Origin of the sequence: Vibrio pomeroyi (assembly GCA_041879425.1) — a bacterium.
GTDB classification, from domain to species: domain Bacteria; phylum Pseudomonadota; class Gammaproteobacteria; order Enterobacterales; family Vibrionaceae; genus Vibrio; species Vibrio pomeroyi_A.
The window spans coordinates 57,672-115,342 of sequence record CP090854.1 but is presented as its reverse complement, the minus strand read 5'-3'; the positions used below and the strand labels follow the sequence as shown (position 1 = coordinate 115,342).

The window sequence follows — 57,671 nt, the reverse complement described above, 5'->3', positions numbered from 1 at the left end:
GACCCGTTACCAAGATAATGCCATGCGGGCGCTGAATCAGTTTACGGAAGTTTTCGTGGTTCTCTGCCGTCATACCCAAACTGTGCAAGTCTAGACGAGTCGCGTTCTTATCCAACAGACGCATTACCACGCGTTCACCGTGTGATGAAGGCATGGTAGACACACGAACATCGACCGCTCGACCACCGATACGCAGAGAAATACGACCATCTTGTGGTACGCGTTTTTCCGCAATATCCAGTTTAGCCATAACCTTCACACGTGACACCAACAGCGGGGCCAGTTTACGGCTCGGCGCTAAAACATCACGCAACACACCATCAATACGGAAACGGATAGACAGTGACTTCTCGAAGGTTTCGATGTGAATATCCGAAGCACCTTCTTTGATCGCCTCACCCAACATCGCATTGATTAACTTGATGATTGGCGCATCGTCTTCTGACTCAAGCAGATCTTCATCTTGTGGCAGCTCTTCTGCTAGCGAGAAGAAGTCGTCGTTGTCGGCACCAATGTCTTCCATTAGCTGACGAGCTTCCGACGAGTCACGCTGGTAAGCATCGGTCAGTTTTTTATCAAATTCGTCTGCGCTGATCGCTTGTGGCGTGAAGCCGTTTTTCACAACACGGCTTACTTCAATGATCGCCGCCGATTTCAGAGGCTCTACATAATAAAGTACAGGCGCGCGCTCTGGATGTTGATATTCCAACACCATCTTGTAGCGATTCGCAAAGCTAAACGGCAAGCGCTGATAAGTACTTGCCGCCCCTACCAATTCAGCCATTATTCTGTTTCCATTTGATCGATGAAGGCTTGGATCTCAGCCGGATGATTCATATCGGCACCAAATTTAGGCAATACCGGGATGTTATCGTCATCAAGCAATTTCAAACCTTGCTCTGCCTTATACAGCTGCTCAGCTCGGATAAAGTTGTATTTACGCTGAGTGATACCATCCGCCGTCATGCCATCACGAATGATGGTTGGCTTGATGAATACCATTAGGTTCTTTTTCTCAACCTGAGTACTGGTTGATTTGAACAGGTGCCCAAGCACTGGAATATCACCTAAGAATGGCACCTTAGATTCACTCTCTAATGCGCGCTCGTCAATCAAGCCACCAAGCACCAGCATTTGACCATCTTGAACGATTACTGATGTATTCAATTGACGTTTAGCAAAACGCACATCAACCGCGCCATTCGCGCCCAGTACGTTTGATACTTCTTGTTCAATATTCAGCTGAACAGAATCGCCTTCGTTGATTTGTGGAACAACCTTCAGCTTGATGCCCACTTCTTTACGCTCAACGGTTTGGAATGGATTGTCGTTACTTGAGCCGGCAGTTGAACCTGTTAGAACAGGCACCTCTTCACCCACAATGAATGACGCTTCGCCGTTATCCATTACCGTGATACTTGGAGAAGATAGGATGTTTGAGTTTGAATCGGTTGCTACCGCACTGATCAGTGCAGTCCAGTCACCCATCACCACACTCATAGCCGCACCATTAACACCAGAAAGTGCTGATGCTAGCGTTGAATAGTCACCCTTTTCAGTAGTCGTCTCATTACGTTGGAAGTTACCATCAGAGTCGTAGACTGCAGTAGTCGTTTCAGTGTCTTTGGCTTCTTCCAGGCCCACCATTACACCACCGATCGATGCGCCTGTGTTGCCGTACTGAATCACAGCACCTGTATCAAGGTTACCCCATTGCACACCAAGGTTGATGCCGTCACCTTCAGCCATTTCGACAATCAAGGCTTCAATCAATACTTGAGCACGACGAATATCCAGTTGTGCGATCACGTCTTGCAAGGCATTCATGATGTCTGGCTGTGCAGTAATAACCAAAGAGTTGGTATCACTATGAGCTGAGATCATTACTTGGTTACGTTGCGATGAGCTGCCTTTAGTTGAAGATTGTTTCTCCGACTGTAAGTTGTCCGACACGCCTTTCAGCACATCAACCAGATCTTCTGCTTTTGCGTATTTAAGGTAAATTACCTGGTTGTTACCTTTGGTCGCCATTTCGACATCAAGCTGCTCGATAAGCTTTCTTAATCGGCTACGAACCTTAGGGTCACCTGAAATCAGAATCGCATTGGTACGCTCATCGGCAACCAGTTTAGGTTGAAGGAATGCAGGCGTATTCTTTGCATCTGTGGTTTTGCTTAGAGCGTCAACAATACGCACCATCTCCGCCGCTGATGCATTCTTTAGCTCAACGACTTCAATCTCTTTATCACCCGCTTGGTCAACACGCTTGATGATTTCCGCTAAGCGATTTACTACCGCCGCTCGGCCTGTAATAAGAATGATATTGGCAGGGTCGTAGTGCACAACGTTACCCGCGCCTGCATTGTCATTCAATTGACGAAGTAGAGGTGAAAGCTCACGAACCGACACATTACGCACCGTCACAACTCGTGTCACGACGCTATCGCCGTTGATTGAGTCACGGTCACCAACCACTGGAATTGCCGATGTTTTAGAGTCTTTGGCTTTGATGATCTTCAGAACACCCGAGTCCATTTCAACGACCGCATAGCCGTACACCTCTAAAACGTTCAAGAAGAAGCTGTAATATTGCTCTTCATTAAGGACGTCGTAGCTACGTACATCGATTTTCCCGCGCACCGATGGGTCAACGATGATCGTCTTCTCAAGGTTACGACCAACGATATTAATAAACTCTTGAATATCAGTGCCTTTAAAGCTGGCACTAAAATCACTAGCGATGGCTGCGGGTGTGCAGATTAAGCTTCCTGCCAGTAACCATGCACTTTTCTTAAACCAATGCTTCACGTACTTCTCCTACACTTTCGTCCTTCGTTAGACGCAAAGTTTTAAAATTCAATAAACACTTCATGTTGTTGCCCATCTCGCTCAACGACGAGATTTAGCTCTGTCAGCTCTGAGATGGAACGGAATATGTTGCCCATAACGGCGGGGTCTGTCAGGTCTTGCCCATTTAACTGAGTGGCAATATCTCCGTTTTGGAGCCCAACAGAGTTAAAAAGTTCTGAATCTTTGCCAGGGCTCACACGATAACCAATAACACTATCATCGCGCTTCACCTGTGACAGGCGAACATATTGGAAGATTTGTTGCGGATCTTTCATTATCTTCGCTTTAATTTCATCCAACTTCTCTTCTGCAGAAGCTGGGTTATTACCACGAACAGATGAAGAAGCGCGAGGTGGCGCAGGGGCTGATACCGCTAAGCGCTTGTACTCAATACCTTCAAGCATCAAGGTCTCATCACGACCTGAGTTATCAATGATCACTCGATCCACTAACACAGCTTTGAGCTTGGCTCGAGTGCCTTCTATCTCTTCGTTAATTCCGTAGGTTGCTTGCGTGCCGCGATTAGCAATCACAGCTAAGCTTAATTTGGGATTCGAACTGGCAACCGCACCCACCAATACCAGATTCAATCGTGTTTTGGGTGCATCTTGGATCACTTGTTGCTCAACCACTGGAGCCGTAGTTGGGTTGTAGGCACCAAAAAGGTTGCTCTTCTGCAAAGATGAAATATCTAAGGTCGATTGAGGTGCAGAAGACGATGAAGCGGTTGCTTTCCAAGGCACGACTGTTTGCTCGGCAGGTTCGATAAACCATGCAAGCTGCCCTAAAATCCATGCAGAAGCTGCAATCAACACACAACACGTAGCTAGGCTCAGTTTCTGCTGAAGTACAAATCCATTCTCTAATAAGCGGCTCAACACAGGAGAATTCCCTACGCTATTTTTGAGCTCTAAAAAGTTCACTTTCCTTGCCCCTTTTCATGACGACAAACGCTGCAAATCATTAAACTTTCAGCTTTTTTATTCATTCGTTCGATACCGAGCTTATTTAAGCATAAGATCCTGAACTATATCATAGCAAATCTATAAATCGGCATAACATGGCTATTTTGTAATATGACTTGAAAAAAATGCCAACCGCCTCCACTTAAAGCTTCTACTTAATGTGATAAGCATCATCAAAAACATGTTGCGCACTGTTCATTACAGTTAAACCGCATTCATTTCTCACTTAATAAGGCACAGCCCTATATGAAAACTGCTAATGAAGCTGTCAGACTCGATAAATGGTTGTGGGCAGCACGCTTTTACAAAACCCGGTCGATTGCTCGCAACATGGTCGATGGTGGCAAAGTCCACTATAATGGTCAGCGCAGCAAGCCAAGTAAAATTGTCGAACTTGGGGCGGTAATTACACTGCGTCAAGGTAACGAAGAAAAGACGGTGACTATCGAGAAAATCTCAGCCCATCGCGGTGGAGCTCCGATCGCTCAAACCCTCTATGAAGAAACTACCGAGAGCTTGGCAAAAAGAGAAGAGTTTGCAAAACAGCGCAAACTGAATGCTCATAACCCAGCTCCAGAGCGTCGCCCTGATAAGAAGCAACGTCGTGACATCATCAAGTTCAAGCATCAATAAGCTAGAAGGAATAGCCAAATGGCAGACCCAATGTCTACAAGTAATGTTTTAAATCGCTACCTATTTGAAGATCTATCAGTACGTGGTGAATTGGTACAAATGGATGAAGCGTACCAACAGATTATTTCTAGCAAGGAATACCCAGCACCCGTGCAAAAACTACTGGGTGAGCTATTGGTTTCAACAACGCTACTGACTGCGACCCTAAAGTTTGAAGGTTCGATCACTATGCAATTGCAAGGTGACGGCCCAGTATCTCTAGCAGTTATTAATGGCGATCACGATCAGAAGATTCGTGGAGTTGCTCGCTTTGAAGGCGATATCGCTGACGACGCTGGTCTGCACGACCTTATGGGTAAAGGCCACCTAGTGATCACTATCGATCCTAAGAAAGGTGAGCGTTACCAAGGTATCGTTGGTCTTGAAGGTGACACGCTGGCACAAGTACTTGAAGGCTACTTCGCTAACTCTGAACAGCTTAAGACTCGTCTATGGCTACGTACTGGCGAGCACGAAGGTAAAGCACACGCTGCTGGTATGTTGCTACAAGTTATGCCTGACGGCACTGGCACACCAGACGACTTCGAGCACCTAGAGCAGTTAACAGACACAGTGAAAAACGAAGAGCTATTCACTCTAGAAGCGAACGAACTGCTTTACCGTTTGTACAACCAAGAAAAAGTACAGCTATTCACACCACAACCGGTTGAGTTCTTCTGTGGTTGTTCTCGTGATCGCAGCGCGGCGGCTATCATTACCGTTGCTCAAGAAGAGATCTACGACATCCTAAGCACCGAAGGTAGCGTTGCTCTGCACTGTGATTACTGTGGCACAAACTACTCGTTCGACAAGAACGATGTTGATGCTTTGTACGCAGAAGCAGCAGATAAAGGCAGCAATACGGTTCATTAATTTACGGCGTACCAAAAACACGTAATTTACCCCAAAAAGGTCAGCACTCAGCTGGCCTTTTTTGTGATCAAAATAGCGCAAACTCCTTAACATTTCGTAATAAAATCACCGCTTAATTTTAATCAATTAATAATGTTCTCGCCCCTAGCGCAAAGGTTTGCGTACAGGATAGACTAGTTGGGCCAATATGTGACGAGACGCTTAAAACCCCAAGGTTAATATGGATATTTTTTGAGCTGTATCCCTGTTTCCCCCGAGTCTCGTTGCTAGCATGGTGAGCAGATAACAATAAAAAATTAATACAAAATCCCTACAAAATATCCTACAAGGAGCACCTATGACCGTTATGGAACATACTAAGGCTGCACAAATTGATCTAACTAAGCACGGACTGACTGGCGTTACTGAAGTTCTTCGTAATCCTAGCTACGAGCAGTTATTCGTTGAAGAAACACTGCCAGGTTTGGAAGGCTACGAAAAAGGCGTAGTAACGGAACTAGGCTCTGTTGCGGTTGACACTGGTATCTTTACTGGCCGCTCACCAAAAGATAAGTACATTGTTAAAGATGACACGACCCGCGATACCATGTGGTGGTCAGATCAAGGCAAAAATGACAACAAACCGATTACAACTGAAGTATGGAATGAGCTGAAAGAGCTTGTGACAACTCAGCTATCTGGCAAGCGCCTGTTTGTCATTGACGGTTATTGTGGTGCTAACCCAGATACGCGCTTAAGTGTGCGTATTATCACTGAAGTAGCGTGGCAAGCGCACTTCGTTAAGAACATGTTCATTCGTCCAACAGACGAAGAGCTAGCAACGTTCGAACCAGATTTCGTGGTAATGAACGGTGCTAAAACAACCAACCCTAATTGGGAAAAACAGGGTCTGAACTCTGAAAACTTCGTTGCTTTCAACCTAACAGAGCGCGTTCAAATCATCGGTGGTACTTGGTACGGCGGTGAGATGAAGAAAGGCATGTTCGCAATGATGAACTACCTACTTCCTCTGCAAGGCATCGCTTCAATGCACTGTAGTGCAAACGTAGGCGAGAAAGGGGATGTAGCAATCTTCTTCGGCCTATCCGGTACAGGTAAAACAACCCTATCTACCGATCCTAAGCGTGAGCTAATCGGTGATGATGAGCACGGTTGGGACGACGACGGTATCTTCAACTTTGAAGGTGGCTGTTACGCGAAGACCATTCGTCTATCTAAAGAAGCAGAACCAGAAATCTACAATGCTATCCGCCGTGATGCACTGCTAGAAAACGTAACGGTTCGTGGCGATGGCTCTATTGATTTTGATGACGGTTCTAAAACAGAAAACACTCGTGTTTCTTACCCGATTCACCACATCGACAACATCGTTAAACCAGTATCAAAAGCAGGTCACGCTCAAAAGGTTATCTTCCTGACTGCTGATGCATTTGGTGTGCTACCACCAGTTTCTAAATTGACTCCAGAGCAAACGAAGTACCACTTCCTATCTGGCTTCACAGCGAAGCTAGCCGGTACAGAGCGTGGTATTACTGAACCAACGCCAACGTTCTCTGCGGCATTTGGTGCGGCGTTCCTTACTCTTCACCCAACTCAGTACGCTGAAGTGCTTGTGAAGCGTATGGAAGCAGCTGGCGCTGAAGCTTACCTAGTGAACACAGGTTGGAACGGTACTGGCAAACGTATCTCTATCCAAGATACGCGTGGTATCATCGACGCAATCCTAGATGGCTCTATCGACAAGGCTGATACTAAGGTTATCCCTATGTTCAACCTAGAAGTGCCACTAGCGCTACACGACGTTGACCCAGCGATCCTTGACCCACGCGACACGTACACTGACCCACTACAATGGGAAAGCAAAGCGAAAGATCTAGCAGAACGCTTCATCAACAACTTTGACAAGTACACAGACAACGCTGAAGGTAAGTCACTGGTTGCAGCTGGTCCTCAACTGGACTAATCCAACCATCTGCTCGGGCTTAGCCAAAAGCGAACGCCCAATTTAAAATGATATTTTTGTAGCAAGCCCCTCTTTTGAGGGGCTTTTTTGTTGATGCTTGACCCTTTTTGTTCCACTCTGTTTTAAGACTATTGAGATTTGAGGCTTTCAGGGAATGAAAAAGGTATTCATGGTGTTCGGCATTGTGTTGGCTATCGCCGTTGCGGTTATCGCAGCGTTGCTATTAAGCCTACAAACTCAATACCGCGCCGATGTTGCTAACTTTTTTATTAAGCATACGATTGAACAACCAGTGCTCATTGAAGATGTTGAGTATCAGGCGCCTTATCACATCACCTTAATGGGCATCGCCCAAAGCCAATCTGAAAAACAACCCCCTCTGTATATCGACAAGGTCGACATCTGGTTCAGCCCAGACTCTGTTCTTGAAACCAAGCTGGTTTTGGACTCTGTATTGATCAGCGGCCTGCAGTTAGAAGCCGAAGATTTGGACACAATCACATCAGTGTTTACCCAACCAAACCTCAAGCTCCGTCAGCTAGCGATCAATAGCCTAGATTTCTCGACTCCAGACTTTAATGCACGAGGCATCGACCTGCAGATCGCCGATCCCATGTGGGATAACCAAAGCTCACTACTACCCTATGGTAAAACCCAACTTTCTGCCTCGCAGTTATATTGGCAAGGCGAAGCCTTCGATAATCTGTTGATTGACCTAGATCTCAAGCCGAGTGATAGCACCCTTTATGGCGCTTCATTTGACTGGCGTGGTGCCAAGATTTCTGGGCAAGCTGAACAATATCAACATGACTGGTCATTGGTGAATGTGACGATTGATGGTTTGCGATTAAATGAAGAACAAACTCAAAGTCTATTGAACAAAGAATGGGATGTGGCAGGTATTCAGATCAACCACATCAACAGCTTAGATATTCTGCGTAGCGACATAGAGTGGCAAGATGGTCACCTTGCAGCCTTTGATGCCTCACTAGAAAATATCCAATTGCCTTTTGAACTGTGGAAGCAGCAGAAAGCCATTTTCTCTCTACAAGCTGAAGGCGTCACCTTAGACAATGATCAATTCATCGACCCAAGCCTTAAGCTGAACCTAAACCCCAACCAAATTTTGGTTGAAGACTTCTATACACAATTTCTGCAAGGCAGTATTCAGCTAAATGGCAAAGTTACCCCCACTGCTATTGATTTGGCACAGCTTGATATTCAAGGCATCAAGTGGATTACCGAAAGCCAAGACAATCATCTACCCGCCGCACGACTAATACCTTGGCTTACAGAGCTTCAACAAGCCTCTATAGACCAACTTAATGTAGAACGCAGCCAACTCATCCAACTCGCAGAAAAACCTTACTGGCAGGTATCAGGGCTGCATGTCGAAGGACATCAAGTTCAACTTCTGCAAGATAGAAAGCTAGGTTTATGGCAAGGCAAATTGATGGCCAGCGCCAACGATGCCAGCTACCAAAGTATCCTCAGCGCTCAACCTGTGGTTGAAATGAATAGTGAACAAGGAAAGTGGACGCTGACACGCCTGTTTATGCCATTAAAGAATGGTTATGTTGAAGCCAATGCAGCACTCGACTTTAACAAAATCAGCAAGCCGTGGAGTATAGATATATCTGCCGATGGCTTGCCTATCTCGCCAATGCTGCAACAACTGGAATTACCGCTTGATGCAACCGGTTATGGCGAATTCGAACTTCAAGCCGCGGGTTTGTATGGTGACTCACTGATGCTTGGCTATTCAACCACAGGTCAACTCACTGGTAGCGTTCGCCAAGGCGTGATGACCTTTAACGACACGCTTTCTGAAACCTCTACCGACAACGTATTCGAGATCCCAGAGCTCAATGCCAATTTTGACCGTGGTCGTTTTACACTCGAACCAATGCACATTATTGGTGCATCCGCAGCCGAAGAAGGTTCGCAAAGGGTTCAAACGTTAAATGGTGAAGTAACGGGAGAGCTCGACTTGCTTAAAACCGAGCTACACACGCTTTCTATTACTCTGTCCGATCAATGCCATCAAATCTCAGGAAAGCTCGACCAAGCTGAATATGCAGAGATTAATGACTGCCAACAAAAAAGCGCCACTCCACAGGAGTAGCGCTTTCAATCGATAACTCAATCTACAATCAAGTAAGCGTTCATCAAGCAATAGTGACGTTATTCACTCACCTTGCTATCAGTCGATAGGATTTTCTTGTAGTCAGGGATCAGCATATAGGTTCCGGTAAACTCTACCGCTTCCACATCGCCACTATGAATGGTCACGTGAATAATAATGCGAGCCTTTCTTCCTGATGCGAGGCGGTCCAAATCACCACTGATACCGTCTAAAGAAGTAGAAGCGACAGGGTTTTGCTCGACCGGGTGACGGTAACGAATGTTACTGTCCGCTAGAACGATATCACCGGTTAGGCCACGTTCTTTCATCAGTAACCATGTCATCCCCCAACCCGTTAAGGTCGCCAGCGTAAAGGCAGAACCAGCAAACATGGTGTTGTGCGGGTTCAGGTTTGGATTCAGTTGGGCACTACACTCAAATTGGTAACCCGTATATTGGTTAATCTTGATACCCATCTTGTCGCTGATAGGGATCTGATGCTCCCAGCGTTGCTGCAGTTCATTACACCATTCAGGTTTGCGCAGTACGTCTGCCATTGGGTCAAGATGCTTAACCATCTGTTGGTGACGCACAGGGCCGCGTTGGTCGTTAATCTCACCGCGACGTTCAAAATCATTCTTCTCGTAGAATGAGATCGCATCTTCGCGTGCATTACACACCAAACGCTTAGCACCTTCTTGACGCGCCAGTGACTCTAGCGCGACTAAAATCAGTGAGCCCATGCCTTTGCTACGACGAGAGTTCTTCACCGCCATGTAGCGGATCTGACCTTCGAGATCGGGAGTGATATAAAGACGGCCGATCGCCATTGGACGACCTCGACCATCGACAATCATGCGATGGTGACTCATGCCATCATATTCATCACGCTCTGAACCTACAGGCATTCGCCATGGTTCGCGCAACATTTGCCAACGAAAATGGTAATACTTGTTTAGTTGATTTTCGGTGGTTGGAGTTATGAGTTTAAACATGCTTATTCCTTTAAGCCTAAACCTGCAGCCAGAATGTTACCGGGCCATCATTGACCAAAGACACTTTCATGTCGGCTGCGAATCGGCCACGTTCCGTTGGCAACACTGATTCACATTGGTCAGAGAAATAGTTGTAAAGACGTTCTGCATCTTCTGGGTGAGCACCGCGAGAAAAGCCTGCTCGTGTGCCTTTCTTGGTATCGGCTGGCAGAGTGAATTGAGATACCACTAATACCTTACCTTCTACCTGCTTCACGTTGAGGTTCATCTTATCGTCTTCATCTCCAAAGACACGATAAGTGGTCACTCGTTCCATCAAACGTTTGGCTTTGGCTTCGTCATCACCTTTTTCTACGCCTAACAGAACTAATAAGCCTTGCTCAATCTCACCAACTACTTCGCCATCAACACGGACGGCAGCTTCACTTACTCTCTGGATCAGTGCTATCACTGTTGTTTCCTTGCTCTGTGATTTTGTCGTTATCCGAAGAGTGTACCATTTCTTGCGTGTCACTCCACTGTTCGTGCTCACCGAGCGCCGCCGTCACCTCAGCACCAACCAACACGATCAGCCAACACAAATACACCCAGACAAAAAGAATCGGAATCGCCGCCAAAGCGCCATAGATCAGCTGATAAGAAGGGAATTGAGTAATGTAGGCCGCAAAGCCTTTCTTACTGAGTTCGAACAACAGAGCCGCAACCAGAGAACCTGCCGCTGCGTGAGAAAAATGTATCTTTTTGTTGGGAACCAACAAGTACAAACCGAAGAACGCAAAGAAAGAGAGAATCAAAGGTAGTTTGCGAATTACGGTATTAAAGGCGCCAGATACGACTTCATTTTGTAGCAGGCTTAACGATGTCACATACGAAGTGGCCGCAATGCTCGCCCCAACCAAGATCGGCCCAAGTGTTAGCACCATCCAGTACATAGAGAACGACAACACCGCGCGTCGCTTCTCAGTAACACGCCAGATGTAGTTTAGGTTCTTATCGATATTCGAGATCAGCATCAGTGCTGCGATAAATAAGAACACACTACCGACCGCCGTCATCTTACCCGTGTTGGCAACAAACTCGAGCAAGGCACCATGCACCGCATCCCCTGACGCTGGAACAAAGTTGGTAATAACGAAGTTTTGAATCACGATGCCGACATCAGCAAAGATGGAGAATGACGATAAAATAGACAGCAGAACCGTCAACATCGGTACGATTGAGAGCAAAGTAATGTACGCCAAGTACCCCGCATTCACGTTGACTCTATCGTGCGTCATTCGCGCCAAAAGATAGCGAGAAAAATGAATGCTGAGTGTGCCGACCTTTTTTATCTTCAACTTGTAACTCCCTTGTAACTCGTTCATAGTCCTAATTATTATTCCGACATATCAATCACAGTGAATAAATGTTCAAAAATAGCGTAGGAAAAAGGCTAGAGAACAAGGCAGCTTTTTTGATAAGTAGTTATTCTACAATCAAAAATTCTAACGCCGTTATCGAGTATTTTAACAAGCTAGCTTGAGCGGATATTTACTACGATTGATATTATTTAACTATAGGAAACAAGGATGCCTTATTTAATAGTTATAGTCCTCTCTATTTTTACTCTTACTGGATGCCAATCCGCTTATTACTCTGCAATGGAGCAAGTGGGCTATCACAAACGTGACATTATGGTCGACAGAGTAAAAGATGCGAAAGAGTCACAGCAGGATGCTCAGGAAGAGTTTACCAGCGCACTTGAAGCACTTAGTAGCCTAACTAACTTCAGTGGTGGCGACCTAGAAGACATGTACAATCAAATCAACGACAAATACCAAGACAGTGAAAAAGCCGCTCAAAATGTCAGTGATCGTATTGCCGCAATTGAAGATGTGTCGGATGCGTTGTTTGAAGAGTGGCAGGGTGAGTTAGACCTCTACACCAGTGACTCACTGCGTCGCTCAAGCGAGCAAAAGCTGCGCGAGACTCAATCCTCTTACAAGACCATGTTGTCAGCTATGAAGCGTGCAGAGAAGAAGATGGATCCGGTACTCAATACTCTTCGCGACAACACGCTTTATTTGAAACACAACCTCAATGCGAGCGCAGTTGGTTCACTGCAAGGTGAGTTCATGAGCTTAGAAAAAGACATCGCCTACGCAATTAAGCAGATGAATGCTGCTATCGCAGAATCAGATAAATTCCTAGCTCAACTGAACCAGAAATAACATCAGTAGAAACGAATCAAGATAAGCCCGTATGAACCCAATCATTATTACTGGCGGCCCTGGCGCTGGAAAGACAACACTAATTAACGCCTTGGGAGATGCGGGGTTTCCAACCTTTGCAGAATCCTCTCGCCAATTAATAGAGCAGCAGAGCAAGCTTGAAAACGGTATCTTACCTTGGCTAGATCTTCTGGGCTTTGCTCAGTTATGTTTAGGTGTGATGAGCGAGCAGAAAGAGCAAGCGAGGCTGCACCCTATTGCCTTTCTCGATCGTGCGATTCCAGATATCTGTGGCTATTTAGCTCAGGCTAACCTAGATATAGATGCGACTTACCGAGAAGCAAGCCAAGGCTATCACTCACAAGTCTTGTTCTGCCGCCCAGAAGCTTCTATCTATGTGCAAGATGAAGTGCGTCCTTATCCCTTTGAAGAAGCCTTAGAAATTCACCACGCGCTGGTCAGAGTCTATCAAGCGCTAGGTTATGAGGTGGTTGAAGTGCCATTTATGTCGGTAGCAGAGCGAGTGCAATTCGTTGAAAGTCACCAGGGAATCAAAACCTAGATTCCTGATATCTCGTTCCTCAATTCTGGAATGACGATTCGATGAGTAAATATGAAGTACGCTCTTCGAATCTCGCATCTCATTTACCCGTATCTATGCTAATGCCACATAAAACAAAAGCCCCGAGCAGCTAGGCTACTCGGGGCTTTCTTATTTACTTAGCTAGAAGCTAGTCAGCTGGCAATTAAGCCTTAGCTGGACGTGCTGCGCGCTTACGTTCGTTTTCAGTAAGAAGCTTCTTACGGATACGAATGCTTTCTGGCGTTACTTCTACTAGTTCGTCTTCGTCGATGAACTCAAGAGCTTGCTCTAGAGTGTGACGGATAGGTGGCGAAAGAACCTGTGCTTCATCAGTACCAGATGCACGAACGTTCGTTAGCTGCTTACCTTTCAGACAGTTTACTGTTAGGTCGTTTGAACGGTTGTGAATACCGATGATTTGACCTTCGTATACTTCATCCGCGTGCTCAGCAAATAGACGACCACGTTCTTGTAGGTTGAATAGTGCGTAAGTCAGAGCTTTACCAGTTGCGTTCGAGATAAGAACACCGTTGTTACGTTGACCGATTACGCCGCCTTTGTGAGGACCGTAGTGATCAAATGAGTGGTAAAGAAGACCAGAACCAGACGTTAGTGTTAGGAACTCAGTTTGGAAACCGATAAGACCACGAGAAGGCATCATGAAGTCCATGCGAACACGGCCTTTACCATCTGGAGACATATCAGTTAGCTCACCTTTACGTAGACCGATGTTTTCCATGATGCCACCTTGGTGCTCTTCAAGCACGTCGATAGTCACAGTTTCAAACGGTTCAGTTAGGTTGCCATCTTCGTCTTTCTTGATGATAACTTCTGGACGAGATACAGCTAGCTCGAAGCCTTCACGACGCATGTTTTCAATCAGGATAGATAGGTGAAGCTCACCACGACCTGAAACACGGAAGCGATCTGGGTTATCAGTTTCTTCAACACGTAGTGCAACGTTGTGTACTAGTTCTTTTTCTAGACGCTCAAGGATGTTACGTGAAGTAACGAACTTACCTTCTTTACCCGCGAACGGAGAAGTGTTTACTTGGAACGTCATTGTTACTGTTGGTTCGTCAACAGAAAGCGGAGTCATTGCTTCAACATTGTTTTGGTCACAGATAGTGTCTGAAATCTTCAGCTCACCAAGACCCGTGATTGCAATGATGTCGCCAGCGTTAGCTTGCTCAACTTCGTGACGGTCAAGACCTAGGTAACCAAGAACTGTACCTACTTTACCGTTACGCTTCTTACCGTCAGAACCAACGATAGTTACTTGTTGGTTTGGCTTAACAGAACCACGTGTAACACGAGCAACACCGATAACACCTACGTAAGAGCTGTAATCAAGTTGCGAAATTTGCATTTGTAGAGGACCGTCAAGGTCAACTGCAGGCGCGTCTACTGTATCAACAACAGCTTGGAACAATGGTTCCATGTCTGTACCAGTTTCGCCTTCTTCCATTGTTGCCCAACCGTTTAGAGCTGAAGCGTAAACAACGGTGAAGTCTAGTTGCTCATCAGTAGCACCTAGGTTGTCGAAAAGGTCGAATACTTGATCCATAACCCAATCAGGACGAGCGCCTGGGCGGTCAATCTTGTTGATTACAACGATTGGCTTAAGACCGTGTGCGAATGCTTTTTGCGTTACGAAACGAGTTTGAGGCATTGGGCCGTCAACTGCGTCAACGATAAGCAGAACAGAGTCAACCATAGACATGATACGCTCAACTTCACCACCGAAGTCCGCGTGTCCCGGAGTATCTACGATGTTGATGCGGTAATCATTCCAGTTGATTGCTGTGTTCTTAGCAAGAATGGTAATGCCACGCTCTTTTTCGATGTCATTCGAATCCATGACACGCTCTTCAGCTTCACCACGAGACTCAAGAGTGCCTGACTGTTGTAGCAGTTTATCAACCAAAGTCGTTTTACCGTGGTCAACGTGCGCGATGATCGCGATATTTCTTAACTTATCAATCTGTGGAGTAGACATGGATTCTCGATTCACTCATAAAAGTAGCCGTCACTTATCTCAAAAGTTTGGATAATAACCGCTAGCTTGATTTAAAAAACGGTCAATAATATACCAGATTCTAGACAAAAACCCAGAAATATGTGATCTGAACCAAGGCTTTTTTCTTAGTTAGCGATTCATATCCTCTTAACTTTGATTCAGTACAGTGTTGGGTAGCCCGATTCGTAGGATTCTAAAAAAGCATCACGCGCGAGTCACAAGCCAAATCTCCGGCAAAATGACAAAAGTGGATTGACAACTTAGGCAATTCATTGCTGAATGGTGTTCGCTTATTGTCTCATATTGGTGCATAGACAAACGATTGCACCAATAAAGTGCAATCAGAGATCATTTTGGTGCAAAAAGTCGATTAAGCAAAACTTAAAAACAGTTAAATCATTGAAATTAATGGAATAATTTTTTTGGCACGTTTTTGGCTATAGATAAATCAGCATCGATTAATGCACTTATAGACATTAATCAATGCTAGTTTCAACCGAATCGAGCTAATACCGAATTAATAACACTGGAGGTTATCCAAGATGTCAGTAGAAAATGTACTATCCCTGATCCAAGAGAACGAAGTTAAATTTATCGACTTACGTTTTACTGATACAAAAGGTAAAGAGCAGCATATCTCTATTCCTTCTCACCAAGTTGATGCAGACTTCTTCGAAGAAGGCAAAATGTTTGACGGCTCTTCAGTAGCTGGTTGGAAAGGCATTAACGAATCTGACATGGTAATGATGCCAGACGCAGCATCAGCTGTACTGGACCCATTCACAGAAGACGCAACGCTAAACATCCGTTGTGACATTCTTGAGCCTGCAACAATGCAAGGCTACGACCGTGACCCACGCTCTATCGCTAAACGTTCTGAAGAGTACCTACGTTCTACAGGTATCGCAGACACAGTTCTAGTTGGTCCAGAGCCAGAGTTCTTCCTATTTGATGACGTTAAGTTCTCAAACGACATGTCTGGTTCTTTCTTCAAGATCGATGACGTAGAAGCAGCTTGGAACACAGGTACTGACTTCGAAGGCGGTAACAAAGGTCACCGTCCTGGCGTTAAAGGCGGTTACTTCCCAGTAGCTCCTGTAGATTCATCTCAAGACATCCGTTCAGCAATGTGTCTAGTAATGGAAGAGATGGGCCTAGTAGTTGAAGCTCACCACCACGAAGTAGCAACTGCGGGTCAAAACGAAATCGCTACTCGCTTCAACACGCTAACAGCGAAAGCTGATGAAACTCAAATCTACAAGTACGTTGTACACAACGTTGCTCACGCATTTGGTAAAACAGCGACATTCATGCCTAAGCCACTAGTTGGTGATAACGGTTCTGGTATGCACGTTCACCAATCTCTAGCAAAAGACGGCGTTAACCTGTTTGCTGGTGATAAGTACGGCGGCCTATCTGAAATGGCTCTTTACTACATCGGTGGTGTAATCAAGCACGCTCGTGCAATCAACGCGTTTGCTAACCCATCAACTAACTCGTACAAGCGTCTTGTACCTGGTTTCGAAGCACCTGTAATGCTTGCTTACTCAGCACGTAACCGTTCTGCTTCTATCCGTATCCCAGTAGTTCCAAGCCCTAAAGCACGTCGTATCGAGCTACGTTTTGGTGACCCAGCAGCTAACCCATACCTATGCTACTCAGCAATGCTTATGGCTGGCCTTGACGGCATCAAGAACAAGATTCACCCAGGCGAAGCTATGGATAAAGATCTATACGACCTTCCTGCAGAAGAAGCAGCTGAAATCCCAACAGTTGCAGAATCTCTACAAGAAGCTCTAGCAGCGCTTAGCGAAGACCGTGAGTTCCTAACAGCTGGCGGCGTATTCTCTGACGACTTCATCGATTCTTACATCGCTCTGAAATCTGACGACGTACAACGCGTGAACATGGCTACACACCCACTTGAGTTTGAACTGTACTACTCAGTTTAATCTCTGGTAGAGATATGCCATTTCTTACTGCAACCTTGTAAGAATCGCTAACTAAATATTAGGCTCGCCTCGCAGGCGGGCCTTTTTTATATTCTCTCGATGCTCCCCTCCTCGTACCATACTAGATACCAATCGTAGTAAATAACTACTCAGCCCAGCTTGTTAAAACACTCGATAACATCGTTAGGTTTTGTGATTGTAGAATAACTACTTATCGAAAAAACCTGTCTCGTTCTCAAGCCTTTTTCCTGCGCTATTTCTGAGCATTAACTTACTGTGATTGGTATTTAACAAAAGCCCTCAGAGGCTGTCGCGCTAAATACAACAAAATCAAAACCAATAAAACCAATGCCAAACGTGAAACCACCCAAGGGTGGAAAGAGGCTAAAGATATGAAAAACATACTGTTCCTAATCGGGTTAACAGTCGCGTTCTCGTGCTCAGCTCAAACGGTGTATACCTGGGTTGATGAGGATGGCGTACTCCACTTTAGTGACACACCGACCGATCAAAGCGCTAAGTCTCTTCGCCTGCCTGATGTACAAGCATCTGCACCCGCCCCGAAATTTGAGGCCTCGACTCCCGTTGATGCTGCAGCTTCAACAGCATCGTCCGCTCAACCACAAACCGAAACCACAGAACGCGAGGCTCCGGCGCAGCTAACACTCACCATGCTGACACCTGTTCATGATCAAACTATCCGTAGCAACCGCGGTTTAATTCCAATTCAAATCGAGCTTAACCGCAAACTCGGTATTGGAGAGCAGCTGCAATTGATGCTCGATGGCCGCCGTTACGGGGCTCCTCAAACCCAAGCTAACTGGGAATTAAAAGGTATCGATCGAGGTACTCACACCATTGCAATTCAAGCACATAGAAGCGGCAAGCTTATTGCATCTACTAGTCCAGTCACCGTGTATTTACATCGAGCGACGCTCAAGTAGGCCAATGTGTTAAAAGAGACTGAATTACCTCTACTTTTCACCTAATCGAAGCAGCTTTCAGCAACTCTAATGAATTATCTTTAGCTTCTGGTTGATATGCGCCATACTTGAACTTAGCTACGCACCAATTTGGTGCAGTGAGAAAAACACCAGTTCAAGGACGAAATAGTGAATCGATCAGCCAAAAGCGACAGCATAGATACACATCATCTTTCCAGCGCCATTCTCGACAATATGGTGACTTCGACATTGATGCTCGATGAGCAACTCTATGTGCGATACGCCAATCCGGCGGCTGAACAACTCTTTTCACAAAGCGCGCGACGCATTGTTGATCATCCACTGAGTCAGCTTATCCAACATGCTTCTCTTGATTTGGCATTGCTGACCCAACCACTACAAAGTGGCCAAAGCATTACCGACAGCGACGTGACCTTTGTTGTTGATAACCGTCCTCTGATGCTTGAGGTGACGGTTAGTCCAATCTCGTGGCAACGTGAGACGCTGCTATTAGTTGAAATGCGCAAGATAGACCAACAAAGACGCCTCAGCCAAGAGCTTAACCAACATGCACAACAGCAAGCGGCTAAGTTGTTGGTACGTGGATTAGCCCATGAAATTAAAAACCCATTGGGTGGTTTAAGAGGTGCTGCGCAGCTGCTTGGAAAGATGCTCCCTGATCAGTCTCTGAATGAGTACACCCAGATCATTATTGAGCAAGCCGACCGCTTGCGCGCTTTAGTCGATCGCCTGCTTGGCCCGCAAAAGCCGGGAACCAAATCAGAAGAGAACCTTCACCAGATTCTAGAAAAAGTAAGGCAGCTTGTTGAGCTCGAATCGGGTTCGACGCTCGCTATCGAACGAGATTACGATCCAAGTCTACCTGCGATTTTGATGGATTCTGCACAAGTTGAACAAGCCATGCTTAATATCGTGAGTAATGCGGCGCAGATTCTAAAGACTCAGGAGTCTGGGAAAATCACCATTCGCACCAGAACGGTGCATCAAGCAAACATTCATGGGCAGCGACACAAGCTCGCTGCTCGAATTGAGATCAGCGATAACGGCCCGGGTATCCCCGACGAATTAAAAGACACGCTTTTTTACCCAATGGTTAGCGGACGAGAGGGTGGCACAGGCTTAGGGTTATCGATATCTCAAAACCTGATCGATCAGCACAACGGAAAGATTGATGTTGAGAGCTGGCCAGGTAACACCACATTCACGATTTATTTGCCGATATAAACAAAGCGACACTTCTCGATGAGAAAGTGAGCTTCATGGCAACGAAGAATACGAACAATAAAAACAACAATGATTATCACAATAGATTTGGCTGCAAAGGAATTGAATTATGAGTAAGGGATACGTTTGGGTCGTCGATGACGACAGCTCTATCCGCTGGGTAGTAGAGAAGACACTTTCATCTGCGGATATAAAGTGCGAAACATTTGCTGATGCAGAGAGCGTGCTGCTTGCTCTTGAGCGCGAGACGCCAGACGTATTAGTGTCTGACATTCGCATGCCTGGTATCGACGGGATTGAGCTGCTGCATCAAGTGCATCAACGCTCTCCCGATCTGCCGGTGATCATCATGACCGCGCACTCCGACCTTGATGCTGCAGTAAATGCGTACCAAAAAGGTGCCTTCGAATACCTGCCAAAGCCGTTTGATATCGATGAGACACTCACGCTAGTAGAGCGGGCGATCGCACACAGCCAAGAACAGAAGCGCGAACAAGCCAGCGAAGTCACTGAAGAGACCAACGCGCCCGAGATCATCGGTGAAGCACCGGCGATGCAGGAAGTTTTCCGAGCCATTGGTCGCTTATCGCGCTCATCCATTTCCGTACTCATTAATGGTGAATCCGGTACAGGTAAAGAGTTAGTGGCTCATGCCTTACATCGCCATAGCCCAAGAGCAAAGAAGCCCTTTATCGCCCTCAACATGGCGGCTATTCCTAAAGACCTGATTGAATCAGAGCTATTTGGCCACGAGAAAGGAGCCTTTACCGGAGCCAATAGCGTTCGCCAAGGGCGCTTCGAGCAAGCCAACGGCGGAACACTGTTTCTTGATGAGATCGGTGACATGCCACTCGACATTCAGACCCGCCTGTTGCGTGTGCTTTCTGATGGACAGTTTTATCGTGTCGGCGGTCATTCTGCGGTTAAAGTTGACGTGCGTATTGTGGCGGCAACTCACCAAGATCTTGAACGCTTGGTGCATGAAGGCGATTTCCGAGAGGACTTGTTCCACCGACTCAATGTAATCAGAATTCACATCCCTGCACTGCGCGAACGTAAACAAGACATCGAAAAGCTGACTCATCACTTCTTGGCATCAGCCGCTGAAGAGCTCGGTGTTGAAGTGAAAACACTGCACCCAGAAACCATAATGAAGCTAAACCAGCTCAATTGGCCGGGTAACGTGCGTCAGCTTGAGAACATTTGTCGTTGGTTGACCGTAATGGCGAGTGGTAGTGAGATATTACCTTCGGACTTACCACCTGAGCTGTTGGAAGAGAAAGTGGTGACCACTTCAGGTACTGGAGATAACTGGCAGCAACTGCTTGCGAATTGGGCAAAATGTGCGCTTGATTCAGGAGAAAAAGAGCTGCTGACTTATGCTCTGCCAGAGTTTGAACGTATACTGCTAGAGGCTGCGCTCAACCATACTAATGGTCATAAACAAGATGCAGCGAAGGTTTTGGGATGGGGACGAAACACCCTAACTCGCAAGCTTAAAGAACTGTACTAGGCATTATATGACTCTCGATGCAGCTACTTTTTAACCAAAAAAGTGTCGCTTGGTTTGAATAGTGTCGGTACAATTACAGTACACTATTCACCAAAGTTGTAGCTAAAGATGTCTTTGAAAACACAAATTACATTGAGAACCGCAGTGGTTCTGCCATTCGTGATGATATTTCTGTTCACTATGGGCGTAATGGTTTTCACTCAAAAGCAAAGCTACAAAGAGATGGTGAGTGATATTAGCGCACGTCAGCTAGCATCACTCACTGACAACGTTCATCAAAGCCTTTCCGATTTTTTAGAAAAACCCTTTCACGCGAACCTCTCCCTCAGCCACAACATTGGTTACCACAAGCTCTATCAGCCCGGTAATCTCAGTAAGGTTCAAGATTACATCCTTTATAAGTTTTCCGACCATTTCACTGCTGTTCCTCAACTGGATGTGATCGGCTTTGGCTCTGAAGATGGTAACTATGTCGGTTTGCGTAAAGAGGCTAACAACGGCTACACCTTAATGGTGCAAGATGAACGAACCCAAGATCAACTCGTCATCTACCGCGGAAGCAAAATTAGCGAAGACATTCGCTCGGTCATTTCCGGATACGATCCGAGAGTCCGCCCTTGGTACACACCGGTTGTTAATGAGAAAAAAGCAGTATGGTCGCCAATTTACGCCAATGCGGATGAACGCCAAGAGATTACTCTTTCTGCCCTCGCCCCTATCTATTCCGACAATGAATTTAAAGCGGTCATCGTCAGCGACATCAAGATCAATACCTTTAACGCATTCCTGAAGAACCTAAAAGACAAGACCGATGCTTCTGTCTATATCATCGATCAGCAACAACGTTTAGTCGCACACTCCGGTGGTGGCAGTGTTGTCTCTTGGGGCACAGGTAAGACGCATAAAGGCCAACGCTTATTAGCCACTGAAAGCGCCAACCCAGTAATACGAGAGAGCGCTAATTATGTTAATCAACTGCATTTGATTGACGACATGGGCGTACAACGCTTCAAGTTCACTTTGGATGGCGAGCAATACTTTAACCAAATCACACCTTATGAAGATAAACATGGCCTCACTTGGTTTATTGGTATGTCGATTCCAGAAAGTAACCTACTTGGTGAATTGCCGGAAAACCAAAGAGACAGTTGGCTACTTGGGCTCGCGCTTAGCTGCATCGGGATTATCGCGGGATTAATCGCTTTCAATCGTGTGACCCAACCCATCACCTCCACCGCGGATGCCGCAAAACGCCTTGCCAAAGGTGACTGGGACAGCAGCATGCCGAAGTCGGGCAATATCTACGAAACCAGTATGTTGGTAGAAGCCTTCAACGAAATGGCCAACAACCTGAAAGCGTCATTCCAACAGTTACAGTCACAACTGACCTATGACTCGTTGACCAAACTCTACAGCCGAGAAGGCTTTATCGATGCAGCAAAGAAAAACGCAGTAACCGAAAAAGGCACGCTGTACTTGGTTGGTATCGATCGCTTCCGAGACATCAATAACAGCCTAGGTCACTACAATGGTGACCAACTGCTTATCATCTCTGCCGCTCGCTTGAGAGGCACGCTACCATCGGATTACCTGTTGGCACGCACTGGCGGGGATGAGTTCGCCATATACGCACCCAACGTCACCCAAGAGGAAGACGTTCAACTGCTTGCTAACCGTTTGGTTCAGACCTTTGCTTCACCGTTTGCGATGGAATCTGAAAGTGTCGTGGTCAAGGTTTCGATTGGTGTTGTGCATGTATCAAACGATCAAGATATTACGTCGTGGCTTCGTAACAGCAGCATTGCGCTCAGCAATGCCAAACAAGATAAAACACGCGTCAGCATCTATAGCCCTGAGATGGGCAACGCCTCTCGACACCGCACTAAGATGTTGGCTCGACTGAACAAAGCGATTGAGCTGCAGCAATTTGAACCCTTTTATCAGCCAATCATCGACCTAGAATCAGGTACTACCATAGGTGCTGAGGCTTTAGCTCGCTGGGTCACCGACGAAGGGATTATCTCACCACTGGAATTCATTCCACTGGCAGAAGAAACCGGACTTATCTACGACATTGGTAAGCAGATCCTGCACAAGTCTTGTCGAGATACGGCAATTGCGATTGAGTCAGGGAAATGGAGCGAAGACTTTTCGATTCACGTTAACCTATCTGTCGATCAGCTCAGTGAGAGTGGGTTTATTAGTTTAGTGAAAAATACGCTGAGTGATACGAAGTTACCAGCCAAAAACCTTACGCTAGAAATCACTGAGTCACGCATCATCGATAATGACCCAACCATCATCGACAATATGCTGACTCTCAAAGCATTGGGAATCTCAATTGCCATTGATGATTTCGGTACTGGTTATTCGTCACTGGCCTACCTGCACAAGCTGCCATTTGATTGCCTGAAGATTGATCGCAGCTTTGTCAGTAAGCTTGATAAAGAGAATCTAGACAGCTCTATCGTTGCAGCCATTGTCAACATTACCAAAGGCTTCAAGGTTAGCTTAGTCGCCGAAGGCGTTGAAACTCAGCAGCAAGCAGACCTACTTAAACAGCTGCAATGCCCGCAAGCACAAGGGTTCTTATACAGTCGCCCAGTACCTTTTGACCAATGGCCAACCGATCTAAGCAATGCTCAACAGAGTGCCAAAATCAAACCGAATACCGAAGCCAAAGAGAGCATCAGCTAAATCTGCAGGCAGCCTCTAGAGAACAAACCACAGATACAAAAATGCCAGCATGATGCTGGCATTTTTTATGTCTCTATTTTTTATGTGCCTACTCTCAATTGAGCGATTAGATCACGCGAGAGAATTGCTGCTGGCGAGCCTTAGCGCGTAGGTATTTATCGAAACACATACAGATGTTACGAATCAACAAACGGCCACGCAGAGTCACGCGAATCTCTTTGTCGTCGACTTCAACCAACTCATCATTAATGAAGGTTTGTAGAAGCTCTAAGTCTTCCTTGAAGTAACGATTAAAGTTAACCGAGAACTCAGATTCGATCATGGTCTTATCAAGCTTAAAGTTACAGATAAGCTGCTTGATCACTTCACGACGTAGAAGGTCATCGCTATCGAGTGCCACACCTTTCCAAAGTGCGTGGCGCAGGTCATTGACCTGAGCGTAGTATTTCTTCAGCTCTTTTTGGTTCTGTGCGTAAGCATCACCCACCATCGAGATAGCAGAAACACCAAAACCAATTAGGTCAGCTTCACCTTGGGTCGTGTAGCCTTGGAAGTTACGATGCAGAATACCTTCACGCTGTGCAACCGCTAGCTCGTCTTCAGGTAGAGCAAAGTGGTCCATACCGATGAACTGGTAACCCGCACCCGTTAGAGTCTCGATAGTATCTTGCAGGATAGCCATTTTCTCTTTTGCTTCAGGCAGGTCTTCATCTTTAATCTTACGCTGCGCCGCAAACAGTTGTGGCATGTGCGCGTAGTTAAATACCGATAAACGACCCGGCTTCATCTCAAGCACTTGCTTCAGTGTTTCAGCGAATAGCTCTTGGGTTTGCTTTGGCAGACCGTAGATCAAATCTAAGTTAGTCGAACGGAAACCTAGTTCTTTAGCACGTTGAACCATCGCAATAATGAACTCTTCATCTTGCTCACGATTAACTAGCTTCTGTACTTCTTTATTGAAGTCTTGAACACCAATACTCAGACGGTTAAAGCCTTCGTTACGTAGGTGATCGAGCACATCTAACTCAATCTCACGTGGGTCTACCTCGATACTGATTTCAGCATCCGCGGTGAAGTTAAACTCATCACGTAGAATCATCATCAAACGAGTGATTTGAGTCTTGCTCAAGAAGGTTGGTGTGCCGCCACCGAAGTGCAATTGCGTCACTTCGCGACCATTAAGCAGAGACGCACGTTGGCGGATTTCATGCTCAATTACATCTAGATACTCATCCGCTTTGTGCGAGTGACGAGTAATAACCTTATTACAACCACAGTAGTAACAAAGCTTGTGGCAGAACGGGATATGCACGTAAAGAGAGAGTGGACGCTCTGGGTATTGCGTACACGCCATGTCGTAATCAGCGACGGTAAACGCTTCATGAAACTCCAACGCAGTTGGGTATGAGGTGTAACGAGGTCCCGAATAGTTGTACTTGTTTAAGATCTCTTGATCCCAAACGATTTGCTGATTCGTTGTTACTGGCTTGCTCGACATAGCGGTACTTCCAATTTAGATCCGCGAGAACCTAAGGTCTCTCAAATCATTTTACATACATTAAAATATAGACGGGTTATTTTGCCACACGACTTGTAAGGTCGTTTCAAGACAAAATCTTTTTTTCAGATAAAAACTCAGAACTGCTAGCTTGATCACTAACAATGCACCGAAATACAGGGGTGCAAGAGGTAAGAAGGCTCATTCAGCACTCGGGATTAAAGATAATGAATCTTAAATACACCGTGTATTAAACGAGCCTCTATATTAATAGTCTTAGCGACTAGATCATCTGAATATTGATTTGGTTGTTGAGAGGCTTAACCTTCTCCTGCAACCTTATCAAATCTTCGATAACCGCATCGTTCAAGCGAGTCTCTGCCTTGTGGCGTGTGAGATTCTGCTGCATGCGTTCTTTCTTCGTCAATTCCTGTCTTTCCTCTCCGCGCGCCATATCTTTAACGATGTGGTACAGCTCAGAAAGAGCAGGATATTCAGAATCTAAATCGACACGCTCATCACCCTGAACGTTATCCATAATGATACACACTCGGATACTGATCTCAGGTAAATCACACTGCCCTTGAATGCCCGCTAGACACAAGGTATTTACGTTGTCGTAAATCGTCGCGTTACGTTTCTCAATGGCTAGTGCTTGATGCTGCTTTTGCAACTCCGTCTGCTTCTTCACTTGAAGTAGAAGGTAACCTGCGTAAGAGCCCAAGCCGAGAATGATAATTCCACCAGCAATTGCTAATAAGGTTACGTTCATTGGCTATTAACCTTTAAAGCTGTCTAAGTCGAAGTCTTCGAATTGAGATAGCAAGTCTTCGTCAGAGCTTGCTTTCTTCTTAGAGGCAACTGGTGCTTCTTCGAAGATCTCTTCTTCATCTTCTTCTGGTTCTAATAGACCTAAGCGGCCCATTAGGTGTTCGATACGATCAAGTTTCTCGTCAACGAACTTCTGTAGACCGGCACCTAGGTTTTCACCATTTTCAAGACGGTCTAGTAGAGTGTTCAGTTGAGCATCGTTCTCAAGCATCTCTAACTCTTGTTCGTTAGATAGCTTACGCTCTTGTTTCGTTGGCTTCTTCGCTGGTTCAATAATCAGCGGGATTTTTTTCTTGCTGCCTAAACGAGGGTCGCGAGCTTGTGCAGCTTTACGCTGTTTTGCTTCGCTACCATCTGAGTGACGGCTGCCAGATTTTAGGCCTTTACGCTTTTTAACACGCTTACGTTCACGACCTTCAACATCAGATTCGCTACGGTTACGAGTAACCATAGGTTCCGGAGCGCCAAGAGCTCCCGGCTTTCTTGATTTTTTACTACGAGCCATTACTGCACTTTCCTCAGTAAAATTACATCATTTCCAAAAAATTCTAGTTCGAGCTTATCCCGCTCTGCCAAAAACTGGAATGTTTGACGACTAAAGAAGACAACATGAGTCGGGTCATTCTTGTAGTGCCAACCAGCAAACGCATCTACGTCTATTACTAGCTTAGTCATAAGACCAATCCAGCCTTTGGGTTTAACTAAATTCAACCATTGCTGCCACACTTTGTCTGGGTGATAAAGATGTTCAATCACCTCCGTGGCAGTCATAAAGTCGTACGTTTTTTCCAACACAGAAGTCTCTGGGTGGTAATAGATATCGTACAACTCCATGGTGTGTCCGGCTTCTTCTAACATGATAGATAGCGTAGGGCCTGGGCCACAACCAAAATCCAACCCTTGTGAGTTAGATGAAATTTTGTCTGTTAGTGGATCCGCGATGCGAGATAAAAAACGGCGATAGCCTGCATCACTAGGATCGTTCTCATGGAGATCATAGTGTGCTTTTTCTTCTTTTGCTTCTAACCTTTGTTCAGGTTTAACAAATACCAGTTCACATTGCTGACACTGCAGATAGGCTCTGCGTTTGTCTTCAAAATAGTGATTCACGCCTTGGTGATGGCATAAGGGACAAGTATACATAGCACATCCTTAAACAGGGATGCGAAACATACCAGAAACTGCGTTTATAGTGGAGAGGTATTGGGTGTTTTTTCATCAAATCAATAAAAAAAGCGATAGGAAAACCTATCGCTCTCTAAATCTGCCTATATCGGCCAAAATTTGCATACTCAACTTGGTACACAAATCTCCATTTGTTATTGGTGCTTTCCATGCCAAATTTGTTTGTTGTTCATCGTCCTGATGAGTTTTGGCTATCCTTTTCTAACACCTTGTTGCTGGGCTGTCCTAGCCTGATCCGTTTCTGTCTATACCATTAGACTAGATGATCATCCATATCTAAGTCAGCTCCTAGCTGATGGCGGTTACTTTACCGTGTTACAAAAAGACTACAATAGTGCGAGTTCACACTTTCGAACACAAATTGATCACACATAGATAAATCAGACATAAGCGATTGATTCATAACTAGTGGCAATCAAAAGAAACTAGCCAAAAAGAAAACGCCCCGACCATAATTGATCGGGGCGTCTCTTCAATCTCGCTCGAACGTACATTTCTTCACTCTGGCTAAGAGCAAGAAACCGACAAATTAGTGTAGACCACCAACGTACTTCGATAAGGTATCAATTTCTGCGTCTGTTAACTTTTTAGCTACATCACGCATCATCGCATTCATGTCGTTATTACGGTTACCATCGCGGAATTTTTCAAGTTGAGCCTTGATGTAATCTGCGTGTTGACCAGAAATCTTAGGGAAACCTGAAAGTTCGGTACCGTTACCACGTGGGCCGTGACAAGCAATACACGCCGTTAGGCCGCGTTCTGCGTTACCCGCCGTGTAAAGAACCTTACCTTCATCTACTACATTTTCAGGAGTAGAGTTACTAGAGATAGGTAGAGATGCGTAGTATGCCGCTAGGTCAGCCATATCTTCTTCAGATAAAGGCATCGCCATTGCACCCATTACAGGTTCGTAACGACCTTGCTTACCACCACTTGTCATACCTAGCTTAAGCTCTTTTAACTGCTTCTCTAGGTACTTCTCATGTTGACCAGCCAGCTTAGGGTACTGAGTGATCAGACTGTTGCCGTCAGCACCGTGGCAGGCAACACATGTTTGTGATTTGGCTTTACCAGCTTCAATACTACCTTGAGCCCATACTGAGCAGCTGGCTAAAAGACTCAAAATTAGCGCTAATTTCTTCATGACATTCCATTATAATTATCAAGCTTCCAGTACCACTCTATGTTGCCACTCATGGTACAATAGGCGACCTTATGCCGAGCACGGTTATTTTACACAAATTCACAAAAAAGTAATCAATCGACTACACAAAGTCGAGATGGAGTTAACAGTGAGCGTAAAAATTCATTATCAAAACACGCATTTCATTACCAGTGCACCTGATATTCGTCATTTACCAGAAGACGAAGGGATCGAAATTGCGTTTGCAGGACGCTCCAATGCTGGTAAATCTAGCGCACTAAACCGCGTTACAAACCAAAAAAGCTTGGCGAAAACCAGTAAGACACCAGGTCGAACTCAGCTAATTAACCTATTTAAGGTGACTGACGGTTGTCATATCGTCGATTTACCTGGATATGGCTTCGCTCAAGTACCACTTGAGATGAAGAAAAAGTGGCAGAAGTCGTTAGGTGAATACCTACAGCGACGTGAAAGCCTAAAAGGTCTAGTGGTATTGATGGATATCCGTCACCCAATGAAAGACCTTGACCAACAAATGATCTACTGGGCTATCGATAGCCGTATCCCAGTACAGGTTTTGTTAACAAAAGCAGACAAACTGAAAAGCGGTGCGCGTAAAGCACAGCTACTGAAAATCCGTAACGATGCAAAATCTTTCGGTGGTGATGTAGCAGTTGATGTCTTCTCTTCTATGAAAGGCATCGGCGTTGACCAACTGCGTGCCAAGATGGATGAGTGGTTCGCGCCAGCGCTTGCAGACCAGCTTATCGATGAGTTAGCAGACGAAGAACACAACGATTCAGAGTAGTCTCTATATAGAGGGACTAGATCGCTACCATAAAGTGGTCGCACCTTATCAATACCCTGCCTTATATAGGTGGGGTATTTTTTTACCTATAAATTAGCGAGTTAAATTCAAAAACTAAGGATAAAAAACAAGATAAACCCGTTATAAGCAACAGAAGTGGACCATACTAAAACAGACTTTGATAAACAGAATATAGAGAAAGGAATACTCATGTGGAAAACACTCTTGGCCGTAATGGCAATGATCCTGATACCTGTTATAGGCCACGCCTCTGACGCAGAACCCACGGAAGCACCACTGATCAACGTCGATATGACCTTAGACCTCGACGGTATGGAAAAGTACGCTCAGGAAGCAAGCGAGTCACTCGAAGTGATATCACAATCTTTGCAAGCCATCGTCAATAACCCTAACCTCAGCGACGAACAACAACTGGCTCTCAATCAAACGGTTGAAAGCATCAACAAGCTTGCAGACACAACCAAGACCTCGCTCAATCAACTGCCACAAGCCTTAGCTCAATCACGCGTCGCCTTTAAACAGACAAGCCAAACGTTGCTCGATGATATCCAAACCAAAGTCATCATCGCGCTGGTTGCCGTTGTCGGTGTGATTATTATCGCCCTGACCGCTATTTACCTGCTAATCCTCAAACCTATGCAACAAACCTTGGTTAAAGCGACCAACAATATCTCCTCTATGGCTCAATCTATCCAAGTCACTGCCGAAGCACTGAAATACAGCACCGAGAAGCAGCAAGAAATCATGGACTACATTGAGCATTCACCGACTCAATGCTCTGATAAATAAGGCATGAGCCATCAATCCTTTATCGGCAACTTGTAAAATAAAAGTTATTTCAAATGATAAAACAATCAATTTAAGTGTGGATTTAAATTACCAATTGCTGATCAAATTCCAGATTTAGGACGAATTGAGGGTTAGCTAGAGTAGTAGAAAAAGAGTAATAAAAGGCACTAAAAAGAAGCGGATTTACAGGGGAATAGTAGGTTGGAAATATTTTTCTTTCGCACAAGAAAAAACGCCCCAGTCAAATGCTGACTGGGGCGGCTGAATCAGCCTAATCCAATAACGTGAAACAAAAGGTCTGAAAGATAGAACATCTTACCTCTGTACCCTACGAGATTTAATGTACAACAATTGCTCAGAAATGAAAACAATTTTTGTAGTTTTTTTTCATGAATGTTTTATTAAAACACCTAACCCCTTTTCACGATTCAACTTTATTCGAGATAAAAAAAAGCCAGTGTTTGTGCACTGGCTCATACTAATTTGCTTAATAAGGTCAAAAACTGATTAGTGGGCTTGATCCCAGTTGTCACCGTGGCCAGCTTCCGCAACCAACGGCACTTCTAGCTCTGCAGCTGATTCCATCAATTCTTGTACTTTACTTTCAATTTCGGCTAAAGATGACTCTTCCACTTCAAATACCAATTCATCGTGTACTTGCATCAATAACTTAACTCGACCATCGCCTTCCGCTTGGATCCATTCATCAACCAATAGCATCGCTTTCTTAATGATGTCTGCCGCTGTACCTTGCATTGGCGCGTTGATCGCCGCACGCTCAGCTGCTTTACGACGCATGCCATTACGAGATTGAATTTCAGGAAGGTGCAAACGACGACCGTAAATGGTTTCAACGAAGCCCTGTTCAGAAGCAGCACTGCGTGTGTCTTCCATGTACTGCATTACACCAGGGTAGCGCTCGAAGTAAGTATCCATGTAGTGCTGTGCTTCGCCACGAGGAATGCCTAGCTGCTTAGCCAAACCAAAGGCACTCATACCGTAGATAAGACCGAAGTTAACGGCTTTAGCACGACGACGTTGTTCTGTCGTTACATCCTCAATATTAACGCCGATGATCTCAGCCGCCGTTGCTGCGTGGATATCTTTGCCTTGTTGGAATGCCTCCAGAAGCGCTTTGTCACCCGATAGGTGCGCCATGATACGTAATTCAATTTGAGAGTAATCGACCGCTAGAATCTTCCAACCATGCTGTGCAACGAATGCTTGGCGGATGCGACGACCTTCATCATTACGAATTGGAATGTTCTGTAAGTTTGGATCAGTAGAAGACAGACGACCCGTCGCCGTCACCGCTTGGTGGTAAGACGTATGAACACGACCAGTTTCAGCGTTGATCATCTTCGGCAGCTTATCGGTGTAAGTTGATTTCAACTTCGCAAGGCCACGATACTCAATGATCAGCTTAGGTAGCGGGTAATCAAGCGCCAGTTCTTGTAGCACTTCTTCATTGGTTGAAGGGGCACCTGATGGCGTTTTCTTAATAACAGGCAAGCCCATCTTTTCAAAAAGAATCGCTTGCAGTTGTTTTGGCGAGTTCATGTTGAACTCTTGCTCTGCAATCTCGTAAGCTTTCTGCTCTAGCTCATCAAGACGAACTGCAATCTCTTGCGATTGAGCGCCTAGCAACATGTCGTCGATGAATACACCAGTGCGTTCAATACGAGACATCACTGGAATCAGTGGTACTTCAATCTCTTCATAAATCGCTTTTAGCTTTTCGTCTTGCTCGATGTTTTCCATTAAACGGTTATGAAGACGTAGTGTTACGTCCGCATCTTCTGCAGCGTATGGAGACGCCTCACCCAGCTCAATCTGGTTGAAAGTAAGCTGCTTCTTACCTTTACCTGCGATTTGCTCGAATGAGATGCAGCTGTGCTGTAGGAAGCGCAGCGCTAGGCTATCCATATCATGCTTACCGCCAACACTATTGAAGACGTAAGACGCTAGCATGGTGTCGTGCTTGATGCCTTTCATCTCGATACCGTAGCGCGCTAAAACGCTCATGTCGTATTTCAGGTTTTGACCGACTTTAGCTTGTGCGTCATCTTCAAGAATCGGCTTAAGCTGTTCAAGTACCCAATCACGATCGAGTTGTTGAGGTGCATCTAGGTAGTCATGGGCAACCGGTACGTAAGCGGCAACGCCTTCTTCGGTTGCGAATGATAGACCAACAAGGTTAGCCACCATGTAGTCCAAGCTGTCTGTTTCAGTATCAAAGGCAAACACCTCTGATGCTTTCAGTTTTTCTAGCCACGTATTAAAAGAAGCTTCATCTAAGATGGTTTCGTAGTTGCTGCGATCAATCGTCACTGCAGAGGTGTTCATTTCTACGGTAGAAGTGGTTGATGCCGTGCTGCTGCGCACAGCACCCGACTTTTCATCCGCCTCAACCACGCCGCTGCCACCTTCAAGTAGCTCATTCAGCCAAGATTTGAAGACCAGTTGACCGTATAGCTTAATCAGCTCATCCGTATTTGGTTGTGCTTTTACAAGCGACTCAGGAGTCTCTTCTAGCTCGACGTCGAGTTTGATCGTTGCAAGCTCGTAAGACATCTCAGCGTTGTCTTTATTATCAATCAGCTTCTTAGCCATGGTCTTTGAACCACGGAAACCAAGCGCCGCGATGTCATCAAGATTTTGGTACAGCTTTTCGATGCTACCAATACCTTGCAGTAAAGCAGTCGCTGTCTTGTCACCGACGCCCGGAACGCCTGGGATGTTATCGACTTTATCGCCCATCAGCGCAAGGTAGTCGATGATAAGCTCTGGTGGGATACCAAATTTCTCAATAACGCCTTCGCGATCCATCACCACGTTAGTCATGGTGTTGATCAGGGTAACGTTGTCATCAACCAGCTGTGCCATATCTTTATCGCCAGTACTGATAAGCACAGGCATGCCCATCGCAGAAGCTTGAGAAGCAAGCGTACCGATCACGTCATCCGCTTCAACGCCGGGAATAGAGATAAGTGGCAAGCCCATCGCACGAATCACATTGTGCAAAGGTTCGATCTGGCAACGAAGATCGTCAGGCATTGGGGGACGGTTTGCTTTGTACTCTGGGTACATGTCATCACGGAACGTCTTTCCTTTCGCATCAAAAATAACCGCAATACGATCAGAAGCAAATTGACGCATCATGCTACGTAGCATGTTAACTACACCGTAAACGGCGTTAGTTGGGATATCACCATTGCTCATTGTGCCAGGGTAAGCATGGAACGCGCGATATAGGTAAGAAGAGCCATCGATCAGAATCAATGGATTATCAGGAATACGAGCCATAATGTTTGTGTATCCAGTAAGTACAGAAATTATCTGTTAAGAATGCCACGTCTGTTGGTTGGATTCCACGTTGTCGATCCGTATCCGTTCACTCGGTTGTGTTCGTTATAATCAATTTGTTGTTATTTTTTGTTCTTAGACACAAGCGTTCTGTGGATAACTCTGTTTATATTATTTATCCACCCTGTTGAGAACTAAGGTAAACCAAGCAAAAAACACAAATAAACAACTGAAAATAAAGGATAAAATTACAGATCGAACATATGATCAACGATCTTTTTTCGATCTTGCATTGTGGAAAAGAATGCTGATGGCGTTTTATTCATAAAAATACGTGCCACTAAATATGCATCTTGTTGAAATAGAGATATAAAAAAAGCGACACCCGAAGATGTCGCCTAGCAAAAACCGGTAAAGCCATTCAAATTGAATACCACAGCTTTACCTAAAAGCTATAAATTACACTGGAAGCAATGTGAGCAATGTCGTGTCAAAAAGAACTTAGTACAAGTTCGCGAGAATTCTGTTGGGTAACCAAGTTGATACTTGAGTACTTAACATCCTTGTGAACATTTCCTCATTCCCTAAGACAGGTTTAATAATAATGATTCTCATTTAATAGTCAACCAGTAAATGATAATAAATCTCATTTAATTTCATTTTCATGTTTTATCTCGCTGCTGAAAACGATTCACAGAGGTGATAATTGCTTCACGAAATGGATTCTATTTTCATTAATATCTTCTTTTTCTTCCAGTTTTTCGATTTGATAACCGTTTCTCAATAGCAGGCGTAACATCGCAGGGAACTGGTTACGAGATTTCACTTTCAGCTGCTTATAACCTTGTTGTTGCGCCCACTGCTCCTGAACATCTAACTGAGACTGTGCGACCCCTTTGTTTCTTGCGAGCGGTGACACACCACCAAACCAACTGTAAAAAGTTTGCTGATCCAATTCATAGCCAATCTTAAAACCAAGCAGCACTCCGGCCTCTTCTGCCACTAAGATCAGGTTCTTCTTACCTGATAATCGCTCTGAAAGAGAGGCCACACTCTCTTTTTTAGCAAACTCAGAGATCTGCTCCACAACTGAAACCACTTCTTCCAGTGAACCTTCACGTACGATGACTGACATCTTATTTCATCCTCATAAACGAAAGGGCTGGCACAATGGCCAACCCTTTTGGTGATCAGTTAAGCAACGCTAGATCGTTACTTTTCTTTTAGGTGCTCTGCTGCTTGTGCGTTGTCTTCTGCAAGCCACTCAGCCACATCTTTAGCGAAGTAAGTCAGAATGCCATCGGCACCAGCACGCTTAAAGCACAGCAGTGATTCCATAACGGTGTCGCGCTCTTTCAGCCAACCGTTTTGAATTGCAGCTTTGTGCATCGCGTATTCACCAGACACTTGGTAAGCAAATGTCGGCGCTTGCAGTTCATGCTTCACACGGCGCACGATGTCTAGGTAAGGCATGCCTGGCTTCACCATCACCATGTCTGCACCTTCATTAAGATCCATCGCCACTTCGTGAATTGCTTCATCGCTGTTTGCAGGATCCATCTGATAGTTCTTCTTGTTACCACCTTTCAGGTTCGAAGCACTGCCAACGGCATCACGGAATGGACCGTAGTAGCACGATGCGTATTTCGCCGAGTAAGCCATGATTTGGGTGTGAATATGACCCGCTTCTTCTAGCGCTTCACGGATTTTACCAATACGACCGTCCATCATATCCGATGGTGCAACCACATCAGCGCCCGCTTCAGCATGAGACAAAGCCTGCTTGATCAGGACTTCAGTCGTCTCATCGTTCATCACGTAGCCATCTTCATCGATGATGCCGTCTTGACCGTGAGTGGTGAACGGGTCTAGTGCGACATCAGTGATAACACCAATGTTTGGCACGTGTTCTTTTAATGAGCGTACTGCACGCTGAACCAAACCTTCAGAGTTATGGGCTTCAGCTGCACATAAGCTTTTAGCATCTTGGTTCACGACTGGGAATAGAGCAATCGCAGGAACACCCAGTTTAGACAGGTAATCCGCTTCCTCAAGCATAAGGTCGATCGACAGGCGTTCAACACCCGGCATTGACTCTACAGGCTCGCGGCGGTCTTTACCCATCAGGATAAACATTGGGTAGATTAGATCATCCACAGACAATTGATTTTCTGCCATTAGGCGACGGCTAAAGTCGTGCTTACGCATACGGCGCATACGGCGACCTGGGAATTGACCTTGAATTGAAACAGACACTAGATTCTCCTTGCCTAGTCTAAGCACCGAAATACTTAGATATGAAAAGTGCTAAATACAGGCAAAAGCATATCACTGATGGCTCAGGACGCTAGCAGTAAAATATAAAACCCACTCAAAAACAGGGATAAATGGCAAAAAATGACCTTCTCCTCACACTGCCGTATACTCATGACAACTCAGTAAAGACCGCTTTCAGGACAAAACAATGATCGACACCCATGCTCATATTTACGCGAGCGAATTTGATGAAGACCGCGAGCAAGTTGTAGAGCGCGCACTGGCTCAAGGGATTGATACCATTCTATTGCCGAACATCGACTTAGAATCTATCGAGCCAATGCTAGCGACAGAAGCTCAATTTCCGAATGTGTGCCGTTCAATGATGGGCTTACACCCTTGTTATGTGGATGGAAATATTGAAGAAACACTAAAGACCATTCGTGCTTGGTTCGACAAGCATAACTTCATCGCCGTGGGTGAGATTGGTATCGACCTGTACTGGGATAAAACCTTCAAGGCCGAACAAGAGATGGCGTTCGTGACTCAGCTGCAGTGGGCAAAAGAGCTCGATCTACCCGTGGTGATCCATACGCGTGACTCTATTGAAGAGACACTAGAGCTGCTGAAACAAGAGCAAGATGGCAGCTTACGTGGCGTATTCCACTGTTTTGGCAGCAGCTTAGAAGAAGCTCAAGCGATCAACGCGCTCGGCTTTCACCTCGGATTAGGTGGTGTTTCGACCTTTAAGAATTCAGGAATGGATAAGGTGATCCCACACCTCGATATGAATTACGTCATCCTAGAAACAGATTGCCCCTACTTGGCACCGACGCCAAATCGCGGCAAACGCAATGAACCTGCCTACACAGAATTGGTGGCAAAGCGCATCGCCGAACTGCGCGGAATTACCCTTGAAGAAGTCGAAAACATAACCACAACAAATGCTAAGTCATTGTTTAATTTATGATAAAACTATTAATAAGATGATTTTATGAATTTATAGCCGATTTATTTGTTAAACCAAAGTGATGTGTATACTATCAACCACCTGCATATGGAGGTAGTTGATTATGTGTGACCATTCACAACACTTACAACGTCAACATCGAACCCTATGGCATAAAATTTTGGGCATTAAAGAGCTCTATATATGTCAAAACTGTGGCTATCAGTTAAAGATTCGATAAACGGACATAATAAAAAAGCGGCCCTAGGCCGCTTTTTTATTATGTGATTTTTGCTTTAGAACACGCTCGAACATGTTCTCAAAGAATCTTGCGAATCAAGACTCGGCTTCTTCTTCGTCAGCATCTGGCTTACGCACATAGAAGCGCGCAAAGAACAGACCAATCTCAAACAGAATACACATTGGAATCGCCAATAGTGTTTGTGAGATCATATCTGGTGGTGTCAGCATCATACCGATGATGAAAGCACCCACGACAATGTAAGGACGCTTTTCAGATAAAGCCTTCGGCGTTGTCGCTCCAGTCCAACACAACAAGATAATCGCCACAGGCACTTCAAAAGCAATACCGAACGCAAAGAACAGCGCGAGTACAAAATCGAGATAGCTCGATATGTCTGTTGCGAACTCTACCTGCCCCAAAGAGATAGCCGTGAAGAAGCTAAATACCAGCGGGAATACCACGAAGTAAGCAAACGCTACGCCACAGTAAAACAGCAAAGAACTTGACGCCAAAAGTGGCATGATCAAGCGCTTCTCATGCTTGTATAAACCCGGAGCAACAAACGCCCACACCTGATACAAAATAAACGGCACCGCGACAAAAATTGACGCGATTAAGGTTAATTTCAGTGGTGTGAAAAATGGCGATGCAACATCCGTTGCGATCATCGTCGCCCCTTCAGGTAGACGATCTACTAAAGGTGCTGATACGAATTCATAAATATCATTAGCAAAATAAATTAGCCCTATAAACACAACCAGAACCGCGACAATCGCGCGCAATAGGCGATTACGTAGTTCCAGAAGGTGGCTAATTAAAGGCTGTGTCTGCTCAGTCGAAGACATGTCAAACCTCTTAAACAGGAAGATCGAAAAGGAGCCGCGCACCTATTTATCCAGTTGAATTGGTATCCACTTGAATAGTTATTTATTTAAATAGCTGTCTATTTAAGTATCTAGCTACTTAGGTATCAGACGACTCCTCCTTGCGAGACTATTCGGCTTTCTTATCTGACGGTGCTGAAGCTTCACTGCTAGTCTGAATCGTTTCAGGCTCAGCAGTTTCCGTGACACTAGGTTTAGTCTCACTTGGCTTATCAGACTCAGGCTTAGCATACGGACGTTGAACCTCAGCAGCGGCCTGCTTAAGTTCATCGACTGACGCTTTAAGGTCTGGAGATAAATCTTCCATACCCATTTGTTCCGCCTTACGTAGGTTTTCTTGTAGCTCTTGCACCTTAAGCTCGTGAGAAAGTTCATCTTTCACACTGTTTGCCATACTTTTCGCCGCACCCACAAACTTGGATACGCTACGAATCGCAACAGGCAAACGCTCAGGTCCTAGAACCACTAACCCAACGACAGATATTAATACCAGTTCCCAAAAACCGATATCAAACACGATTTACGCCTGCTCTTTGTCTTTCTTTGTTTCAGCAGTCGCTTCTGTCTTCTGCTGTTCAATATTCTTTGGTTCGAAGTCTGCATCTTTCTTATCTGCAGGCTTGTCTTCATCGCTCATCGCTTTTTTGAAGCCTTTAACCGCTGAACCTAAGTCACCACCCATGCCGCGCAGTTTCTTTGTTCCGAATAGCAAAATTACAATTACAGCAATGATTAGAAGTTGCCAAATACTGATACCACCCATTGTCATTGTCCTCGGGTCTGTCTACACATAAAAAAATATTAAGAGAGTCTACTGTCTAACGACGGTAAGCTCGCCAACTAAGCAACCAAAATGTGACACCTGCGATGCCACAGCCCATAGATAGCTGCTCATAAGGGCTTGAAACTAATATTGCGGAGCATACGACTAAAGTGGCTCCAACGCCAAACAAAAACTTTCCAGTTGCTTGCTGACGCTTACTCTCTCGGTAGCCTTGGTAAAGCTGATCCATTCTGTGGTTCATCGCTTTACCTTGGCGCAAGCTGTCATAAAGTAATTCTGGCAGCTCTGGCAATTTTTCTGCCCAGAATGGCGCGCGCTCTTTCACTGCGTTTATCACAGCTTGCGGCCCCACCTGATTCATCATCCAGGTTTCAAGGAAAGGCTTCGCGGTTTCCCACAAATCGAGTTGCGGATACAACTGACGGCCCAACCCTTCAACATACAACAAGGTCTTTTGCAGCAGTACCAACTGAGGCTGAACCTCCATGTTGAAACGTCTTGCTGTATTAAATAAGTTTAGCAACACATGGCCAAATGAGATCTCGCCAAGTGGTTTTGCAAAAATGGGTTCACACACCATGCGAATCGCGAACTCAAAGTCGTTGACGTTGGTGTCGTGTGGCACCCATCCCGAATCCACGTGCAGCTCAGCGACTTTACGGTAATCTCGGTTGAAGAAAGCCAGCAAGTTCTCTGCCAAATAACGCTTATCTTCGCTGTTGAGTGTACCGACAATGCCGCAATCCAAACCTATCCACTGCGGGTTATCTGGATTTTCTGGGTTAACGAATACGTTGCCCGGGTGCATATCTGCATGGAAAAAGCTATCACGGAACACTTGGGTGAAGAATACCGTCACACCACGTTCGGCCAGCAATTTCATGTTGGTGCCGTTGGCGTTTAGCGTTTCAACATCTGAAACCTGAATACCATAGATTCGTTCAGACACCATCAAGGTTTCACTGCTTAAATCAGGGATAACCTCTGGAACATACAGCTCTTCACTGCCTTCAAAATTACGTCGAAGTTGAATCGCATTGGCCGCCTCTCGGCGCAGGTCTAGTTCATCCAGTAAGGTTTTCTCGTACTCGTGAACGACTTCAACAGGTTTCAAACGACGTGCTTCAGGAAGCGACTTAGCGACTATACGCGCCATTCGGTGCATCAGTTTTAGATCTGCATCAATCACCGGGCGAATATCAGGGCGAATTACCTTGAGAACAATCTCACGGCCGCTCTCTTTGAGTTTCGCAGTATGCACCTGAGCGATAGAAGCTGAAGCCAGAGGCTCGATATCAAAGTCGGTAAACCAGTTATCTAAGCTGCCACCGAGCGCCTTTTCCATATCTTGCTTAGCCAGTTCACCATCAAATGGTGCAACTTGGTCTTGCAACAGTGCCAGCTGATCTGCGATATGAGGAGGAAACAGATCGCGACGTGTCGACATCATCTGCCCGAACTTGATCCACACAGGGCCAAGTTCTTGCAGCGCGAGACGTAAGCGATGACCCAACTCTTTATCTTGATGCTTGTTCTTAAGCCAAAACAGTGACTTTCGCGCCAATAAAGGGGCTTTGGTCAATTGGTGCTCTGGCATCAATTCATCAAGGCCATATTCCAACTGTACCTTGATAATATGATAAAGACGTTTCAGTTCTGTTGGGGTCATACTTTCTCCAACAGAGCGTTCAACTTAGCTTCAAGGCGTGCTGCTGAGCTTTTCACGTCATCAACCTGATCGCAAAAATGTGCCACTTCTAATGGCGCTGGAGCAATCTTCCACTCTTCAGTTAATACCTGAGCGAGGTGGTTTTGATGCTTAGTCGCTTGCTTAGCTACAAGGCCGCCAACATTCTTAACGCCTTGCACCAAGGTATGCGCAACCACATCACCCGTCACACGAGACAACCACTCTTCCAAGTCAGGCTTGCAGTCTGTCATCAGTTGAGCAAACTTCTGAGCCAGTTGAATATCACCCTCTAAGATCAGCTTATCTTGCTTGATCAGCTTGGTGATGTTCGATTGCTCACGCAGTTCAGGTAACACCGATAAGTTCAAAGATAGGTAGCAGTCAGGCTGCCCTTCGTATTCTGACAACACATCAATCTGTTGGCTGAAAACGAAAGTGAGTGTTTTATTCAACTCTTTCAAATTGACTTGAATGATCTGCCCCTTTAAACGAGACAAACGACGAACCAAAGCTGGATCATCGTTCACGAAAGTATTTAAAGAGGTTTCAATAACCGCGGTTACCAATGGATCAAATGGCATGACTGTCCTTACCTTTGAAAACGGATAAGCCTTAACCTATCCGTTCTATCTTTATTCTTATTGTTTAGCACGCTCAGCGAGCCTGCTACCAAGCTCGACTAGAACTTGTAACCGCGGTGCAGCGCAACAATGCCGCCCGTTAGGTTGAAGTATTTGGTATTTTCAAAACCCGCTTCTTGCATCATGCCTTCCAAAGTCTCTTGATTTGGGTGCATGCGAATAGATTCTGCAAGGTAACGGTAGCTGTCTGCATCGTTAGCAATCAGCTCACCCATTTTTGGCAACAGGTGGAAAGAGTATGCATCGTAAACCTTTGATAGTGGCTCAAGCACTGGCTTAGAAAACTCAAGAACCAACAGACGGCCACCTGGCTTAAGTACGCGGTACATAGAACGCAGCGCTTGGTCTTTATCGGTTACGTTACGCAGACAGAAGCTGATCGTAATGCAATCGAAGTAGTTATCTGGGAATGGCAACTCTTCAGCGTTCGCTTGCACGTAGTGTACGTTGCCAACAATGCCGCTATCACGCAGCTTATCGCGGCCAACATTCAGCATTGAGTTGTTGATATCAGCAAGAACCACGTGGCCTTTTTCACCAACGATACGCGAGAATTTCGCAGTAAGGTCGCCAGTACCACCACCAAGATCTAGGATACGCTGACCAGGGCGAACGCCACTGCAATCAATCGTGAATCGCTTCCACAAGCGGTGAACACCACCCGACATTAAGTCATTCATGATGTCGTATTTAGCGGCTACAGAGTGAAATACCTCTGCTACTTTCGCGACTTTTTCGTCTTTCGCGACTGTTTCGAAACCAAAGTGTGTGGTTTCTGACTCTACTGCTGAATTTGTCTGCACGCTTGTGTCCATAATGCTGTTATCTACCATGGTAAGTTCTCATCGACAGCACGCTCCGTGTTTAGAGGCGCTGCGGCCGATTAGTTTACTTTATCCTCAGCGGGTTGTCTTTCTACTAAGGAGGCATTTTCTGAAAAAGCCTCATTTTGCGCCATTTCGGCCAAACCAATCGAGATAGGTTTCTTCACCTCAACCCCGAGTTGCTTGAAGCTTTCGGCCTGACGAATCACGTTGCCACGGCCTGTTACTAGCTTATTCATCGCACCTTGATAGCTTTGGTTGGCTCTATCTAGCGAGCTGCCAAGGCCTTCCATGTCATCGACAAACAAGCGGAGTTTGTCGTAAAGCTTACTTGCACGCTCTGCGATGACTTGTGCGTTCTGGTTCTGCCTTTCATTACGCCACAGGTTATCAATGGTACGCAGTGCCACCAGCAAGGTCGTTGGGCTGACCAAGATGATGTTTTGCTCCATCGCGTCTTTCACCAAACTAGGGTCAGCTTGAATTGCGACTTGGAATGCCGGCTCGACCGGAATAAACATCAACACGTAATCCAAGCTCTGGATGCCTTTAAGTTGATGATAATCCTTCTGGCTCAGCCCTTTTATGTGCGCTCTTAACGACACCAAGTGATCGCGCAGCGCCGCATCACGCTGCTGATCGGTTTCAGCATTGAAGTAGCGTTCAAATGCGACCAACGCCATTTTAGAATCCACTACTACTTGCTTATCTTGTGGTAAATGGACAATCACATCAGGTTGATAACGTTTGCCGGCATCGTTTTGTAGGTTCACTTGAGTTTGGTACTCATGCCCTTCTCGCAAGCCTGATTCAGCAAGCACACGCGCCAGCACCACCTCACCCCAGTTACCTTGCTGCTTGTTATCACCCTTAAGCGCCTGAGTCAGGTTTACCGCTTCTCGCGTCATGCTCTCGTTGAGGCGTTGTAGATTTTTCAGTTCATGCACTAAGGTGTGGCGCTCTTTCGCTTCTTGGCTAAAGCTGTCATTGACCTGCTTCTTGAAGCCTTCTAATTGCTCTCTCAACGGCGACAACAAGCCTTCTAAGCTTTGCTTGTTCTGTTGATCGACCTTAGCGGTTTTGGTTTCAAACAGTTGATTAGCAAGATGCTCGAACTGTTGCTTCAAGCGTGATTCCGCTTGTTCTAACAACTGCAGCTTTTCGCTATTAGCGAGATTTTCCTGATCGTGCCTTGCTTCTTGCTCGCGAAGTTCGGCTTCCAATTCAGATTTATGATCTTTCAGCACATTGATCTCATCGGCATACTGCTGGCGTTCTTGCTTCACCGCTTCAAAGTAGCGAAGCTTTTCCATCGCAGCCATCACCTTGCCGTGCGCTTGCTTAAGTTCGAATGCGGCTTTGTCTCGGTCGTCGTCCAACTCATCAAGCTCTTGTTGCGCCTCTGCGAGTGATGATTTGAGCTGAGACTGCTGAGATTCATGCAACAAACGATCGGACTCTAGCTGCTGCTCGAGCAATCGCTGCTGAAAAGAGAGCTTCTGTTTAACCCACCAACCCACGACACCACCACTGACGAGCGCGCCAGAAATTGCAGCAATAAGCGTTGCCTGATGTTCGATAATCCATTGCATGATAATGATTTAGCCTAATTGGAAATAACTCATTAAATGGTATTTTGATACTGGATAAATGTCCAGTTTGCCGTATTAAAATTCGACAGATAGACTAAGCGCTCCGTATTCTGTCCCATCAAATTAGAATGAGTTGCTATGAACGAACGTCGTGCCTTGGGCTTTGGTCTTTCCGCAGTGCTACTGTGGTCAACGGTCGCTACTGCTTTTAAGCTGACCCTTGCTGAATTTTCACCGATTCAAATGCTGACCATCGCCAGTATTGTGTCGTCGATTGCGCTGATCGCCGTTTGCGCCTTTCAAGGTAAGCTTTCTCAGCTGAGCACTACGTTTCTTTCAAACCCTTGGTACTACCTACTGCTCGGTTTGGTTAACCCGCTGGCTTACTACCTGATTCTCTTCAAAGCATACGACCTGCTGCCCGCTTCTCAAGCTCAAGCGATTAACTACAGCTGGGCGATCACGCTAACTTTAATGGCAGCGGTTTTTCTGGGACAAAAAATTCGCAAGCAAGATTGGATTGCGTGTACCTTCAGCTACGCTGGTGTCGTGGTTATAGCCACCAAAGGTGACGTGTTAGGCATGCAGTTCGATAGCCCACTCGGTGTGGCATTAGCTCTGCTTTCAACTCTACTTTGGGCTGGCTACTGGATTCTCAACACCAAAAACAAGGCTGACCCAGTTGTTGGCGTACTGCTTGGGTTCTTAGTGGCGTTGCCATTCGCGATTGGTTTAACCATTTACGAGGGCGAAAGCTTTAGCCAAATCACAGCAAAAGGTTGGATGGCGGTGACTTACGTTGGCCTATTTGAGATGGGGATTACCTTTGTATTGTGGCTATCGGCATTGAAGTTAACCAACAACACAGCACGCATCAGCAACCTGATTTTCGCATCACCATTTATCTCGTTGATGCTACTTTCCACGATTATTGGCGAAGAGATCCACCCGGCGACACTGTTTGGTTTGGTACTGATCATTGCAGGCTTGGTGATTCAACAGATCAAGTTTTCAAAAAACAAGACTGTTGCTAATGAGAACTAAAAGCGTCGATTGATCGCGAAAACCACCAACTTAGTTAATTTTAACTCTGAACTAGATGCAAAAATGGCGAGTCATATGACTCGCCATTTTTATGTAATCTGGACTAATAGGTAAGCGAAACGCTTACACCCACTGACCTGCTGCAAAGCCAGAACTCCAACACCATTGGAAGTTGTAACCACCCAACCAGCCAGTCACGTCCATCACTTCGCCGATGAAGTAAAGGCCAGAAACGCTCTTACACTCCATGGTTTTCGAAGATAGGTGGTTAGTATCGACGCCGCCTAAAGTGACTTCGGCCGTTCGGTAGCCTTCTGTGCCGTTTGGTGCGATTTTCCAGTTCTCTAGATGCTCGACAATGTCATTCAACTGCTTTTCGTTAAACTGCTTAAGTGGTTTGTCTTCTAGCTCTTTACGATCAATCAATACCTCTACAAAGCGCTTTGGTAGTGCTTTTGCCAAAGTGTTCTTCAAGCTCTGGTTTGGATGTTTCTCGCGAGAATTCGCCAACAACTCAGCCACATCAACCTCTGGTAGTAGGTTGATTGAAACCGACTGACCCGCTTTCCAGAACGAAGAGATTTGCAGCACAGAAGGGCCTGATAGGCCGCGGTGCGTAAACAGCAGTGCTTCTTTGAATAAGGTACCGTCTTGCGCCGTGATCTCGGCAGGAATCGCGATACCAGAAAGCTCAGCGAAGTCTTCTTTATCTTCTTTATGCAGCGTGAACGGCACTAAACCCGCTGTGGTCGGCATGACTGATAAACCAAACTGCTCTGCAATCTTGTAACCAAATGGCGTTGCGCCTAGCTTAGGCATCGACAAACCACCTGTCGCGACAACTAGCGAGTCACACTCAACTTCGTCGGTATTAAGGTGCATCTTGAAGCCAGAATCAGTCTTTTCAATTGAGTGAACATCACAACGGTAGCGTTGTTCTACTTTCGCTTGTTTGCACTCTTCAAGCAGCATGCTCACGATGTCTTTTGCGGTGTGGTCATTCACACAGAACAATTGGCCGTGATCGCGCTCTTCGAACTCAATGCCGTACTTGCTCACCATCGAGATAAAATCCCAGTTGGTGTATTGAGATAAAGCAGATTTTACGAAGTGAGGGTTGTTACAAAGGAAGTTGTTCGCTGACACGTCATAGTTAGTGAAGTTACAACGACCACCACCTGAGATTAAAATTTTTCTGCCTGGCTTTTTCGCATGATCAACCACCAGCACTCGTCGGCCGCGTTTACCAGCTTCCGCAGCACACATTAAGCCTGCGGCGCCCGCACCAATCACGATTACATCAAATTTTTCACTCATTGTGGTTCTGCTTTCTTCACTTTTGCATCACGAGTACGCCCTGTTCTCGAAATGCCATCAATAAAAAAGGATGTGCATAAACAGCACATCCTTACTAATTGCTCGCTATTTTAACGGCAATTTTCAACTTTGCAATTGATGTTCAATTGTACAAATCGCAGACAGCTGCGATTAGGCAACTGAGCTTAACGAACGAACAACCGGCGCTCTATATCACACGTACTGGATCATCTAGACGATGAACGACGACAATAACGTCACACCAAGCAGAGCAGAAGAGAGTATGAATAACTGTCTTACACGATCACACTTGGAAGTGAACACTTCGTCATGGTGATGGTGATACTCTTTACTTTTGATGTAACTAAACAAGCGGACTTGTTTGGTCATATTGCCATGAGTTGTGAAGAACCCACCTCCGTCTACTTGTTGATAAAGTAGAGGATGTGCTTCTCGCATAATATAAATAAGTGTTCTTAGCGCAGTAAAATAACGCGCCCAGTTCACACAAGTCACAACCATTAGTGCAAATAGAATAGTGTCGCCGCTGATCATCCTTTCCTCCCTACATCTTCATAAGAAAACTCAAAAGAAAAAGATAATCAGTGTCTTTCTCGTACTACCTAAACGGCAGGAGCTTCCATAATTGAAGATGAACCATCTTTTGCCAATTGCGCTAGGTCTTTATCAATAAAGAACAGTGCTTTACCGTCTTCACCAACAAGTTCTAGCTTATCCAATACACCTTTAAACAACTTCTCTTCTTCGTGTTGCTCTGCAACGTACCATTGCAGGAAGTTAAAGGTTGAGTAGTCTTGTGTGCTGAAAGCAACGTGAGCCAGTTTGTTGATCTTTTCAGTAATCATCTGCTCATGTTCATAAGTTTCACGGAACACTGCACCAAGGCTTTCGAATTCGTGTTTTGGCGCTTCAATTGCACCTAGAATCGGCATTGCACCTGTTTCACTTACGTAAGTGAAAAGACGCTGCATATGCTCCATTTCTTCTACTGCATGAACACGCAGAAACTCGGCTGCACCTTCAAATCCTTTGTCTTCACACCAAGCACTCATTTGTAAGTATAGATTGGATGAGAAAAATTCTAGGTTAATTTGATCATTCAGTTGCTCAACCATAGTTTTTGACAGCATTTAAGACTCCTAATTACATCCTCAATTTTCTCTACTATATCACTATTTTATTAATATCTCGCAGAGCATTAGTTAACCAATTTTGAATCATCATTACGCAAGACAGTGGATATGAGATCACTTCAGCAAAAAAAGCCATCGCATAGTGCTAATCTTTAATCAGACAATGAATAAAGGAGGTAGCGATATGAGTTACAAACATATTTTGGTCGCAGTCGATTTATCAGATGACAGCAAATTAATTGTGGATAAAGCGGTAGCATTGGCAAAGCCATTGGAAGCCAAAGTCTCTTTTATCCATATCGACATTAACTACGCAGAGCTCTATACCGGACTGATTGATATCAATATGGCCGAAACCCAACACAACGCGATGGAAGCCTCTCGCATTCAGCTGCAAAACTTTGCAGAACACGCTCAATACCCAATCACCCACACTTTAGTGGGCAGTGGTGACCTGAGCCACGAGCTGTGTGACACCATCAACGAGTTCAATGTGGATCTAGTAGTTTGCGGACACCATCAAGATTTCTGGAGCAAGCTGCTCTCTTCAACACGCCAACTGATCAACGCTTCACCGGTTGATATGCTGGTCGTGCCTCTAAGAGATTCAGAAGACTAATGATTTAAGGTTAGGTAACATACAGCTCATATCTTATTAACGAAGTTTTACTATGAGCTATTTAGCTGGTGTTACCCTCCTATGGGCCTTCTCTTTTAGCCTGATCGGCGTCTACCTTGCGGGTCAGGTTGATTCTTGGTTTTCAGTACTAATGCGCGTTGCCCTTGCGGGTATCGTGTTCCTCCCTTTCCTTAAATTCCGTGGTGTGTCACGCAAACTGATCGGAAAGTTAATGGCGATTGGCGGTATCCAGCTTGGCCTGATGTACTGCTTCTACTATCAATCCTTCTTGCTACTATCTGTACCCGAAGTCCTTCTGTTTACTGTCTTTACTCCAATCTACGTCACCCTGATTTATGACTTTCTTAAGGGACAATTCTCACCTTGGTACTTAGTCACGGCTGCAATTGCGGTATTGGGCGCGGTATTCATCAAGTTCGCAGGCATCAACGACAACTTTTTAGTCGGCTTCCTTGTCGTGCAAGGTGCGAACCTATGTTTTGCTATCGGTCAGGTTGGCTACAAGGTGGTGATGGAGAATGAACCCACTGAGCTGCCTCAACACACGGTATTCGGCTATTTCTACTTAGGTGCTTTATGTGTGGCTTCAGTTGCTTTCATGCTTTTGGGCAACCCTGAAAAACTGCCAACCACCACACTTCAGTGGGGAATTCTCATCTACCTGGGTTTAATCGCTTCAGGTTTGGGTTACTTTATGTGGAACAAAGGCGCATGCATGGTGAATGCGGGTGCACTTGCAGTAATGAACAACATCCTAGTACCTGCTGGCCTAGTGGTGAACATCCTGATCTGGAATAGAGATGTCGACTTGGTTCGACTGTCGATTGGTGGCGGAGTTATCTTGCTTTCATTGTGGGTCAATGAAACTTGGGTGAAGAAGCGTGTCGCAAGATCCGCTAGCAACGCTTAATCGGCTTGATTGAATCGATTTTGAGTTACCCCAGAAAGCAAAAGAGCGACCTAAGGTCGCTCTTTTTAATTGGGTGATATCATTTCAATCAGTGGATATGGTTCGCGACCATCGATGGGCTTTCTGTGAAAACAACGTCATCAAGTTGTAGGTTGATGCGTTCCAATTTGCTTTCCATCTTCTGACTTTTCTTAAACAGCTTCTGCTGCTTCTTAATCATCTTCGCCAGTTTCTTATTGTACTTCTCTTGCTTCTTCGCAGCTTTCTTCGCTCGCTTAAGCTCTTTTTTCTCACCACTGTTCGCCATGAGTTTTTTTAGCTTGGCTTTTTTCAATGATGGTTTCTTAGCAATACTTGCAACGCTAGGATCGAACATTTGAACAGCAGAATCAGGCGTATCCACAACCTCAACCAGTGTTATTTCAGGCTTAGGCAGCGTTTCAGCCAACAGACCACATGCCGCTTTCTCTTCGGCAGGTTTGTTTTGACAGCCAATCGGTGGAATTGCGGTTGGTTTGCATAGGTTCGCTTCGTCCACCGATGAACGCGCACAAGAACGACACACAAACTTTGGCTGGGTAACCAAGCTGTGGATCTCGCCTAGGTGTTCAGTAATATCTCGACGGTTTAACTTACAAAAGCGTTTAGCCATGCTACAACTCCAGCTAAGAATAATAATGATTCTTAGTTAGATATACATCCGTAACGCGACTATCGCAAGTGTTAAATGGTGATTTATCGTATTTATGACGGGAAATTTTCTTAGCGTGTTGCTAAGTTATTGATGCTTTACTTAAGTCATTGATGCTTTCACATAGACGTCAAAACGGTTCTTTTTGGTTTCGATCGCCATACTCGGTTTTTGCTCATCTAACCAAGCTGCGTAATCGGGTCTTTTCACCACAACTCGCTTTGATGCCAGTTTCATTGCAGGCTCCAACAAACCATCAGCATCTAAATCTGCACCGACCAAAGATTGGAATACGCGCATCTCTTTTTTAACCAGAGCCGATTTCTTTTTGTTCTCAGGGTGCGGGTACATTGGATCAAGGTACACCACATCTGGCTGCTCAAAGTTAGGATCATTGCTGAGCTTATCTAGCGCATCATGACTTGAAGCGTGAATCAACTTCATACGTTCGCTTACCCAACCGCCGATGTCTGGGTCTTGCTGTGCCCGTTGTAAGCCATCATCCAGCAAAGCTGCCACTACTGGGTGACGCTCTACCATTTGTACCTTACAACCGAGAGAGGCCAATACAAACGCATCGCGACCTAAACCAGCCGTGCCATCAAGAATGGTTGGCGTAGCCCCTTTATTTAAACCTGCCGCCTTGGCGATCGCCTGACCTTTGCCACCACCAAACTTACGTCTGTGACCAACCGCGCCGCCAACTAAATCAACAAAGATAGCGCCAAGTTTTGGTTCGTCCACTTTGCGTAACTCAAGTCGCTCGTCAGTCAGCACCAAGGCAAATTCGCTGTTTTCATCATGAGATAAACTCCAACGGGTCGCTAAGTCATTTAAATGATCGATTTGGGTAGCATCTTCGCAAATCAGTTGTAGTTGCAAGGTCGTCTCCAACAGACAGTAGTATTCAAAACAAAAGAGGCAACCAGTTTACCTGATTGCCTCAACAATACATATTAACGGAGCAAACTATTCATTCTGAAAGCTGTTAGCTCTTAAATTACCAGAACTTAGGAATACTCATCGTGTAGCTTGATTTACTCAATCAAGGTGCTCTAGCGCCCGCTCTTTTTGTAACTCTTCAACCAATTCCGCAAGCGGCTTAGGTCGGCCAATAATGTAGCCTTGTGCGTAGTTCACACCGAGCTCAATCAACTTATCGATGATTTGAGTGTTTTCAACAAACTCCGCCACCGTGTATTTGCCCATTTGCTTGGCTAAGTCATTGATCGAACGAACCATCACATGGTCCATCTCATTGACATCAATATCACGCACAAACAGACCATCGATCTTCACGATATCAACCGGAAGCTTCTTCAAGTAACCAAACGACGATAAACCAGAGCCGAAATCATCCAATGCAATCATGCAGCCCAGCTCTTTAATACGAGTGAAGAACTTGATCGCCTGCTTCATGTTACTCATCGCAGCCGTTTCAGTGATCTCCAAACAAATCTTATGACACGGGATCGACGAGTTGCTCAAGCTATCTATCAGGAACTCAACAAATTCTCGGTTACCCATCGAGTGACCAGAAAGGTTGATTGAGCACATTCCTAAGTCATCAATCAGATGTGGGCGTTGCTCTAGCCAGTTAAGCGTTTGACCCACCACTTGGCGGTCAATCAAGTGCGCGATGTTGTAGCGCTCAGAGGCTGGCATGAAGATCCCGGGAGAGATGTATTCCCCTTTGATGTTCTTGATGCGCACCAAGATCTCAAAGTGCATTTTCTCGCTTTCTTCATCTAAGCCAAGAATACGCTGTGCAAACAACTCTAAGCGATCATTAGCTAAGGCTTCATGCACTAGGTTCACGCACTCCATCTCTAGGTGACGACGACGCAGGTCTTCATCATCTTGATGGTAAAGGTTGTAGCGATTACGCCCTTCTTCTTTGGCTGCGTGACACGCTGCGTCGGCTTGAGCATGCACCATCTGCGGTGAAGCCGCGGTATGGTCAATCAATCGGATGCCGATAGAACAAGTCAGATTGAGGCGAATGTCATCCCACAAGAATGGATTCTCACTCATCATCGAAATAATACTGCGACACACATTCACTGCGTCTCGCTCAGTACAGTCTTTGATAAGAACCGCAAACTCGTCTCCGCCCATACGCGCCAACACCGCATTGTATGGCAACACATCTTCGAGCAGTTGAGCGCTAAACAAGATCGCCGCATCGCCCGCTTCATGTCCTGCGGTGTCGTTCAAAACTTTCAATTGGTCTAGATCTAAGAACAACATCGCGTGAGTGCGCATGTGGCTCTCGACCTCTTTCAGCGCCTTTTGCAGCTCTTGCTCAAAGTGGTTGCGGTTAAAGGTGTCAGTCAACAAGTCGTACTGTGCTTGATACTCTAGCTTTTCAGACAACTCGTGGGTTTCAGTGATGTCTTCACCCACAATCAGTAGCTGATCCGATTCCACTAGCGGACGGATATTTTCTCGAATCCAGATCGTGCTACCGTCGGCATGGCGATACTCAATATCACGACGCCACACACCACGGATCTTATGTTGTGGTTGCAGCAATATATGACGAGGAATCATCGCATTCTCGTCAACATAGAACTCTCTAGGGCGATGCCCTAATAGCTGGTCTAGTGGGTAACCCAATAACTCTTCAGCAAACTGGTTCACTTGTTGAATGCGGTTATTACCATCGAGGGTAATCATCATCACAGGCTGTTTGTCGTAATAGAGCTTCAGGTTCGCTTCACGTTGGAACAGCTTATTTTCCGCAAGCTTACGCGAGGTGACATCGCGCGCTTCAAAGAGGAACTGAATGTCGTCTTCTTCCGCGCCAGGCATCGGCTTCAATGAAATATCTAATACCATCGCACCACGGTCACGACACCACACCTCTGCCTCAAATCTCAGAGCAGGATGCTCTCCTTTTTCGGCGAAGTATTCTCTCAACACCTCACCTGCGGAATCTTCCCAGTGTTGATGTTGTTGAAGCGGCGTTCCCAATTTATAGCCTTGATTGTAAAGCAGCTCATGCAGCTTGCTGTTACTCGACAACAATACGCCGCCCTTATCGATGATGCCCATAAATTGCAGGCTCTGATCGAATATCGATTCAAGCAGTCGTTGGCTTTGGCGACTGGCACGTTCGCTCTTCTTCAGACGGTTAAGGTAATACACCAACACTGCGATAACACACGACATGCTTAAAAACATTAAGCCAATGGTGCGAATTTCGTCGCGGTAGCGCATTAAGAATGACTTAGGCTTGTTGAGGAATGTCACCGAGGCTTCATTTTCAGCACCCAGATCCCAACGAGAGATCTGTTGATAATCGAGTTTGATTTCCGGTGCGCCAGCCACCACTAACGGCAATGGCTCATCAGGGTGATTCAACACATTCAATAGCACGCGTCCTGTGTCTCGACCTTGCGTCTCACCACTTTGAATTACACCACCAATCGCACCAAAACCAAGCCCCAAATCGTGCACCATATACAGTGGCATTTGGGTTTTGATGTTCAGCTGTCGCCAATCTTCATCGCTGCTCACTCTTCCTTGCGCATCGCGGTAATACGCCCAAAATAGCAAGCTCTTACCTAGATCAGCACGCTGAGAAAATTCCATTAGTTCTTGGTAAGAATCCGGCACATAGTGCTCAACGAGGTCAGAGAAGTCCGGATGGGTTTTGATGAACAGATCGATTTGAGAGCGAATCGCCTCACCCGTGACCGAGTGATCGGTAACAATGTAGATCTTCTTTACGGTCGATTGAAGACGCTTGATCAGCTCGATATTGCCCACTAAGTCGATATCTTCGGTGATGCCCGTCGCGTTCAAACCTTGGATCATTTCAGGGGAGAAGTTGTTGATGCCACCAAAGATGACTGGTGTGCCCTTGAGGTCGGGCGCAAGGCGCCTCATTAAATTGAGCGCGTTGTTGTCACTAACGACAATCGCTGCAAATTCTTCATGCTGTAGCTTGGTGTGATAAAGCTGATACACACGCTCTAGGTATTCTGGGTTTTGAGTACGTTTACTATCGAGATAAACGACACGGTAAGACAGCCCATCACGATCGAGCTCATCTGATAATCCTTTATGAAAATCATCCGTCCAGAAAAAACCTTGATGGTAGGAGTGGATCACCAATACATCTTTTGTCTGCGCCGAAGCAAATACGCTCCAACACATCGCAATAAATAACACCCAAAATCGCACTGAATTCACCCTAACATCATCGTTGCTGCTAATATTATCACCCTTGGCTATGATATGTACTCTAGCCAATATATTTTCATTAAATCTGAGGGTTAAGCATGTCCACAACCACCGCTCGTCTCGATGACCTAGACCGTGCCATTCTGAAAACCTTAATGGAAGATGCTCGTACGCCTTATGCCGAGATGGCAAAGCAGTTTGACGTAAGCCCTGCGACTATTCACGTCCGTATCGAGAAAATGAGATCGGCCGACATTATTGAGCGTACCGAGGTTGTGGTAAACACAAAAAAACTGGGCTACGACGTGTGTTGCTTTATTGGTATCAATCTCAATGCTGCCAAAGATTATCACTCGGCGATCGCCAAGCTGAATGCCTTAGATGAAGTAGTTGAAGCCTACTACACCACAGGTGCCTACAATATTTTCGTTAAGTTGATGTGTAAATCGATTGAAGAGTTGCAGTTCGTCCTGATCGATAAACTGCAGGCGATCGATGAGGTGCAGTCGACCGAGACGCTGATTTCACTGCAGAACCCCATTAACCGTAATGTGAACCCATAATCGTTTGATAAATAGATACAAAAAGAGCCTCATAAAGAGGCTTTTTTTACATTCTGACCAGCAGAAGATTAAGCGCTAATACCCGCATGACGCAGCATCGCATCGATTTGTGGCTCACGACCACGGAAGCGTTTGAACAGCTCCATCGGCTCTTCACTGCCACCCATCTCAAGGATGTTGTTCAAGAAGCGATTACCGGTTTCAGTGTTGAATATACCCTCTTCTTCAAACGCTGAGAACGCATCGGCTGAAAGCACTTCAGCCCATAGGTAGCTGTAGTAACCCGCACTGTAACCACCAGCAAAGATGTGACCAAAGCTGTGTGAGAAACGATTCCAATCAAGGCTTGGCAGTACCGATACCTTAGATTTCACGTCCGCTAGCGTTTCTAGTACGCGCGCCCCCACTTCTGGGTCGTACTCTGTGTGCAAAGTAAAATCGAACAAACCAAGCTCTAGCTGGCGCAGGATAAACATCGCTGATTGGAAGTTCTTCGCTGCCAGCATCTTCTCTAGCATCTCTTTTGGCAATGCTTCACCCGTTTCGAAGTGACCCGAGATAAACGACAGCGCTTCCTCCTCCCAGCACCAGTTTTCTAAGAACTGACTTGGTAGCTCAACCGCATCCCAAGGTACACCATTGATACCCGCAACTGCGCCCGCTTCTACTTGCGTTAGCATATGGTGGATACCGTGGCCAAATTCGTGGAATAGAGTCACGACTTCATCATGAGTAAACAGTGCTGGCTTATCACCAACAGGCTTGTTGAAATTACACGTTAGGTAAGCGACGGGGGTTTGTAGCTCGCCAGACTCGGTAATACGACGACCACGACAGTCATCCATCCAAGCACCACCACGTTTGTGCTCACGTGCGTATAAATCTAGGTAGAAGCTACCGCGCAGTGCACCTGTCGCATCAAAGATATCAAAAAAACGAACTGACTCATGCCATGTGTCGACGCCTTCACGCTCTGTTACCGACATACCAAACACACGGTTTAGTACCTCAAACAGGCCTGAAACCACATTCGATTCAGGGAAGTATGGGCGAAGCTCTTCATCAGAGATCTCGAATAGGTTCTGCTTCTGTTTTTCGCTGTAGTAAGCGATGTCCCACAGGTTTAGCTGAGAAACACCAAACTCTTTCTCAGCAAACTGACGCAGCTCTTCAACTTCGCGTTCACCTTGTGGTTTTGCTTTTACTGCTAGGTCGTTTAGGAAGCCAAGAACCTGATCTGGCGTTTCAGCCATTTTAGTCGACAGTGATTTTTCGCTGTAGGTGCTAAAGCCCAACATACGAGCGATCTCGTGACGCAGTTTAAGTTGCTCGGTGATGATCTCTGTGTTGTCCCATTTACCAGCATTTGGTCCACGGTCCGAAGCGCGTGTTACGTACGCTTCATAAAGCTCTTTACGTAGCTCTTGGTTATCACAGTAGGTCATCACAGGTAGGTATGATGGGATATCCAGAGTCAGTAGGTAACCTTCTTGCTCTTTAGACTCGGCTGCCGCTTGAGCTGCCGCCAGTGCCGATTCAGGCATACCCGCCAGTTCAGTTACGTCTGTGATCTGCTTGCTCCAACCCATGGTTGCATCAAGCACGTTGTTCGAGAATTGAGAGCCTAGCTCAGACTGGCGCTTGCTGATCTCGCCGTAGCGGTGCTGTTCGTCTGCTGGCAAGCCAATGCCTGACAGTTCAAAGTCACGCAGTGCGTCTGTAATGGTTTTTTGTTGAGCTCGGTTTAATGCCGAGAATGCTTCACTCGCCTTGATCGCTTTGTACGCTTCAAACAAGCCTTTGTGTTGACCAACCCAAGTGCCGTACTCAGACAATACTGGTAGGCAGCTCTCATACGCTTCACGCAGTTCGTCGCTGTTCACAACAGAATTCATGTGGCTTACTGGTGACCAAATACGGCCTAAACGATCATCCACTTCTTCAATCGGAGCAACTAGGTTGTCCCAACTTGGTGAAGTATTACCTTCAAGTACTTGTTCTATCTTGTTGCGACACGCTTCAATCACTTGCTCAACCGCTGGCTTAACGTGCTCAGGTTTGATTTGTGAAAACGGAGGTAAGTCCGTGAAGGTTAATAGCGGATTAGACATATAAACATTCCTTTGGCTTTAGAGACTTTCGTCTTTTTTGTAATGAGGTCGTCTTACAGTCATCAGGCTCAGGTTCGCCCTAAAAAATCACCTGCGAATAGTTATTAAATAGTGCCCAATAAGGCAAATTTCAATAGTAGAACCAATAACTAACCACATATTGCGAACGACTGTTCCTGAATTGTTCGAGAATTTATGGTCCATTGAGGGTTATAATGGTCTGATTAACCCCACCTACACTAACCACACTCTAAATCGAGAGTGTTACGAGAGTTTAATTTGTTAAGTTATCGCCACAGCTTCCACGCAGGTAACCATGCCGACGTAGTAAAGCATATCGTACAGAGCCTTATTCTTAATTCTTTGAAACAGAAGGATAAGCCTTTTGTTTATCATGACACTCACTCTGGTGTAGGTCGTTACGACTTAACGCATGAATGGTCTGAAAAAACCGGTGAATACAAGCAAGGTATTGCACGCGTTTGGGAGCAAAAAGACCTTCCTGAAGACATTCAAAGCTACCTTGAGTCTATCTCAACGCTAAATAACGGCGACAAGCTGCGCTACTACCCGGGTTCACCACGTGTTGCACGTGCGCACCTGCGCGACCAAGACCGCATGGTACTGACCGAGCTTCACCCAGCCGATCACCCGCTGCTTGAGCAAGAGTTCCACCGCGATCGTCAGGTATCTATCTACAAAGAAGATGGTTTCCAACGCTTAAAAGGCAGTCTGCCACCAAAAGAGCGTCGTGGCTTGGTACTTATCGATCCGCCTTATGAGCTAGCAAGAGAGTACCGCGATGTGGTGACTGCGATTGCTCAAAGCCATAAGCGCTGGGCCACCGGTATCTACGCAATTTGGTACCCGGTAGTAAACCGTTGTGACATCGAAGATATGATCGAAGGCCTTGAAGGCTTAGGCATCAACAAGATTCTACAAATCGAACTTGGCGTATCACCAGACACCAACGAGCGCGGCATGACAGCATCAGGCATGATTGTGATCAACCCGCCTTGGAAGCTAGAAAGCCAAATGAACGAGATTCTTCCATTCTTGAAGGAAGCAATTGCACCGGCAACCGGTCATTTCAAAGTAGAGTGGATCGTACCCGAGTAATCTCGAATCCACATCATAGACTGAAGAATCTTCAACAGACTGTGATGTGGACGAATAAATTTTAAACAGGGAGATTGAGTTCAACCGATCTGCCCTCAATATAATAATTAGACAATTTAAGAATCTATAGGACGTAGGTATCCAGTGCTCTCACTGTGACTACAACCTTCAATAAATGGAGAAAGTAATGGCGACTCATTTTGATTACATCTGTATCGGTGGCGGTTCAGGCGGCATCGCATCAGCAAACCGCGCTGCTATGCACGGTGCAAAAGTTGCACTTATCGAAGCTCAAGACCTTGGTGGTACTTGTGTAAACGTTGGTTGTGTTCCTAAAAAGGTAATGTGGCACGGCGCTCAAGTCGCTGAAGCTATCAACCTATACTCTGAAGACTACGGCTTCGACGTTGAAGTAAAAGGCTTCAACTGGAGCAAGCTGATTGAAAACCGCCAAGCGTACATTGGTCGTATCCACCAATCTTACGATCGCGTACTGGGTAACAACAAAGTAAACGTAATCAAAGGCTTTGCTAAGTTTGTTGACGAGAAAACGGTTGAAGTGAACGGCGAACACTACACAGCAGATCACATCCTGATCGCGGTAGGTGGTCGTCCAACGATTCCAAACATCCCAGGTGCAGAATACGGCATCGACTCAAATGGCTTCTTCGACCTGATGGAGCAACCAAAACGCGTTGCGGTTATCGGCGCGGGCTACATCGCAGTTGAGATCGCAGGCGTACTAAGCGCGCTTGGCACAGAAACACACCTGTTCTGCCGTAAAGAATCTCCACTACGTAGCTTCGATCCAATGATCATCGAAACACTAGTAGAAGTAATGGAAGCAGAAGGCCCAACACTTCACACGCACTCAG

At 45.7% G+C, this 57,671-nt stretch carries 49 protein-coding genes (2 of these 49 cut by a window edge); 20 read left to right on the top strand and 29 right to left on the bottom strand.

The annotated features are described in order from the left end of the window. The 3 genes in view from gspE to gspC are tightly spaced (at most 41 nt apart) and all read right to left on the bottom strand, a layout consistent with a single transcriptional unit that may run on beyond the window. On the bottom strand, nucleotides 1-784 hold the 5' portion of the coding sequence (gspE, locus tag L0992_00495) for a type II secretion system ATPase GspE (protein XGB67247.1). 719 nt of this gene lie to the left of the window's left edge; the window shows 784 of its 1,503 coding nt (coding positions 1-784); its start codon is at nucleotides 782-784; its stop codon lies off the left edge, out of view. Beyond that, entirely contained in the window at nucleotides 784-2,808 is a 2,025-nt protein-coding gene (gspD, locus tag L0992_00490) for a type II secretion system secretin GspD (protein ID XGB67246.1), read from the bottom strand. The genes gspE and gspD overlap by 1 nt, the downstream gene beginning before the upstream one ends. Nucleotides 2,809-2,849: 41 nt before the next feature. Further along, nucleotides 2,850-3,773 carry a type II secretion system protein GspC gene (gspC, locus tag L0992_00485; GenBank protein ID XGB67245.1) on the bottom strand — a complete coding sequence of 308 codons (924 nt, stop codon included), beginning with the start codon at nucleotides 3,771-3,773 and terminating at the stop codon, nucleotides 2,850-2,852. Between the two features lie 288 nt (nucleotides 3,774-4,061). On the opposite strand from gspC, the gene hslR reads away from it, so the two are divergent. The 4 genes from hslR to L0992_00465 all read left to right on the top strand — a co-directional run bounded on the left by hslR (nucleotide 4,062) and on the right by L0992_00465 (nucleotide 9,448). Then, nucleotides 4,062-4,448 carry a ribosome-associated heat shock protein Hsp15 gene (hslR, locus tag L0992_00480; GenBank protein XGB67244.1) on the top strand — a complete coding sequence of 129 codons (387 nt, stop codon included), beginning with the start codon at nucleotides 4,062-4,064 and terminating at the stop codon, nucleotides 4,446-4,448. 18 nt (nucleotides 4,449-4,466) lie between these two features. Beyond that, nucleotides 4,467-5,360, top strand: a complete 894-nt coding sequence (gene hslO, locus L0992_00475) for an Hsp33 family molecular chaperone HslO (protein XGB67243.1) — start codon at nucleotides 4,467-4,469, stop codon at nucleotides 5,358-5,360. Nucleotides 5,361-5,697: 337 nt separating this feature from the next. Next, entirely contained in the window at nucleotides 5,698-7,323 is a 1,626-nt protein-coding gene (gene pckA, locus L0992_00470) for a phosphoenolpyruvate carboxykinase (ATP) (GenBank protein ID XGB67242.1), read from the top strand. A 169-nt stretch (nucleotides 7,324-7,492) separates the two neighbouring features. Next, nucleotides 7,493-9,448 (top strand): AsmA family protein, encoded by a 1,956-nt coding sequence (locus tag L0992_00465; GenBank protein XGB68657.1) that lies wholly within the window; start codon nucleotides 7,493-7,495, stop codon nucleotides 9,446-9,448. Between the two features lie 59 nt (nucleotides 9,449-9,507). Here the strand turns inward: L0992_00465 and L0992_00460 are convergent, their stop codons facing one another. From L0992_00460 to L0992_00450, 3 genes are read right to left on the bottom strand one after another with little or no spacing between them, the layout of a single operon-like run. Continuing rightward, complete coding sequence (locus tag L0992_00460) at nucleotides 9,508-10,443, bottom strand: bifunctional GNAT family N-acetyltransferase/hotdog fold thioesterase (protein ID XGB67241.1); 936 nt, start codon at nucleotides 10,441-10,443, stop codon at nucleotides 9,508-9,510. Between the two features lie 16 nt (nucleotides 10,444-10,459). Next, nucleotides 10,460-10,894: a D-aminoacyl-tRNA deacylase gene (dtd, locus tag L0992_00455; protein XGB67240.1), complete on the bottom strand. Its 435-nt coding sequence runs from the start codon at nucleotides 10,892-10,894 to the stop codon at nucleotides 10,460-10,462. Continuing rightward, complete coding sequence (locus L0992_00450; GenBank protein ID XGB67239.1) at nucleotides 10,866-11,807, bottom strand: virulence factor BrkB family protein; 942 nt, start codon at nucleotides 11,805-11,807, stop codon at nucleotides 10,866-10,868. Before L0992_00450 ends, dtd begins: the two co-directional genes overlap by 29 nt. Before the next feature lie 204 nt (nucleotides 11,808-12,011). On the opposite strand from L0992_00450, the gene L0992_00445 reads away from it, so the two are divergent. Further along, on the top strand, nucleotides 12,012-12,653 hold the full coding sequence (locus L0992_00445) for a DUF2959 domain-containing protein (protein ID XGB67238.1): 642 nt from the start codon (nucleotides 12,012-12,014) through the stop codon (nucleotides 12,651-12,653). Nucleotides 12,654-12,684: 31 nt separating this feature from the next. After that, nucleotides 12,685-13,215: an AAA family ATPase gene (locus L0992_00440; GenBank protein XGB67237.1), complete on the top strand. Its 531-nt coding sequence runs from the start codon at nucleotides 12,685-12,687 to the stop codon at nucleotides 13,213-13,215. A gap of 184 nt (nucleotides 13,216-13,399) precedes the next feature. Here the strand turns inward: L0992_00440 and typA are convergent, their stop codons facing one another. Then, complete coding sequence (gene typA, locus L0992_00435; protein ID XGB67236.1) at nucleotides 13,400-15,235, bottom strand: translational GTPase TypA; 1,836 nt, start codon at nucleotides 15,233-15,235, stop codon at nucleotides 13,400-13,402. Between the two features lie 563 nt (nucleotides 15,236-15,798). Here typA and glnA point away from each other — a divergent pair. The 5 genes from glnA to L0992_00410 all read left to right on the top strand — a co-directional run bounded on the left by glnA (nucleotide 15,799) and on the right by L0992_00410 (nucleotide 23,607). Beyond that, a complete protein-coding gene (glnA, locus tag L0992_00430) occupies nucleotides 15,799-17,208 on the top strand; it encodes a glutamate--ammonia ligase (GenBank protein ID XGB67235.1) in 1,410 nt (469 codons plus the stop codon). Between the two features lie 392 nt (nucleotides 17,209-17,600). Continuing rightward, nucleotides 17,601-18,152, top strand: coding sequence for a DUF4124 domain-containing protein (locus tag L0992_00425; protein XGB67234.1), 552 nt, complete (start codon nucleotides 17,601-17,603; stop codon nucleotides 18,150-18,152). Between the two features lie 168 nt (nucleotides 18,153-18,320). Next, nucleotides 18,321-19,397 carry a nitrogen regulation protein NR(II) gene (gene glnL, locus L0992_00420; GenBank protein ID XGB67233.1) on the top strand — a complete coding sequence of 359 codons (1,077 nt, stop codon included), beginning with the start codon at nucleotides 18,321-18,323 and terminating at the stop codon, nucleotides 19,395-19,397. Nucleotides 19,398-19,506: 109 nt separating this feature from the next. Continuing rightward, nucleotides 19,507-20,910 carry a nitrogen regulation protein NR(I) gene (gene glnG / locus L0992_00415; GenBank protein ID XGB67232.1) on the top strand — a complete coding sequence of 468 codons (1,404 nt, stop codon included), beginning with the start codon at nucleotides 19,507-19,509 and terminating at the stop codon, nucleotides 20,908-20,910. A gap of 108 nt (nucleotides 20,911-21,018) precedes the next feature. Continuing rightward, nucleotides 21,019-23,607 (top strand): EAL domain-containing protein, encoded by a 2,589-nt coding sequence (locus L0992_00410; protein XGB67231.1) that lies wholly within the window; start codon nucleotides 21,019-21,021, stop codon nucleotides 23,605-23,607. Between the two features lie 106 nt (nucleotides 23,608-23,713). Here L0992_00410 and hemN read toward each other — a convergent pair whose 3' ends face one another. The 5 genes from hemN to L0992_00385 all read right to left on the bottom strand — a co-directional run bounded on the left by hemN (nucleotide 23,714) and on the right by L0992_00385 (nucleotide 28,268). Then, nucleotides 23,714-25,105 (bottom strand): oxygen-independent coproporphyrinogen III oxidase, encoded by a 1,392-nt coding sequence (gene hemN / locus L0992_00405; GenBank protein ID XGB67230.1) that lies wholly within the window; start codon nucleotides 25,103-25,105, stop codon nucleotides 23,714-23,716. A gap of 283 nt (nucleotides 25,106-25,388) precedes the next feature. Then, nucleotides 25,389-25,877: a DUF2489 domain-containing protein gene (locus L0992_00400; protein ID XGB67229.1), complete on the bottom strand. Its 489-nt coding sequence runs from the start codon at nucleotides 25,875-25,877 to the stop codon at nucleotides 25,389-25,391. A 6-nt stretch (nucleotides 25,878-25,883) separates the two neighbouring features. Beyond that, a complete protein-coding gene (gene yihI, locus L0992_00395; GenBank protein XGB67228.1) occupies nucleotides 25,884-26,441 on the bottom strand; it encodes a Der GTPase-activating protein YihI in 558 nt (185 codons plus the stop codon). After that, complete coding sequence (locus tag L0992_00390) at nucleotides 26,441-27,079, bottom strand: class I SAM-dependent methyltransferase (GenBank protein ID XGB67227.1); 639 nt, start codon at nucleotides 27,077-27,079, stop codon at nucleotides 26,441-26,443. The genes yihI and L0992_00390 overlap by 1 nt, the downstream gene beginning before the upstream one ends. A 571-nt stretch (nucleotides 27,080-27,650) precedes the next feature. Then, the gene (locus L0992_00385) at nucleotides 27,651-28,268 is read right to left on the bottom strand and encodes a cytochrome c4 (GenBank protein ID XGB67226.1); all 618 of its coding nucleotides are present in this window, start codon (nucleotides 28,266-28,268) and stop codon (nucleotides 27,651-27,653) included. Between the two features lie 148 nt (nucleotides 28,269-28,416). Here L0992_00385 and yihA point away from each other — a divergent pair, with 148 nt between their 5' ends. Next, nucleotides 28,417-29,076: a ribosome biogenesis GTP-binding protein YihA/YsxC gene (gene yihA, locus L0992_00380; GenBank protein XGB67225.1), complete on the top strand. Its 660-nt coding sequence runs from the start codon at nucleotides 28,417-28,419 to the stop codon at nucleotides 29,074-29,076. A gap of 210 nt (nucleotides 29,077-29,286) precedes the next feature. Then, complete coding sequence (locus tag L0992_00375; protein XGB67224.1) at nucleotides 29,287-29,886, top strand: GTP-binding protein; 600 nt, start codon at nucleotides 29,287-29,289, stop codon at nucleotides 29,884-29,886. A 507-nt stretch (nucleotides 29,887-30,393) separates the two neighbouring features. On the opposite strand, the gene polA is transcribed toward L0992_00375, so the two are convergent. From polA to hemB, 3 genes are all read right to left on the bottom strand, one after another. Further along, nucleotides 30,394-33,192 (bottom strand): DNA polymerase I, encoded by a 2,799-nt coding sequence (gene polA / locus L0992_00370; GenBank protein XGB67223.1) that lies wholly within the window; start codon nucleotides 33,190-33,192, stop codon nucleotides 30,394-30,396. A gap of 691 nt (nucleotides 33,193-33,883) precedes the next feature. Continuing rightward, nucleotides 33,884-34,327, bottom strand: coding sequence for a GNAT family N-acetyltransferase (locus L0992_00365; protein ID XGB67222.1), 444 nt, complete (start codon nucleotides 34,325-34,327; stop codon nucleotides 33,884-33,886). Nucleotides 34,328-34,404: 77 nt separating this feature from the next. Further along, nucleotides 34,405-35,448, bottom strand: coding sequence for a porphobilinogen synthase (hemB, locus tag L0992_00360; GenBank protein XGB67221.1), 1,044 nt, complete (start codon nucleotides 35,446-35,448; stop codon nucleotides 34,405-34,407). A 208-nt stretch (nucleotides 35,449-35,656) separates the two neighbouring features. Between hemB and L0992_00355 the strand changes: the two genes are divergently transcribed. Then, complete coding sequence (locus L0992_00355; protein XGB67220.1) at nucleotides 35,657-36,418, top strand: TatD family hydrolase; 762 nt, start codon at nucleotides 35,657-35,659, stop codon at nucleotides 36,416-36,418. A 315-nt stretch (nucleotides 36,419-36,733) separates the two neighbouring features. Here the strand turns inward: L0992_00355 and tatC are convergent, their stop codons facing one another. The 7 genes from tatC to rmuC form a co-directional block, all read right to left on the bottom strand. After that, entirely contained in the window at nucleotides 36,734-37,486 is a 753-nt protein-coding gene (gene tatC, locus L0992_00350; protein XGB67219.1) for a twin-arginine translocase subunit TatC, read from the bottom strand. Between the two features lie 148 nt (nucleotides 37,487-37,634). Continuing rightward, a complete protein-coding gene (gene tatB, locus L0992_00345) occupies nucleotides 37,635-38,042 on the bottom strand; it encodes a Sec-independent protein translocase protein TatB (protein ID XGB67218.1) in 408 nt (135 codons plus the stop codon). A 3-nt stretch (nucleotides 38,043-38,045) separates the two neighbouring features. Next, nucleotides 38,046-38,288 (bottom strand): Sec-independent protein translocase subunit TatA, encoded by a 243-nt coding sequence (gene tatA, locus L0992_00340; GenBank protein XGB67217.1) that lies wholly within the window; start codon nucleotides 38,286-38,288, stop codon nucleotides 38,046-38,048. 55 nt (nucleotides 38,289-38,343) lie between these two features. Further along, a complete protein-coding gene (gene ubiB, locus L0992_00335; GenBank protein XGB67216.1) occupies nucleotides 38,344-39,978 on the bottom strand; it encodes a ubiquinone biosynthesis regulatory protein kinase UbiB in 1,635 nt (544 codons plus the stop codon). Continuing rightward, nucleotides 39,975-40,580, bottom strand: a complete 606-nt coding sequence (locus tag L0992_00330) for an SCP2 domain-containing protein (protein ID XGB67215.1) — start codon at nucleotides 40,578-40,580, stop codon at nucleotides 39,975-39,977. The genes ubiB and L0992_00330 overlap by 4 nt, the downstream gene beginning before the upstream one ends. 98 nt (nucleotides 40,581-40,678) lie before the next feature. After that, nucleotides 40,679-41,458, bottom strand: coding sequence for a bifunctional demethylmenaquinone methyltransferase/2-methoxy-6-polyprenyl-1,4-benzoquinol methylase UbiE (gene ubiE / locus L0992_00325; protein ID XGB68656.1), 780 nt, complete (start codon nucleotides 41,456-41,458; stop codon nucleotides 40,679-40,681). Between the two features lie 65 nt (nucleotides 41,459-41,523). Beyond that, nucleotides 41,524-43,056 (bottom strand): DNA recombination protein RmuC, encoded by a 1,533-nt coding sequence (gene rmuC / locus L0992_00320; GenBank protein ID XGB67214.1) that lies wholly within the window; start codon nucleotides 43,054-43,056, stop codon nucleotides 41,524-41,526. Between the two features lie 138 nt (nucleotides 43,057-43,194). Between rmuC and L0992_00315 the strand changes: the two genes are divergently transcribed. Continuing rightward, nucleotides 43,195-44,100, top strand: a complete 906-nt coding sequence (locus tag L0992_00315) for a DMT family transporter (GenBank protein XGB67213.1) — start codon at nucleotides 43,195-43,197, stop codon at nucleotides 44,098-44,100. Nucleotides 44,101-44,223: 123 nt separating this feature from the next. Here L0992_00315 and L0992_00310 read toward each other — a convergent pair whose 3' ends face one another. The 3 genes from L0992_00310 to ftnA all read right to left on the bottom strand — a co-directional run bounded on the left by L0992_00310 (nucleotide 44,224) and on the right by ftnA (nucleotide 46,568). Beyond that, the gene (locus L0992_00310; GenBank protein XGB67212.1) at nucleotides 44,224-45,417 is read right to left on the bottom strand and encodes an NAD(P)/FAD-dependent oxidoreductase; all 1,194 of its coding nucleotides are present in this window, start codon (nucleotides 45,415-45,417) and stop codon (nucleotides 44,224-44,226) included. Between the two features lie 231 nt (nucleotides 45,418-45,648). Then, nucleotides 45,649-45,972: a universal stress protein UspB gene (gene uspB, locus L0992_00305; GenBank protein ID XGB67211.1), complete on the bottom strand. Its 324-nt coding sequence runs from the start codon at nucleotides 45,970-45,972 to the stop codon at nucleotides 45,649-45,651. 68 nt (nucleotides 45,973-46,040) lie between these two features. After that, nucleotides 46,041-46,568 carry a non-heme ferritin gene (gene ftnA / locus L0992_00300; GenBank protein ID XGB67210.1) on the bottom strand — a complete coding sequence of 176 codons (528 nt, stop codon included), beginning with the start codon at nucleotides 46,566-46,568 and terminating at the stop codon, nucleotides 46,041-46,043. Nucleotides 46,569-46,755: 187 nt separating this feature from the next. Here ftnA and uspA point away from each other — a divergent pair, with 187 nt between their 5' ends. After that, the gene (gene uspA / locus L0992_00295) at nucleotides 46,756-47,190 is read left to right on the top strand and encodes a universal stress protein UspA (protein ID XGB67209.1); all 435 of its coding nucleotides are present in this window, start codon (nucleotides 46,756-46,758) and stop codon (nucleotides 47,188-47,190) included. Between the two features lie 52 nt (nucleotides 47,191-47,242). Further along, the gene (locus L0992_00290) at nucleotides 47,243-48,121 is read left to right on the top strand and encodes a carboxylate/amino acid/amine transporter (protein XGB67208.1); all 879 of its coding nucleotides are present in this window, start codon (nucleotides 47,243-47,245) and stop codon (nucleotides 48,119-48,121) included. Between the two features lie 88 nt (nucleotides 48,122-48,209). Here the strand turns inward: L0992_00290 and L0992_00285 are convergent, their stop codons facing one another. The 3 genes from L0992_00285 to L0992_00275 form a co-directional block, all read right to left on the bottom strand. Further along, nucleotides 48,210-48,773 (bottom strand): hypothetical protein, encoded by a 564-nt coding sequence (locus L0992_00285; protein ID XGB67207.1) that lies wholly within the window; start codon nucleotides 48,771-48,773, stop codon nucleotides 48,210-48,212. A gap of 141 nt (nucleotides 48,774-48,914) precedes the next feature. Further along, entirely contained in the window at nucleotides 48,915-49,694 is a 780-nt protein-coding gene (locus tag L0992_00280) for a class I SAM-dependent methyltransferase (GenBank protein XGB67206.1), read from the bottom strand. A gap of 159 nt (nucleotides 49,695-49,853) precedes the next feature. Further along, nucleotides 49,854-52,976, bottom strand: coding sequence for an EAL domain-containing protein (locus tag L0992_00275; protein XGB68655.1), 3,123 nt, complete (start codon nucleotides 52,974-52,976; stop codon nucleotides 49,854-49,856). Nucleotides 52,977-53,101: 125 nt separating this feature from the next. Here L0992_00275 and asnC point away from each other — a divergent pair, with 125 nt between their 5' ends. After that, on the top strand, nucleotides 53,102-53,566 hold the full coding sequence (gene asnC, locus L0992_00270) for a transcriptional regulator AsnC (protein XGB67205.1): 465 nt from the start codon (nucleotides 53,102-53,104) through the stop codon (nucleotides 53,564-53,566). A gap of 68 nt (nucleotides 53,567-53,634) precedes the next feature. Here the strand turns inward: asnC and prlC are convergent, their stop codons facing one another. After that, on the bottom strand, nucleotides 53,635-55,677 hold the full coding sequence (gene prlC, locus L0992_00265; protein ID XGB67204.1) for an oligopeptidase A: 2,043 nt from the start codon (nucleotides 55,675-55,677) through the stop codon (nucleotides 53,635-53,637). A gap of 279 nt (nucleotides 55,678-55,956) precedes the next feature. Here prlC and L0992_00260 point away from each other — a divergent pair, with 279 nt between their 5' ends. After that, the gene (locus L0992_00260; protein ID XGB67203.1) at nucleotides 55,957-56,796 is read left to right on the top strand and encodes a 23S rRNA (adenine(2030)-N(6))-methyltransferase RlmJ; all 840 of its coding nucleotides are present in this window, start codon (nucleotides 55,957-55,959) and stop codon (nucleotides 56,794-56,796) included. 187 nt (nucleotides 56,797-56,983) lie between these two features. Then, a protein-coding gene (gene gorA / locus L0992_00255; protein ID XGB67202.1) for a glutathione-disulfide reductase crosses the window boundary here: on the top strand, nucleotides 56,984-57,671 show its 5' portion. It continues 668 nt past the right edge of the window; the window shows 688 of its 1,356 coding nt (coding positions 1-688); the start codon lies at nucleotides 56,984-56,986; the stop codon falls past the right edge of the window.

Bases quoted from the DNA above. Each gene is read 5' to 3' on its own strand.
- hslR (XGB67244.1), top strand. From the start codon at position 4,062: ATGAAAACTGCTAATGAAGCTGTCAGACTCGATAAATGGTTGTGGGCA.
- hslO (XGB67243.1), top strand. From the start codon at position 4,467: ATGGCAGACCCAATGTCTACAAGTAATGTTTTAAATCGCTACCTATTT.
- pckA (XGB67242.1), top strand. From the start codon at position 5,698: ATGACCGTTATGGAACATACTAAGGCTGCACAAATTGATCTAACTAAG.
- L0992_00465 (XGB68657.1), top strand. From the start codon at position 7,493: ATGGTGTTCGGCATTGTGTTGGCTATCGCCGTTGCGGTTATCGCAGCG.
- L0992_00460 (XGB67241.1), bottom strand. From the start codon at position 10,443: ATGTTTAAACTCATAACTCCAACCACCGAAAATCAACTAAACAAGTAT.
- L0992_00450 (XGB67239.1), bottom strand. From the start codon at position 11,807: ATGAACGAGTTACAAGGGAGTTACAAGTTGAAGATAAAAAAGGTCGGC.
- L0992_00445 (XGB67238.1), top strand. From the start codon at position 12,012: ATGCCTTATTTAATAGTTATAGTCCTCTCTATTTTTACTCTTACTGGA.
- L0992_00440 (XGB67237.1), top strand. From the start codon at position 12,685: ATGAACCCAATCATTATTACTGGCGGCCCTGGCGCTGGAAAGACAACA.
- typA (XGB67236.1), bottom strand. From the start codon at position 15,235: ATGTCTACTCCACAGATTGATAAGTTAAGAAATATCGCGATCATCGCG.
- glnA (XGB67235.1), top strand. From the start codon at position 15,799: ATGTCAGTAGAAAATGTACTATCCCTGATCCAAGAGAACGAAGTTAAA.
- L0992_00425 (XGB67234.1), top strand. From the start codon at position 17,601: ATGAAAAACATACTGTTCCTAATCGGGTTAACAGTCGCGTTCTCGTGC.
- glnG (XGB67232.1), top strand. From the start codon at position 19,507: ATGAGTAAGGGATACGTTTGGGTCGTCGATGACGACAGCTCTATCCGC.
- L0992_00410 (XGB67231.1), top strand. From the start codon at position 21,019: ATGTCTTTGAAAACACAAATTACATTGAGAACCGCAGTGGTTCTGCCA.
- hemN (XGB67230.1), bottom strand. From the start codon at position 25,105: ATGTCGAGCAAGCCAGTAACAACGAATCAGCAAATCGTTTGGGATCAA.
- L0992_00400 (XGB67229.1), bottom strand. From the start codon at position 25,877: ATGAACGTAACCTTATTAGCAATTGCTGGTGGAATTATCATTCTCGGC.
- yihI (XGB67228.1), bottom strand. From the start codon at position 26,441: ATGGCTCGTAGTAAAAAATCAAGAAAGCCGGGAGCTCTTGGCGCTCCG.
- L0992_00390 (XGB67227.1), bottom strand. From the start codon at position 27,079: ATGTATACTTGTCCCTTATGCCATCACCAAGGCGTGAATCACTATTTT.
- L0992_00385 (XGB67226.1), bottom strand. From the start codon at position 28,268: ATGAAGAAATTAGCGCTAATTTTGAGTCTTTTAGCCAGCTGCTCAGTA.
- L0992_00375 (XGB67224.1), top strand. From the start codon at position 29,287: ATGTGGAAAACACTCTTGGCCGTAATGGCAATGATCCTGATACCTGTT.
- polA (XGB67223.1), bottom strand. From the start codon at position 33,192: ATGGCTCGTATTCCTGATAATCCATTGATTCTGATCGATGGCTCTTCT.
- L0992_00365 (XGB67222.1), bottom strand. From the start codon at position 34,327: ATGTCAGTCATCGTACGTGAAGGTTCACTGGAAGAAGTGGTTTCAGTT.
- L0992_00355 (XGB67220.1), top strand. From the start codon at position 35,657: ATGATCGACACCCATGCTCATATTTACGCGAGCGAATTTGATGAAGAC.
- tatC (XGB67219.1), bottom strand. From the start codon at position 37,486: ATGTCTTCGACTGAGCAGACACAGCCTTTAATTAGCCACCTTCTGGAA.
- tatA (XGB67217.1), bottom strand. From the start codon at position 38,288: ATGGGTGGTATCAGTATTTGGCAACTTCTAATCATTGCTGTAATTGTA.
- ubiB (XGB67216.1), bottom strand. From the start codon at position 39,978: ATGACCCCAACAGAACTGAAACGTCTTTATCATATTATCAAGGTACAG.
- L0992_00330 (XGB67215.1), bottom strand. From the start codon at position 40,580: ATGCCATTTGATCCATTGGTAACCGCGGTTATTGAAACCTCTTTAAAT.
- rmuC (XGB67214.1), bottom strand. From the start codon at position 43,056: ATGCAATGGATTATCGAACATCAGGCAACGCTTATTGCTGCAATTTCT.
- L0992_00315 (XGB67213.1), top strand. From the start codon at position 43,195: ATGAACGAACGTCGTGCCTTGGGCTTTGGTCTTTCCGCAGTGCTACTG.
- L0992_00310 (XGB67212.1), bottom strand. From the start codon at position 45,417: ATGAGTGAAAAATTTGATGTAATCGTGATTGGTGCGGGCGCCGCAGGC.
- uspB (XGB67211.1), bottom strand. From the start codon at position 45,972: ATGATCAGCGGCGACACTATTCTATTTGCACTAATGGTTGTGACTTGT.
- ftnA (XGB67210.1), bottom strand. From the start codon at position 46,568: ATGCTGTCAAAAACTATGGTTGAGCAACTGAATGATCAAATTAACCTA.
- uspA (XGB67209.1), top strand. From the start codon at position 46,756: ATGAGTTACAAACATATTTTGGTCGCAGTCGATTTATCAGATGACAGC.
- L0992_00290 (XGB67208.1), top strand. From the start codon at position 47,243: ATGAGCTATTTAGCTGGTGTTACCCTCCTATGGGCCTTCTCTTTTAGC.
- L0992_00285 (XGB67207.1), bottom strand. From the start codon at position 48,773: ATGGCTAAACGCTTTTGTAAGTTAAACCGTCGAGATATTACTGAACAC.
- L0992_00275 (XGB68655.1), bottom strand. From the start codon at position 52,976: ATGTGTTGGAGCGTATTTGCTTCGGCGCAGACAAAAGATGTATTGGTG.
- asnC (XGB67205.1), top strand. From the start codon at position 53,102: ATGTCCACAACCACCGCTCGTCTCGATGACCTAGACCGTGCCATTCTG.
- prlC (XGB67204.1), bottom strand. From the start codon at position 55,677: ATGTCTAATCCGCTATTAACCTTCACGGACTTACCTCCGTTTTCACAA.